Origin of the sequence: Clostridium acidisoli DSM 12555, assembly GCF_900176305.1 — a bacterium.
GTDB lineage: Bacteria > Bacillota > Clostridia > Clostridiales > Clostridiaceae > Clostridium_I > Clostridium_I acidisoli.
The window spans coordinates 1-51,831 of record NZ_FWXH01000019.1 but is presented as its reverse complement, the minus strand read 5'-3'; the positions used below and the strand labels follow the sequence as shown (position 1 = coordinate 51,831).

Annotated in this window: 43 protein-coding genes, 1 pseudogene, 5 riboswitches and 1 other annotated feature; of the genes and pseudogenes, 27 read left to right on the top strand and 17 right to left on the bottom strand. The window is 31.6% G+C overall.

The annotated features are described in order from the left end of the window. Positions 1–125: 125 nt before the first annotated feature. The 9 genes from B8978_RS19955 to B8978_RS16070 form a co-directional block, all read right to left on the bottom strand. Positions 126–293, bottom strand: a complete 168-nt coding sequence (locus B8978_RS19955; RefSeq protein WP_176212731.1) for a hypothetical protein — start codon at positions 291–293, stop codon at positions 126–128. 112 nt (positions 294–405) lie between these two features. Then, positions 406–1,851, bottom strand: a complete 1,446-nt coding sequence (locus B8978_RS16105) for a DEAD/DEAH box helicase (protein ID WP_084117329.1) — start codon at positions 1,849–1,851, stop codon at positions 406–408. A gap of 153 nt (positions 1,852–2,004) precedes the next feature. Next, positions 2,005–2,883, bottom strand: coding sequence for an NAD(P)-dependent oxidoreductase (locus B8978_RS16100; protein WP_084117328.1), 879 nt, complete (start codon positions 2,881–2,883; stop codon positions 2,005–2,007). 38 nt (positions 2,884–2,921) lie between these two features. Continuing rightward, positions 2,922–3,905, bottom strand: a complete 984-nt coding sequence (locus tag B8978_RS16095; protein WP_084117327.1) for an asparaginase — start codon at positions 3,903–3,905, stop codon at positions 2,922–2,924. 30 nt (positions 3,906–3,935) lie between these two features. Continuing rightward, a complete protein-coding gene (locus B8978_RS16090) occupies positions 3,936–6,092 on the bottom strand; it encodes a YhgE/Pip domain-containing protein (protein ID WP_084117326.1) in 2,157 nt (718 codons plus the stop codon). 17 nt (positions 6,093–6,109) lie between these two features. Continuing rightward, positions 6,110–8,278 (bottom strand): YhgE/Pip domain-containing protein, encoded by a 2,169-nt coding sequence (locus B8978_RS16085; protein WP_084117325.1) that lies wholly within the window; start codon positions 8,276–8,278, stop codon positions 6,110–6,112. Positions 8,279–8,470: 192 nt separating this feature from the next. Continuing rightward, positions 8,471–10,513, bottom strand: coding sequence for a methyl-accepting chemotaxis protein (locus tag B8978_RS16080; protein WP_084117324.1), 2,043 nt, complete (start codon positions 10,511–10,513; stop codon positions 8,471–8,473). A 247-nt stretch (positions 10,514–10,760) separates the two neighbouring features. Next, positions 10,761–11,612, bottom strand: a complete 852-nt coding sequence (locus B8978_RS16075; protein WP_084117323.1) for a thiamine pyrophosphate-dependent enzyme — start codon at positions 11,610–11,612, stop codon at positions 10,761–10,763. A gap of 1 nt (position 11,613) precedes the next feature. Then, positions 11,614–13,284: a 2-oxoacid:acceptor oxidoreductase subunit alpha gene (locus B8978_RS16070; RefSeq protein WP_084117322.1), complete on the bottom strand. Its 1,671-nt coding sequence runs from the start codon at positions 13,282–13,284 to the stop codon at positions 11,614–11,616. Positions 13,285–13,455: 171 nt separating this feature from the next. Beyond that, positions 13,456–13,535: riboswitch (ZMP/ZTP riboswitch) on the top strand. Positions 13,536–13,587: 52 nt separating this feature from the next. Here B8978_RS16070 and B8978_RS16065 point away from each other — a divergent pair. After that, the gene (locus B8978_RS16065) at positions 13,588–14,763 is read left to right on the top strand and encodes a phosphoribosylaminoimidazolecarboxamide formyltransferase (protein WP_084117321.1); all 1,176 of its coding nucleotides are present in this window, start codon (positions 13,588–13,590) and stop codon (positions 14,761–14,763) included. A 160-nt stretch (positions 14,764–14,923) separates the two neighbouring features. Next, positions 14,924–15,847 (top strand): polysaccharide deacetylase family protein, encoded by a 924-nt coding sequence (locus tag B8978_RS16060; RefSeq protein WP_084117320.1) that lies wholly within the window; start codon positions 14,924–14,926, stop codon positions 15,845–15,847. Here the strand turns inward: B8978_RS16060 and B8978_RS16055 are convergent. Further along, entirely contained in the window at positions 15,844–16,725 is an 882-nt protein-coding gene (locus B8978_RS16055; RefSeq protein ID WP_084117319.1) for a LysR substrate-binding domain-containing protein, read from the bottom strand. The genes B8978_RS16060 and B8978_RS16055 overlap by 4 nt on opposite strands. A 129-nt stretch (positions 16,726–16,854) precedes the next feature. On the opposite strand from B8978_RS16055, the gene B8978_RS16050 reads away from it, so the two are divergent. Then, positions 16,855–18,405 carry a nitrite/sulfite reductase gene (locus tag B8978_RS16050; protein WP_084117318.1) on the top strand — a complete coding sequence of 517 codons (1,551 nt, stop codon included), beginning with the start codon at positions 16,855–16,857 and terminating at the stop codon, positions 18,403–18,405. A gap of 23 nt (positions 18,406–18,428) precedes the next feature. On the opposite strand, the gene B8978_RS16045 is transcribed toward B8978_RS16050, so the two are convergent. From B8978_RS16045 to tyrS, 3 genes are all read right to left on the bottom strand, one after another. Beyond that, on the bottom strand, positions 18,429–19,958 hold the full coding sequence (locus B8978_RS16045) for a methyl-accepting chemotaxis protein (RefSeq protein WP_242950580.1): 1,530 nt from the start codon (positions 19,956–19,958) through the stop codon (positions 18,429–18,431). Positions 19,959–19,993: 35 nt separating this feature from the next. Further along, positions 19,994–20,998, bottom strand: a complete 1,005-nt coding sequence (locus B8978_RS16040; protein ID WP_084117317.1) for a ketoacyl-ACP synthase III — start codon at positions 20,996–20,998, stop codon at positions 19,994–19,996. 98 nt (positions 20,999–21,096) lie between these two features. Then, positions 21,097–21,182: riboswitch (cyclic di-GMP riboswitch) on the bottom strand. A 114-nt stretch (positions 21,183–21,296) separates the two neighbouring features. Then, entirely contained in the window at positions 21,297–22,490 is a 1,194-nt protein-coding gene (gene tyrS / locus B8978_RS16035; protein ID WP_084117316.1) for a tyrosine--tRNA ligase, read from the bottom strand. Between the two features lie 175 nt (positions 22,491–22,665). Then, positions 22,666–22,927 (bottom strand) — a binding site (T-box leader). A 200-nt stretch (positions 22,928–23,127) separates the two neighbouring features. Between tyrS and B8978_RS16030 the strand changes: the two genes are divergently transcribed. Next, a complete protein-coding gene (locus B8978_RS16030; RefSeq protein ID WP_084117315.1) occupies positions 23,128–23,832 on the top strand; it encodes an HAD-IA family hydrolase in 705 nt (234 codons plus the stop codon). A gap of 29 nt (positions 23,833–23,861) precedes the next feature. Here B8978_RS16030 and B8978_RS16025 read toward each other — a convergent pair whose 3' ends face one another. After that, a complete protein-coding gene (locus B8978_RS16025; RefSeq protein WP_084117314.1) occupies positions 23,862–24,278 on the bottom strand; it encodes a hypothetical protein in 417 nt (138 codons plus the stop codon). Positions 24,279–24,536: 258 nt separating this feature from the next. On the opposite strand from B8978_RS16025, the gene ribD (B8978_RS16020) reads away from it, so the two are divergent. The 5 genes and pseudogenes from ribD (B8978_RS16020) (at position 24,537) to ribH (ending at position 28,772) form a co-directional block, all read left to right on the top strand. Further along, positions 24,537–25,610: a bifunctional diaminohydroxyphosphoribosylaminopyrimidine deaminase/5-amino-6-(5-phosphoribosylamino)uracil reductase RibD gene (ribD, locus tag B8978_RS16020; protein WP_176212730.1), complete on the top strand. Its 1,074-nt coding sequence runs from the start codon at positions 24,537–24,539 to the stop codon at positions 25,608–25,610. A gap of 50 nt (positions 25,611–25,660) precedes the next feature. Continuing rightward, a riboswitch (FMN riboswitch) is annotated at positions 25,661–25,775 on the top strand. 143 nt (positions 25,776–25,918) lie between these two features. Then, a pseudogene (gene ribD / locus B8978_RS16015) lies at positions 25,919–26,332 on the top strand (bifunctional diaminohydroxyphosphoribosylaminopyrimidine deaminase/5-amino-6-(5-phosphoribosylamino)uracil reductase RibD); the annotation flags it as partial. 30 nt (positions 26,333–26,362) lie between these two features. Continuing rightward, positions 26,363–27,013, top strand: coding sequence for a riboflavin synthase (locus B8978_RS16010; protein ID WP_084117311.1), 651 nt, complete (start codon positions 26,363–26,365; stop codon positions 27,011–27,013). Between the two features lie 19 nt (positions 27,014–27,032). Next, positions 27,033–28,226 (top strand): bifunctional 3,4-dihydroxy-2-butanone-4-phosphate synthase/GTP cyclohydrolase II, encoded by a 1,194-nt coding sequence (locus B8978_RS16005; protein WP_084117310.1) that lies wholly within the window; start codon positions 27,033–27,035, stop codon positions 28,224–28,226. An 81-nt stretch (positions 28,227–28,307) separates the two neighbouring features. Further along, entirely contained in the window at positions 28,308–28,772 is a 465-nt protein-coding gene (gene ribH / locus B8978_RS16000; RefSeq protein WP_084117309.1) for a 6,7-dimethyl-8-ribityllumazine synthase, read from the top strand. A 524-nt stretch (positions 28,773–29,296) separates the two neighbouring features. On the opposite strand, the gene B8978_RS15995 is transcribed toward ribH, so the two are convergent. Continuing rightward, positions 29,297–31,291, bottom strand: a complete 1,995-nt coding sequence (locus tag B8978_RS15995) for an oxidoreductase (RefSeq protein WP_084117308.1) — start codon at positions 31,289–31,291, stop codon at positions 29,297–29,299. A 210-nt stretch (positions 31,292–31,501) separates the two neighbouring features. Between B8978_RS15995 and B8978_RS15990 the strand changes: the two genes are divergently transcribed. The 7 genes from B8978_RS15990 to sufU all read left to right on the top strand — a co-directional run bounded on the left by B8978_RS15990 (position 31,502) and on the right by sufU (position 38,243). Continuing rightward, positions 31,502–32,047 (top strand): PadR family transcriptional regulator, encoded by a 546-nt coding sequence (locus B8978_RS15990; protein ID WP_084117307.1) that lies wholly within the window; start codon positions 31,502–31,504, stop codon positions 32,045–32,047. A gap of 79 nt (positions 32,048–32,126) precedes the next feature. Then, the gene (locus tag B8978_RS15985; RefSeq protein ID WP_084117306.1) at positions 32,127–33,104 is read left to right on the top strand and encodes a 2-hydroxyacid dehydrogenase; all 978 of its coding nucleotides are present in this window, start codon (positions 32,127–32,129) and stop codon (positions 33,102–33,104) included. A gap of 211 nt (positions 33,105–33,315) precedes the next feature. Further along, positions 33,316–34,071: a Fe-S cluster assembly ATPase SufC gene (sufC, locus tag B8978_RS15980; protein ID WP_084117305.1), complete on the top strand. Its 756-nt coding sequence runs from the start codon at positions 33,316–33,318 to the stop codon at positions 34,069–34,071. A gap of 14 nt (positions 34,072–34,085) precedes the next feature. After that, positions 34,086–35,492 carry a Fe-S cluster assembly protein SufB gene (gene sufB, locus B8978_RS15975; RefSeq protein ID WP_084117304.1) on the top strand — a complete coding sequence of 469 codons (1,407 nt, stop codon included), beginning with the start codon at positions 34,086–34,088 and terminating at the stop codon, positions 35,490–35,492. Between the two features lie 10 nt (positions 35,493–35,502). Then, the gene (sufD, locus tag B8978_RS15970) at positions 35,503–36,609 is read left to right on the top strand and encodes a Fe-S cluster assembly protein SufD (protein WP_084117303.1); all 1,107 of its coding nucleotides are present in this window, start codon (positions 35,503–35,505) and stop codon (positions 36,607–36,609) included. Then, a complete protein-coding gene (locus B8978_RS15965; protein WP_084117302.1) occupies positions 36,602–37,831 on the top strand; it encodes a cysteine desulfurase in 1,230 nt (409 codons plus the stop codon). Before sufD ends, B8978_RS15965 begins: the two co-directional genes overlap by 8 nt. Further along, a complete protein-coding gene (sufU, locus tag B8978_RS15960) occupies positions 37,818–38,243 on the top strand; it encodes a Fe-S cluster assembly sulfur transfer protein SufU (RefSeq protein WP_084117301.1) in 426 nt (141 codons plus the stop codon). Before B8978_RS15965 ends, sufU begins: the two co-directional genes overlap by 14 nt. Positions 38,244–38,312: 69 nt before the next feature. On the opposite strand, the gene B8978_RS15955 is transcribed toward sufU, so the two are convergent. Both B8978_RS15955 and B8978_RS15950 read right to left on the bottom strand, forming a co-directional pair. After that, a complete protein-coding gene (locus tag B8978_RS15955) occupies positions 38,313–39,374 on the bottom strand; it encodes a lactonase family protein (RefSeq protein ID WP_084117300.1) in 1,062 nt (353 codons plus the stop codon). A 16-nt stretch (positions 39,375–39,390) separates the two neighbouring features. Beyond that, positions 39,391–39,726 (bottom strand): winged helix-turn-helix transcriptional regulator, encoded by a 336-nt coding sequence (locus B8978_RS15950; protein WP_084117299.1) that lies wholly within the window; start codon positions 39,724–39,726, stop codon positions 39,391–39,393. 277 nt (positions 39,727–40,003) lie between these two features. On the opposite strand from B8978_RS15950, the gene B8978_RS15945 reads away from it, so the two are divergent. The 11 genes from B8978_RS15945 to B8978_RS15895 all read left to right on the top strand — a co-directional run bounded on the left by B8978_RS15945 (position 40,004) and on the right by B8978_RS15895 (position 51,252). Next, positions 40,004–40,630 carry a GntR family transcriptional regulator gene (locus B8978_RS15945; RefSeq protein WP_084117330.1) on the top strand — a complete coding sequence of 209 codons (627 nt, stop codon included), beginning with the start codon at positions 40,004–40,006 and terminating at the stop codon, positions 40,628–40,630. 163 nt (positions 40,631–40,793) lie between these two features. Then, positions 40,794–41,921, top strand: a complete 1,128-nt coding sequence (locus B8978_RS15940; protein ID WP_084117298.1) for an ABC transporter ATP-binding protein — start codon at positions 40,794–40,796, stop codon at positions 41,919–41,921. Then, positions 41,921–43,504 (top strand): ABC transporter permease/substrate-binding protein, encoded by a 1,584-nt coding sequence (locus B8978_RS15935; RefSeq protein WP_084117297.1) that lies wholly within the window; start codon positions 41,921–41,923, stop codon positions 43,502–43,504. The genes B8978_RS15940 and B8978_RS15935 overlap by 1 nt, the downstream gene beginning before the upstream one ends. Positions 43,505–43,615: 111 nt before the next feature. Next, positions 43,616–43,837 (top strand): NifU family protein, encoded by a 222-nt coding sequence (locus tag B8978_RS15930; RefSeq protein ID WP_084117296.1) that lies wholly within the window; start codon positions 43,616–43,618, stop codon positions 43,835–43,837. Positions 43,838–43,854: 17 nt separating this feature from the next. Next, positions 43,855–45,018 carry an iron-containing alcohol dehydrogenase gene (locus B8978_RS15925; protein ID WP_084117295.1) on the top strand — a complete coding sequence of 388 codons (1,164 nt, stop codon included), beginning with the start codon at positions 43,855–43,857 and terminating at the stop codon, positions 45,016–45,018. 168 nt (positions 45,019–45,186) lie between these two features. Further along, positions 45,187–45,298, top strand: a riboswitch (SAM riboswitch). 76 nt (positions 45,299–45,374) lie between these two features. Further along, positions 45,375–46,835: a nitrogenase component 1 gene (locus B8978_RS15920; RefSeq protein WP_084117293.1), complete on the top strand. Its 1,461-nt coding sequence runs from the start codon at positions 45,375–45,377 to the stop codon at positions 46,833–46,835. Continuing rightward, positions 46,835–48,157: a nitrogenase component 1 gene (locus B8978_RS15915; RefSeq protein ID WP_084117291.1), complete on the top strand. Its 1,323-nt coding sequence runs from the start codon at positions 46,835–46,837 to the stop codon at positions 48,155–48,157. The genes B8978_RS15920 and B8978_RS15915 overlap by 1 nt, the downstream gene beginning before the upstream one ends. Before the next feature lie 19 nt (positions 48,158–48,176). Beyond that, the gene (locus tag B8978_RS15910; protein ID WP_084117289.1) at positions 48,177–48,530 is read left to right on the top strand and encodes a NifB/NifX family molybdenum-iron cluster-binding protein; all 354 of its coding nucleotides are present in this window, start codon (positions 48,177–48,179) and stop codon (positions 48,528–48,530) included. A gap of 28 nt (positions 48,531–48,558) precedes the next feature. Beyond that, complete coding sequence (locus B8978_RS15905) at positions 48,559–49,851, top strand: O-acetylhomoserine aminocarboxypropyltransferase/cysteine synthase family protein (protein ID WP_084117287.1); 1,293 nt, start codon at positions 48,559–48,561, stop codon at positions 49,849–49,851. Between the two features lie 37 nt (positions 49,852–49,888). After that, positions 49,889–50,740: a nitrogenase iron protein gene (nifH, locus tag B8978_RS15900; protein WP_278327016.1), complete on the top strand. Its 852-nt coding sequence runs from the start codon at positions 49,889–49,891 to the stop codon at positions 50,738–50,740. 65 nt (positions 50,741–50,805) lie between these two features. Next, positions 50,806–51,252 (top strand): pyridoxamine 5'-phosphate oxidase family protein, encoded by a 447-nt coding sequence (locus B8978_RS15895; protein WP_084117283.1) that lies wholly within the window; start codon positions 50,806–50,808, stop codon positions 51,250–51,252. Positions 51,253–51,500: 248 nt separating this feature from the next. Beyond that, positions 51,501–51,609: riboswitch (SAM riboswitch) on the top strand. The last annotated feature ends 222 nt before the right edge of the window (positions 51,610–51,831 follow it).

The window sequence follows — 51,831 nt, the reverse complement described above, 5'->3', positions numbered from 1 at the left end:
AAGAATTAACGGTAATGCCGTTAATGGTGAGAGAATTTGCTTTCAGCAAAAGGGTTAGGATGATTTTTCTTAGCTATGCTGCGAAAAATCTTTGAACTTAATAATATGAATACAAAAGGCTACGCCTAAAAGCAAAACCTACGGTTAAAACATATTGTAAAGTTATCTTTATATACTAAGATATATAAATTTAAATTCACTATTTTTCTGACGTAGGAAGAAAATTTTCCTTTACTTGTTACGTAAGTAACTTCTCTCACCTTTGACGGCTTTAGCCTCGTCAATTCTTCCATCTAGCCGAAGGCTTGCTTTAATCTTTTCATCTAGTTTTAGCTATGATGAAATTCTTTAGTCTTTACTTCGCAATTTATTACTATAAAGCACCAAAAATTAGAAGAAGTAAATCTATTTCTTAGCTATGGCTACTCGAACGGTTTTACCCTTTATGGTTTTATGTTTAAGCGCCTCTAAAACAAGGGTACCTTTTCCAGAAAAAATATCAACATAAGAAAAATTATCTTGGATTTCTATTATTCCAATATCTTCGGGATTTATGCCGTCTATACTAGAAACAGTTCCGGCTATGTCTCCAGGTCTAATCTTTTTCTTTTTACCAGCACCTATATATATTTTTGTGATTTCTTTATTTAATTCTTTACTTTTAGATTTTTTTGGTTTGGGTTTTAGCCTAGCTTTTTCAGCGAATAATTTCTTGCCTTTTTCCACATCTTCAAGGGATGGAATTTTTCCCTCATTAATTTCAAACCTAAAATATTCTTCAATTTCTTTTAAAAATCTGTATTCTCTAGGAGAAACAAAAGTTATTGCAAAACCTGTATTCCCAGCACGACCGGTTCTACCAATTCTATGGACGTAACTTTCTTTTTCCATTGGTATGTCATAATTTATTACATGAGTAATGTTATCCACATCAATTCCTCTAGCGGCAACATCTGTGGCAACAAGGAACATAAAATCTCCTCTTTTGAAACTGTTAATTACTTCAGTTCTTTCTGTTTGAAGCATTCCACCATGAAGTGCAGCACAAGAATAACCCTCATTTTTCATTTCCGATACGAGACTATCTACATTTGCTTTGGTTCTACAAAAAATAATTGCACTTTCAGGCAAGTTAGTATATATTACCTTATTAAGCAAATTAAATTTTTCATTAACAAGAACCTCATAATATGTTTGCTCTATTCTGTCAGCAGTTGAATTTTTAGATTGAATATCGATGCTGACAGGATTATTCATATAGGAATCGCATAATTTTAATATTTCTGTTGGTATTGTAGCAGAGAAAAGTAACGTCAATCGTTTAGTTGGAAGTTTTTTTATGATTTCAGTAACTTGACCTATAAATCCCATATTAAGCATCTCATCAGCTTCATCAATAACCAGATATTTAATTTTTCCAAGACTTAGTGTGCCTCTTTCTATATGATCCATGACTCTTCCAGGGGTTCCTGAAACCACATGTATTCTTTGCTTTAGTGTATTTATCTGTAAACTTATTGGTTCTTTTCCATAGATAGCGGCGGAGCGTATCCTTTTAAAACGGCCAATGTTTGAAAAATCATCTTTAATCTGAAGTGCCAGCTCTCTTGTTGGGGATAGAATTAAAACTTGAGGATATTTCTCTTGTAATTCTATCTTTTCACAAATAGGGATAGCAAAGGCAGCTGTTTTACCACTTCCGGTTTGTGCTTTAACAACAAGGTCTTTATCACTAAGAATTAGTGGTATAACTTTTTCTTGAACTTCGGATGGATTTTTGTAACCTAATTTTTCTATTGATTCGAGTATGTCCTGACTTAAATTAAAGTCTTTAAAGTTTAAACTATTCATATCTTACCTCTACGTATTTCTATAAAATGGGGACATCTTAGAATGTCCCTATGGTTTATCATACTATTATATATTGACAAAGTATATGAAAACAATACACAAAATTTAAATAAGAGTTGTATCAAGGGCTAATTTTGATACAACTCTGTAGTCTTAATCCATATATAATTGATATAAAGCTTGGGTTCCAAGATCTTCTTTACCTTCAGCAATAAGCTTATCATAAAGTTTTTTACAAAGGCTCAAGGCTGGGGTGTTTAAACCCATTGAATCAGCTTCTTCTAAAGCTATACGCATATCTTTTACGAAATGTTTAATATAGAAACCAGGCTTAAAATCGTCTTTAAGTATTCTTGGAGCATATGAACTTAACTGCCAACTAGCAGCACCACCGGCACCAATAGATTTTAGAACAGTTTCAGGGTCAAGACCGGAATTTTTTGCATATGCTATAGCCTCACATACACCCATAATGTTTGAAGCTATGGCTATCTGATTACACATTTTGGTGTGTTGACCAGCACCAGCAGTTCCTTGTAAAACTATATTTTTCCCCATAAGTTCAAAGATAGGTTTTAGATGCTCAAAGGCTTCTTTGTCTCCACCTACCATTATAGATAAGGTACCTTCGGAGGCGCCAACATCACCACCAGATACAGGTGCATCCAATGCAAATACATTTTTACTTTTGGCAATTTCATAAATTTTTTTAGCAAGTGAAGGTTTAGAAGTTGTCATGTCAATAACAAAACTGCCAGGTTTTGCATTATTTAAAATGCCATTTGAACCTAAATATACTTCTTCAACATCACTAGGATAACCAACTATAGTAATAATTACATCTGATACTTTAGAAAGTTCACTAACAGAAGCCTTCCAGGTAGCACCCTTTTCAATTAGACTTAAAGCTTTTTCCTTGGTTCTATTATATATGTATAAGTTATAACCACCCTTTAATAAATTTGAGGCCATGGAATTTCCCATTACACCAGTGCCGATAAAACCTATATTTATATTATTCGTTTGAAGCATTTAAACCATCCTCCTATCTAAACTAAATTTGATTAATTTTAATAATAGTTTCTTTCAAATATCTCTTTTATTTCTAGTATTTTATCGGTTAGACCAAGGGCTACCATTAATTTGATTCTTGCTTTTTGTCCAGGTAGATTATCACCTAATATAACACCTTTGGCGGTAAGTTCTCTTCCAGCACCCTCATATCCGTAATCATCAAGAACTTTCCCCATAAGGCATCTGGATACTAAAACCACAGGTATGTTTTTATTTAAAGCATATTCAACACCAGAAACCATCTTGGGAGGAATATTGCCTCTACCCATACCTTCTATGACTATACCTTTTGAGCCTGAATCTACAGAAAATTTTAAAAGTCTGTCATCCATTCCGCAACCACATTTTATTAAGTCAACATTGCTTTCAATAATTTTTGTATTTATATATTGTCTTTTTGTGTAGCTAAAATAGAAATATACTTTATTATTATCTACAAAACCAATGGGACCAAAATCCATGCTTTTAAATGTATCGAGAGTGTGTGTGTTTGTTTTTGTAACTTGGGAAGCAGAATGTATCTCCTTGTTCATAACAACCATAACACCTCTATTTTGAGCATCATCGGATACTGCAGTGTGTACAGCATCAATTAAGTTAGGAGGACCATCCCAACCAAGTTCGGAACTATTTTTCATAGAACCCACAAAAATAATGGGTTTTGAACCGTTATAGGTAAGGTCTACAAGATAAGCTGTTTCTTCAAGAGAGTCTGTGCCGTGTGTAATTACGACTCCATCATAACCTTCAATTTCAGTTTTATGTTGAACTAAATTTGATAATTCAAGCATTTTTTCTGGTGTTATATGTGGTCCAGGTAACATTCCAAAATTTAAAAAGTGAATGTTTGCAATTTTATTAATACCAGGTGTTAGGTCTAATATATCTTCGCCACTCATGGATGGAACAGCAGCACTATTTTCTGAATCGTTTTTCATAGAAATTGTTCCACCAGTAAATATTATAATGATTTTTTTCATTAGGGTACCTCTTTTCTATATATTAAGATATTATAGGCCAGATTCATTAAATTTATGATGCATAGCCTCTGTAAGTTTGTGAAAGGGTTTCTTCAAAATAGTAAAAACAAAAAAGAACAATATAAAATAACCTAAAGCTATAAAGTTTTTGTACACATTACTCCAAATTGGGCCTGCAATTGCTTCTCTAAAACCGTCTATGGCATAAGTGAAAGGCCAAAAAGGCTGTAATATACCAAATATTCTGGGGTTTGTTTGTATTGGATATATACCACCAGCACCGGCAATTTGAAATACCATCATGACAACAGCTAGTGCTTTACCTACATTACCGAAAATGGAAACAAGATTAAATATTATAAAAGTAAAGGTAATGGAAGATACCCAAGCAAAGCCTAACATAAGAAGCATGTTTTCAGGCTTTACACCAAGTATGTATTTATCTCCTAATGTAATAATTGTAGATTGAAAAAAGGATGTTATTAGGAATAGTAGCATTTTACCAAAGTGTTCTTCCCACATATTAAGATGTTCACCATGAGCAATATTTTTGTATTCTGTAGTTAATAGTGAACATAAAAGTAGTGCTCCAACCCAAATTGCAAGGACGGAATAAAATGGTGTTAAACCAACTCCAAATATACCCTCACCATAAACGTCAACTTCCTTTACATCTAAAGGTGAAGAAATAAAACTTGAAAGCTCATCTGCATTCATGTTTAATAGATTTATTATTTGATCTAAATCTTGATCACTTAAGGTATTCATTTTTCCGCTTAAATCATTAAGTTCACTTAAAAGTGTTGATAATTTAGCATTAAGTTCATTTGCCTCAGATACAGATAATTTACTTGTTGAAATTCCGAAACTAGCTAAGGCATTTAGCTGAGGAACTATCACTTTTGTAGTTTGTAGCAATGAATTAATATCGTCTAAACTATTGTCTAAATTATCTCCTATATTATTTAATACAGGTAATGTTGTAGAGTAGAAATTATTTGATGTAGTAAGCATGGAGGATGAAATTCCATTGCTTAAAGAAGAAAGCGAATCAATGTTGTTATTTATTGAATCCTTCGAAGCCCCACTTCCTATGACTGTTTTTAGTTTACTTAAGGAGTTTTGCTCATTAACTACTAGAACATCTAAGCCTTTAAGTGAATTTATAAGCGAATTTATTGCAGTGTTAGGAGCAGTTTGGTTAATTGATTGTAAATACTTAATATCGGAATTTATGATATTGTCAAGAGAACTACATAAATTAACTAATTCATTAACAGTATCAACCATTCCAGTAGTATCAGTGCTGTTATTTTCATCCTTAAGCTTTGATAAAAGGTTCTGAATTTGTCCATTGGTAGATTGTATTTGAACCATATCATTGTTTAATTCATTTGAAGTAGTGTTTACAGTTTGTTTTGTTGCAGAAACCAAAGTTTTGCTACTATCAGTAGCATTTTGAAGATTGTTAATCTGATCGGTTATCTTTGGCAAAGTATTTTGCAAACTGGATAAATATTGTTGCAGGCTGACAGAACTTGAACTAGCAGAGCCAATATATTTTTGCGTGTCAGTAACATTTTTAGAAGCCTCATTTAAAGTTTCTTTTAGTTGAAGAAGGTTTGATTTGTTAACTTTTAGACTTCCACTAGCAGAGTTTAACGTTTTTAAAGACTCTCTAGCAACAGTACCTACAAAATTAGTTTTTAATTCTTTTGCCACCTTATCTTTTGCTGCATTTGTTATTTTAGAGGCTATAGCATTTAATTTTTCATTACTCCTATATATTATTGCTGGTTTTTCGGGGGTAGTAGTTGTTAAGCTTACAAGTCCACTTGAAAAATTATTTGGAATATCTAAAAGTGCATAGTATTTCCCTTCATTTAAGCCATAGTTGCCTTGCCACTGATCTACAAATACCCAATGAATTGATTTGTTTTTTTTAAGTTCCTCTATTATTTGATCACCTACATTTACCTTTTTACCATTAAAGTCAGCACCCTCATCATCATTAACAACTGCAATGGGTATATTACCTGTATTTGCATATGGATTCCAACATGCCTCTATATTAATCCATGCATAAAGAGAAGGCAAAACGCATAGCCCAGCCATTATTATAATTGCAGCAGGATTCTTTTTAATGTTCTTTAAATCTCTTAAAAATACTCTGAAAATCTTTTTCATATGGTCACCTCCTAAAGTCATTCTCCTACACCAGATTCTTTAAAACCAGTTTCAAATTTTGAAATAGTGTCATTAAGGGGTTTTTTGAGGAAAAATCCTAATAGTATAAAAACAATTGAAATCAATATCAATGCAGTGAAGTCCAAAATAACACTGCTAATTAGTGGACCTGCAATTGCTTCTCTAAAGCCACCCACGCTGTAAGTGAAAGGAAATAGAGGCTGTAAGATTCTAAAGAATAAAGGATCTACTTGTATAGGATAAGTAGAACCGCTTCCGGCAATTTGAATTATCAAGAATACAATACTAATTGCTTTTCCAACATTGCCAAATACGGAAACTAAAGTATAAACTATTATGGAGAAAGTCAAACCAGATACTAATGCAAAGGCAATCATAAGTGGTGCATTAACAGTGTAAACACCTAAAAGTAATTTATCACCAATGGAAACGATTAATGATTGTATTAGACTTAAAGTAATAAAAGTTAACATCTTACCAAAATGTTTTTCACGTAAGGACAGTTTATTATAACCTTCAAAGTAGGCAACATCTGTTCTTAGCAAAGAGGCTAAAAGTAGTGCACCAACCCAAATGGCAAGAACAGTATAAACAGGTGCCATGGAAGAACCATAATTTGGTATGCTATATATAGATTCATCCTTTAGTGTGAAAGGATTAGATATAAAATTACCCATGAAGTCAGGGTTGCTCTGTAAAATACTTATGATTTCTACTAAGTCACTATTGTTAATCACTTGAAGTTTGCTACTTAACAACGAAATAACATCCTTATATTGTAATAGCCTATTATTCAAATCACTAGACACTGTAGATGCTAAACTAGTTCCTTGAACTGCACTGCCAAGAAGACTATTTATTTGATTATTTAAATCTTGTGCTGATTTTATAAGTGAAGAAGCATCGTTTGTAGCATTAATCATGCTTTGAGCTATTGAATTTAGAGCAGGTTTAGCACTTGAGTTATACTGCTTATTTGTGTTTATCAATTGTGTGCTAATGGTTGCTGTATTATTATTTAACGAATTAAGCAAGTTTTTATTAATTTCATTAGTGTTAAGCAATTGCTGTTGCAAACTACTTAAAGTACCTTTTTCATTATTTATTGAATTTTGTATATTTTTTAATGAAGTTATCATATTAGCTATATTAATGTTTGGCGATGTTGTATTCATTTTTTGCAAAAAATCAATAACGGAACTAATGGAAGTATTTAAATTTTGTAATTCCATATTTATATTAGATATAGTTGAATAAATAGCTGAAGAATTAGAAGCACTAAAATTTGTATTTAAATTACTGACTAAAGCTTGTATTCTGTATACAGAAGCCTGTGCAGAATTTAAATTAAGATCTATATTGTTAAGTGAATTATTTAAAGTATTTTGAGTTTCTTGCAATATATTTTTATTCTGGTCATTGCTTTCAGATATTATGTCTAAACCACTATTTACTTCAGGTATAGTAGACTTTATTTGTGATAAGAAAGTGCTTAAGTTATTGGAATTGGTATTTATGTTTTTAAGGGAGTCAGTTATAAAATCAATGTTGTTATTAACATCAATTATGTTACTTTTTAATTTTAATATGTTATCTCTATTTTTGGATGCATCATTACCAACTTGATTTAAAGAAGAAAAGATAGTTTTGTTAACTGTGGCTACAAAACCTGTGGTTATTTCATCAGTTAATGTATCCTTTGCCACATCTGTAATTTTACCAGCCACGGGGTTTGCTTTTGTATCTACTTTATATATAATTTGCGGCCTTTTGTGACTACTTGAAAGTATACTTGTAAAACTTGATGTAAAGTCGCTTGGAATTTCTATCATTGCATCATAAGTACCATCAATAATTCCCATGTCTGCATCTTTTGAATTTACAAATACCCAACCTATATTATGATTATTTTTAAGATTACCAACAATTTGATTTCCCATATTTAAGTACTTGCTTCTATACGAAGCACCTTTATCATTATTAACTATAGCTACAGGAATAGTACTAGTATTTTTATAAGGGTCCCAACAGGCCTTGATATTTACCCAAGCGTATAGAGATGGCAGAATACACAAACCACATATAATTATAAGTGCTACAGGGTTTTTCACGATGCTTTTCATATCTCTTTTAAATACGCTTAAAATATTAAAAATATACCTCATAGCCAAACCTCCCTTAAACGTTATTGTAATTAAAATAGTGTAATATGCAATTATAAATGTATTATAAAGCATTTTGGTCAGTATAACAAATATGAAAAAACTGCGCCAATAAAAAAACTAAAACATCAACTATATTGTTCCATAGAGCTGATGTTTTAATTATTAATTCGTAAATTTTAAGCAAATTAAAATCTAATCAAGTTTAAATTTTGATACAATTGAATTTAATTTATTTGCATTTTCTCTATTGATGTCAGTGTTATCTTTTATATTATTAAGCTTAGTTGCAATTGTAATCGTCTTTTCAGAAATATTTGATAATGAAGCAGATCCATTTGTAACAGTTTGAGCAACTTCATCAATGGCTTTAACTATTCCTTCAATGGAAGCATTTAATTCTTCTGAAATGCTGCTAAATTGCATCATAAAGTTGCTTACGTTATCTGCATCTTGGCTATATTTATCTCCAACATCAATAAATTTATCGTAGTCGTTATTAACATCTTTATCCATAAATTCAAGAAGTTTAGATGAATTAGAGCTAAGGTTATCAACAGAATTTACAACAAGAGTTACAACTTCTTGAATACTTTGAGTTGTTTTAGTAGATTCTTCTGCTAGTTTCCTAACTTCATCCGCAACAACAGCAAATCCTTTTCCAGCTTCACCAGCTCTTGCAGCTTCAATTGCTGCATTGAGAGCTAAAAGATTGGTTTGTTCTGATATAGCCAAAATGGATTCAGTTAATGTAGTTATTTTACTTACATTTTTTGAATTATTTATAGCTTGCTCCAGTTCAATTCTAACTTTGTCATATAATTGTCTATTATTGTTTCTTGAAGTTATAGAGGAGGTCTTAAGAGATTCTGCACGTTTTGAAATCTCATCTGATTCGTTAGCCCCATCTTGTGCTTTATTAGTAACTTCTAATACAGCTTGACCCATTTCATTTGAAGATGCTGAAATTTCTTCTGAGGATGCAGCAGTTTCCTCTAGACCTGCGGATAGAGTTTGAACTTCTATAGAAGTCTCATCTGTATACTTTTCTAGTTCAATGGTAAGACTATTAATTTTATCTGCAGTACTGTTTGTATCAGCTGAGGCTTTTATGAGGCTTTCAACCATTTCTCTAAGAGACTCTTCCATAGCAATAAGAGATTTCCCCATTTCCCCAACTTCATCATTACGTTTTGCCACAGACTCAATAGCTTCATCATGAATCAGATTTAAAGCAGCTGTTTTATTTACTAATAACGTAACTTTTTTTAGAGGAGATGTTATTGATTTTGACAATGCGAGACCTACTAGTATAGTTAACAATCCAATAAAGGCAGCTATGACTATTATAATCAAAATAGATTGGTTTACTGCATTTAGTACTTCTGATTTATTAACTGTCAAAACTAATATCCAATTAGTTTTTGGAATAATTTCGTAGTATGAAATTTTTTCTATTCCGTTATAATTATATTCTACAATTTGTGGTTTGACTGACTTCCCATTTTTTATCTGACTTACAACATTTTTAATAGAAGAGTTGTCTACAGGTTTACCTATTTTAGACTTAGTAGGATGATATATTACAACTCCTTTATTGTCCACTAGATAAGCATATCCAGATTTATAGTTTGATATTTTCACGTTAGTTAATGAGGTTGAAAAACTACTGGCAAAAACTGAAGAGCCAGCATAACCTAGAATCTGATTATTGTATATTATTGGACTTGTAAAAACTGTGACTAAAGCTTTGGTGGAGTTTGAAACTAAAACATCACTTATATTAGGTTTACCATTTAATGATGGTGTATTGTAGCTTCTATCTGCTAGACTTCTTTCTGATTTTAAAGGATTACTATCTGAGTATAACATGCCATTTGTATCTACAATAAATGTGTGCTCAATAAAATTTACGGTATCAACATATTTTTTCATGTTTATATTATTTTGTTGCAATTTATTTTGCATATCATTACTAGAGGAATTACCTAAAGCTTTACGTTCTTCGGCAAGTTCAATAACGTCCTTACTTTGAGCTAGCCTTGACGAGTCTGTTTGTTGCTTTTCAATAAGGGACTCAACTGAGTTAACATAACCTTTAGATGAATTTTGCATCTCATTTTTAACCTGACTAATTAAAATATTGGAGAATCTGTAGTAGATTAAAATACATATTATTGTAATTGAAAAGAATATTAGGACGGATATTACTAAGGGAATTTTTTTCTGAAGCTTCATAGTTTCTACCTCCTAGAATAAATTATGAAATAAATTCAGTGCCTACTATATTATCGTAGTAAATTCAATGGAACTTAGTAAAATGTGCAATCTATAATATTGGCATAAATTTAAAAGTATAATTTTCTTTAAAAGGTAGATAACGTTATAACAGCTATAAAATTCATAAACAAAAGGCCAAAGTTTTTTATGTGAAAAAATTACAATAGAAAACTCTGGCCTTTTTGTTAATATTAAATTATTAAAGTTATTTAAAGTCATTCATAAAACTGGATACTTTTTCTAAATTAAAATCACTATCAACAAGAGGTTTTCCATACCTTAAAAAATCAATGGAATCATGAAAAGTTTTTTTATCCTCTTTGTATAAAATTCCTATAGGAATTCTATCACCCCATTCCATTGCCTTCTCAATTGCACCTAGTTTATTTGATGAGTCATAATTTTCATCTAATTTATAAATTCGTTCACTATACCATTTATGTGTATTTATCTTATTAAAGCTTACGCAAGGTTGAAGGATATCCACTAAGGCATAACCTTTGTAATTTATTGCTTCTGACATTATTTCTTCTAGAGTTTGTATATCATTGCTAAAAGCTCTAGCTACGAAGCCAGCACCTAAGGTTATTGCCAGCAAAACTGGATTTAAAGGTATATTATTAGAACCACTAGGTTGAACCTCAGTAATATGACCTAAATCAGTAGTTGGAGAAGCTTGACCTTTTGTTAGTCCATAAATTTGATTATCGTGAACAAAATGCGCAATATCTACATTTCTTCTTATATTATGAATGAAATGATTACCACCTTCACCATAAGCATCACCATCTCCAGTGTCAACAATAACAGTTAAATCTTTATTTGCAATTTTTGCAGCAACAGCTGGAGGCAAAGCTCTTCCATGTAGTCCACAAAAACCATTTGTATTTATATATTGTGGAGTCTTTGCAGCTTGACCAATGCCACCAACAACAAGTACTTTATAAGGACTTTTATTAAGTTTTGTTAGGGTGCTTTTAAGAGCGGAAAGAATACTAAAATCGCCACAACCAGGGCACCATGCAGTTTCGCAAGTGTTAAAATTATTATCACTCATGTTATCTAACCTCCTTTAAATCATTTATTATATCTTCAGAAGAGATTGGTCTTCCATCATATTTTAAAATGCTGTTAGTAATCTTAATACCTGTTTGTTCACTTATAAGAGCGGCTAATTGACCTGTAGCGTTTTGTTCAACATTAATAATTTTTTTTACATTAAGAGTTTTTTCATTAAGTAGCTTGTCAGGCAAAGGCCAAATATCACCAAAGATTAAAGCACCATATTTGCTTTTACTGGAGGAGTTAAGTTTCTCAACAGCATCAATAATCTGTCCTTCTAAAGATCCCCAAGCTATTAATAATGTATCAGGAATTTCAGCGCCGATATATTCTGGCTCAATTAACTCTTTTTTTAGTAAATCCATCTTTTTAAGTCGTTTATCGTTCATGTTAATTCTAACAGAGGCTGACTCAGTTATATGTCCAAATTCATCGTGTTCATCACTATCCACTAGAACAGTTTTCCCTGGAAATTTTCCTGGTATTATTCTTGGAGAAATTCCATTAGCAGTAAGCTTATATCTTTTATATTCCTTATCCTCGTCAGGATCTGCTAAATGCCTTTCAATTTTGATTTTTTTAAAGTCAAAAGGCTTAACAGTTCTATTATTGTCAGAAAGAAATTGGTCTCCAAGTAAAATTACAGGAATTTGATATTTATCTGCTAAATTAAAGGCTCTCATAGTTTGATAAAAAGAATCCTCAGGATTTTTTAAAGCAATAACCATTTTAGGAATTTCGCCAGGGGTAGATGAAATAACAAATTTAAGATCAGCCTGTTCAGTTCTTGTTGGTAGCCCAGTAGTAGGACCAGGTCTTTGTATTTCAGCAATGACTAAAGGTTGTTCTAACATAGCTGAAAGTCCAACTGCTTCAACCATGAGAGCGAAGCCACCACCAGAAGTACCAGTCATAGCACGTACGCCAGCATAAGAAGCACCAATAGCCATATTAATTGCTGAAATCTCATCTTCTGCTTGTTCTACTACTATTTTGGCATCCTTCATTTTAGATGATAGGTATGTCATTATGCTTGTAGAAGGTGTCATTGGATAAGCAGAATAAAATTTGCAATCTGATGCTAAAGCACCAAGAGAAATTGCTTGATTAGAATTAATTAGAATATTATTATCAGATTGTAGTGATTTAATACTATATTTAGCCGAAACACAATCAAAACCAATCTTAAGTGCATCAAAATTTTTTCCAGCAATTTCTTTATTGAATTTTTCATTAAAAAGTTCTTCTACATAACTTAGGTCCTGGTCAAAAAGTTTTAAAAAGGCACCTATTGCAACACTTCCGAAAACCTTAAGATTACCAATGGATCGAGCAGTGCTTTTTAGTGGCAAACTAAAGACTCTATTGTCGTCATATTTTATTCCGTCATCTATAATGATAAAACCATTATTATCTAAATCATGTATATGAAGGTCAACTGTCTCAGAATTTAAGGCAATTATCCCATCTAGTTTGCTACAATGAGAATTTATTTTTTCATTACCAAAACGTATTTGAAAAAAGTTATGTCCCCCTCTTACTCGCGACATGTAATCTTGTATTGTAAAAATTTCAAATCCTTTTCTCTTGAGGGCTTTCTCTAAAATTGAAGCTAATGTCTCCATTCCTTGTCCGGCAGCTCCACCAATTAATATATTGTAAAGCATAGTATCAACTCCTTACCATATTTTTATATTTTATAAAATTTTTGTGGTTACTCTATAATTAAATGGTAACACTTTAACGCTTATTAATCAATATTAAATATTAAATAATAATTTTTAAACATTAAGTAATATTGACATAAGACATCACATATAATATAATTTTAAAAAATGAAGAAATCATGTAACTGGCGGAAATGGATGTAACCATAGGGAGCGTGATTAAAAAGTTATCGACCGCCTGGGTAAAAGTGTGTTAAAATTACCCAGGCTTTTTTGTGTTTAAACTTTAGGAGGAGATAAATAATGAATAATGAAGAAGTTATACTTAAATATGGCTGTAATCCACATCAAAAAACAGCAAGAATTTATGTTAAAGATGACAAGCTGCCATTTGTAATTCTAAATGGTACACCGGGATATATTAATTTCATGGATGCGCTTAATGCATGGCAGCTAGTAAAAGAATTAAAAGAAGCAACAGGTTTGCCAGCAGCAGCTTCTTTTAAACATGTAAGTCCCGCAGGAGCGGCTGTGGGATTACCTTTAAGTGATGAACTTAAAAAGGCATATGCAGTAGAAGATATAGAGTTAACACCAGCAGCTTGTGCATATGCAAGGGCTAGAGGTGCGGATAGAATGTCCTCCTATGGAGATTTTGTGGCAATAAGTGATATTGTAGATTTAGCTACAGCTAAGATATTAAAAACATCGGTTTCAGATGGAATAATCGCTCTAGGATATAGTAAAGAGGCATTAGAACTTTTAAAATCAAAGAAAAAGGGGAGGTATTGTATAATTCAAATGGACTGGAATTATACGCCAGAAGTAATTGAAAAAAGAGAAATATATGGTATAACATTTGAGCAAAAAAGAAATGACATTCTTATAAACGATGATATTCTGAAAAATATTGTAACATATAACAACAAAATTACAGAAGAGGTAAAACGAGATTTAATAATTGCAACAATAACACTAAAATATACCCAATCAAATTCTGTTTGTTTTGCATTAAATGGTCAGGCAATAGGAATAGGAGCAGGACAACAATCAAGAGTTCATTGTACAAGACTTGCAGCATCAAAAGCTGATCTATGGTTTTTAAGACAGCATCCAGTGGTTTTAAATCTGCAATTTAAAGAAAATATAAAAGGAGCAGACAAAGATAATGCTATTGATCAGTATCTTAGAGATGATATAACTAAAGAAGAAACAAAAAATTGGAGCAACATATTTACCAAGATTCCAGAAAAACTTACTAAGGAAGAGAAAAGCAAATGGCTTTCTAAACTTAATGGAGTATCCTTAAGCTCAGATGCATTTTTCCCATTTAGAGATAACATTGACAGAGCAGCCCAAAGTGGAGTTAAATATATTGTTCAAGCAGGTGGTTCTATAAGAGATGATGTTGTAGTTAAGGCCTGTAATGAGTATGAAATGGTAATGGCTTGTTCTGGAATTAGATTATTCCATCATTAACATGTCTTAAAGAATTCTTAACAATTCTAGTATATATAAACTAACAATTATATTATAACATTAACTTATAAAGGATTTAGTAAATATTTGAAATATATGGACTAAAAAATAATATTATTGTAAAATTATAAATATAATAGAATAAAAATAGGAGACACACATGTTAAGAAGAAAAAAAAATAAGGCTAGAAAAGCAAAAAAACAATTGACGTTGTTGGCAATAGTTGTAGCACTAAGTGTTGGACTTATAACATTAATAATTTTAAATCAAAGTTTTGATAGAAAAGGCTTTGAAGTAGCCAATAATAGAAAAACAGATGTGAAAACGGTAAAAAAAATTAAAGAAGAAGCAACTACCAAGAAAAAGGAAAGTAGTACTAACGGTGAGCAAAGTGCAGTAAACATAGAGGAAAGTGTTCCGAGTGTTGATGATATTCCTAAGACAGTAAATGAGGTGACTAGTGAGCCACCAGGAGAATATGCTCCATGGAGAACAAAAAGAAATGATGGCAGAAAAGTTGCATATTTAACTTTTGATGATGGACCTTCAGTAAATACAGCATCAATATTACAAATACTTGATGAAAATAAAATTAAAGCAACCTTTTTTATTATTGGCCAAAATGCTGAAAGAAATGCAGACCTTGTAAAAAGAGAAGCTGCAGATGGACATACTATAGGAAATCATACTTATAGCCATGAAATAAGTTACAGGGAAAGCCCACAAAATTTTATGAAGGATGTGGACAGGTGCAATGTGGTTTTAAGAAATATATTGGGTGATACCTATAATTCTAAATTAATGAGATTTCCAGGTGGTTCTTTTGGACATAGATTAGATCCATTTAAAGCTGAGGTAACAAGAAATGGTTACACTTATGTAGATTGGAATGATGAAACTGGAGATGCAGAAGCATACAATCCAACAGTACCAGTACTTATGAATAATTTAAGAAGATATACAGGTGCAGAGAGTGTTGTGATTTTAATGCATGATGCAGCTGCAAAGAAAAATACTGTACAAGCACTTCCACAGGTAATTCAATATTTAAAAGATAATGGTTATAGCTTTGATGTAATTTAACTGTTTTTATATGTTTCTAGCTTTTCAAGAAATAATTTTTGAAGTTTTGATAGGTTTTTTTCATGAACTAAATATGAAAAAAACCTATTATATTTTGTTTTTGTAGATATAATTTTAATCTCTCCGGTAGTGGAAGCCTCCTTAACAACTAATGAGGATATAAAAGTTACACCAAGCCCATTTCTCACAGCTTCCTTGATTGCATAATTACTTCCTAAAATTATAAAATTTTTTGGTGATATGGATTCGTTATTTAAGAATATATTTAGATTTTCACCTGTTCCAGATCCTTCTTCTCTATGTATCCAAGTCTGAGTTGATAAATATTCCTTTAAGTTTATATTAGTGTCTAAGGAAAAAGATGCAGGTGTGACAATAACCATGGTATCTTCATAAAAATTCCTATAAGTATAGTTTTGTACAGGAACTGTACCTTCAATTAAAGCTATGTCGATGTCATAATTTATGAATTTTTCATAAATGTGTTTTGTATTTTCTATTGTAACATCCAATTTTACATTAGGAAATTCTTTAATAAATTCACCTAAAATAGATGGAAGTAAAAATTCTCCAATAGTCATACTTGCCCCTATTTTTAAAGTACCACATAAAGAGTGCTCGTAATTGCTAAGTTCATCTTTTGCTTCATCCAAAAAAGATATGATTTGTTTAGCTTTTTTATATAAAATCTCTCCAGGTTGTGTAATTAATATTTTACGCTGTTTATTTGAGCGTTCTATTAATCTAGCATTAAAATATTTTTCTAAGGCAAGGATGTGTGAACTTACACTAGGCTGTGATATATTAATGGATTTTGCAGCTTTCGTAAAGCTATTTTTATCTACAACAGCAATAAAAGTTTTTAATTCTTCAATCATAATTATCACCCTATCTATTAAAAATACTAATAGGTATAATAAAAAAGATATATTATACTTATTGGTTGAAAAAAAGTATACTATAACCATAATAATATTGCAATGTGAATATCTAGAGGAGTGTTATATATGAGAGAGTTAAATCAGGTTTTACTTAGCGAAGTTGAAGATTTCAGAAAGCTTGGACATAAATTTTTAAACGGTAAAGTAAACAAGATGGATTTTAAGGGTCAATCAGGAGGTATGGGGGTATATGCTCATCGTAGTGGTAAGGAATTTATGATAAGATTTAGAATTCCATCAGGCATAGCGTCTTTAGAAAATATTAAACTAATTTATGATTTTGCAAATAAATGTAATATAGAGACAATACATCTTACAACACGTCAGGCAGTACAACTTCATGGTATTAGTATTGACCAGGTATGTGATATCATGAGTGAAGGTATAAAAAATGGCTTGTATTCAAGAGGAGCAGGTGGAAATTTTCCAAGAAATGTTGCAATATCTCCATTATCTGGAGTCGATAAGGAAGAAGCTTTTGATGTATCACCATATGCACTAGCTGTTGGTGAGCATTTTTTAAGTAAGATTTACACCTATAAACTCCCAAGAAAGTTAAAAGTCTCGTTTTCAAGCAGCAGCAAAGATGATTCGCACACAACAGTTGTAGACCTTGGATTTGTAGCAATAAAAGAAAATGGGCGAGAATATTTTAACGTTTATTTAGGAGGGGGACTTGGTAGAAATCCTAAATTGTCAGCTAAGCTTCCAGAGTTAGTTAATCCAAAAGATGTGATATACCATGTAGAGGCAATGACCGAGCTTTTTATAAATGAAGGCGATTATATAAACAAGGGAAGAGCTCGTATTAGATATATTATGGAGAGAATGGGCAAGGAAGAATTTATAAACTGCTATAATAGATATCTTAAAAAGGTAAGAGAACGTGGGAACTTAGAGATTGATGTAAATAGAAAAATTTATAATAAGCTTGGTGTTGAAACAGCTTTAGAAAATCCAAGGTTATTTTCTCAGAAGCAAAAGGGCTTATATAGTGTGTATGTTCATCCAGTTGGGGGACAATTAGAAATAAAACATTTAAAATTAATATTGGATTCAATAGAAGATATAGACAGTGCTGAAATTAGACTTACTATGACTGAAGGATTATATATTAGGAATTTAAATGGGAAAGAAGCTGAAAAATTACTTGAACTCACAAAAGAAATTGGTGGAACTACACGTCTTGAACATTCTGTAGCCTGTATTGGAGTACCAACTTGTCAGATGGGAGTTTTAAACACTCAAAGTACTTTAAGAGAAATAGTTGACTACTTTAAAAAGAATAATTTTGTAAAAGATATATTGCCACAAGTTCACATATCAGGGTGTCCAAACTCTTGTTCAGTACATGAAATAGGTGAAATTGGATTTTGCGGTAAAATGAAAAAGGTAGAAGGAAAACTTTTGAATGTATTTGAACTACATTTAGGAGGGAATCTCGGAGTGGGTAAAACTAAACTTGGTAATTACTATGGAGATATTAGACAAGAGGAAGTACCAAAGTTTCTATATGAGATTGCCACAAGGCTAGAAAAAGACAACAAGGAATTTAATGAGTGGATTCAATTAAATGAAATAGAATTAAAAAAGATTATAGATGCATATGTGGTTTAAAGGAGTCCGAAGGACTCCTTTTTTTATTCTACTAAAGTATTCATTTCAGTGGCAGTAGATTTTAGTTCTTCTGAACTTGCTATTATTTCTTCGCTAGTAGCAGCTGTTTGATTAATAGCTTCATCAACAGCAGTAAATTTTGCAATGGTATTTGAAGTCAAATCAGCTATACTAGAGTTAAAATTTACTACATTTTTAGTTTCATCTAATAAGGTTTGAACTAGAGCGTTTATGTCATCTATACTAATACAATAGGATTTAAGACTGTCTAGCATTTTTATTGTTTCGCTTACGGTTCTGTTTACTAAGGTCTCACCAGAGTTTATTTTTTCATTGCTTTCAGTCATTGAAATCTTAACCGTGTGTATATCACTTTTAAACTCAGAAATTATAGAACCTATGTTTTCAAGTGAACTCCTGGTGTTTTCAGAAAGCACTCTTACTTCTTCTGCAACAACAGCAAATCCTTTTCCAACCTCTCCAGCTCTTGCAGCCTCTATGCTGGCATTTAATGCTAATAAATTTGTCTGATCTGCAATACTGCTTATAGCTAGGATTATTTCATCTATTTGTTTGGATTTCTCTTCTAAAGCGGAAATAGAAACATAAGTAGAGCTTGTACTTTTTGTTATAGCGCTTATTATGCTTAAAAGCTCATTTAGTGATATTTCATTTTTATTTGTAGTGGTTATTAAATCAGAAGATTGGTTTGCAAGTTCCATAACTTTAGAAGATACATTTTCATTTACATTCAATAAAGTTGACAAAGTATCATTGTTTTTATTGGATTTAACAAGCATTTCATTAGAGTCTTTGGTAATTAACTGACTAGTAGAAACAAGTTCTTGTATAGATGAATTTTCTGATTCTATAGCAGAAGTTAACATATTACTTGAATCTAAAATTACATTGGAAAACTCTGAAATTTTATTGAATAGTTCTGTGATATGTTGGTTTTTTGTATTAAGTTCACGTTCATTTTCATTAACTTCTTTAAGAAGTATGTTTGCTAAATATGTAAAAATAAAAATACCAAAGGATATGAAACATATTACAATGGATCTTATCAAAAGTTCCCTTATAATAAATTGCTTATCAGGTATAAGGGAAGGCTTTAAAAAAAACAAAGCTATTTCACAAAAAATACTAACTGCAATTGAAGAAGATATCATTTTGATATCTAAAAATAAGGCACCTAAAATTATGAAATAAAAAACTACTACCCAAAGTTCCTTTGATGGAACCATTATGTTTAAAAACATATAATTTATATAACATATTAAGACTATAGATATCTTTAAGTTCCTAAAAGCCCAGGACCAGTTTTTAGGATTAGCAGTTTGTTTATGCATAAAACCGAATATAATTATTTCTAATATGACCACTCCAGAAAATATAATAAGCTGTGACCAAGGTAATTCATTAAAAATCCCTAGAATTTTTAAAATAATAAAAAGAATAGCAGCTAAGGCAGCGCTTAATGAATATAAAATTAAAACAAATTTTAGAACTTTTTGCTGATATTTAACAACCATACTATTTGTGATGTCCACAAAAATTCAACTCCTCTAATTAAAACTTTTAATATTTACCATTTATATAAAACAGCAGCCATTGAGTATCCAGCAGCAACTGAGCAAAATACTATTAAATCATCTTTTTCAAAACTTTCAATTTTAAGCCTATCATCCAATGCCATGAAAGGGCTAGTACATCCGGTGTATCCATATTTGTTTCCAATGAAAGTTGCCTTTGAATTTTCCACTGATAATTTGTCCAAAGTTAAATCTAAATCGAACTTTGAAAACTGCGACATAAAATAATGACTTATATCAGCTGCAGAATAGTTACTGTCGTTTAATAATCCCGTTATTAATTTTGTCCACTCATCTGAAAGAAAGCTAAAATCAAAGGGATCCCACATGATTTTTCGATTATATTCATCAATCTCATCTTTCCACATATTGGATAAACCGCAAACAGGAAATCTTATATGCTCATTGAAACTTGAATCAGTAAACATTTTTGAATCAAGAATGCCTCTTTCTTCAGCTTCTTCACGAACCTCTAATAATACAGCAGCTGCACCATCAGAAAAACAAGAATACATTACTAAATCATCTTCTCTTGCAAAAGGGCTCATAAGGATAGAACCAATAACTAAAAATCTTTTGTACTTTTTATCAGTTTTAAGATATCTTGCAGCAATGTCTATTCCGGTTATCATACCTATACAATCATTGTTCATATCAAATACATTAGTAGCATTAGTTGCTTTTAACGCATTTTTAAACAATAATGCACAGCAAGGTGTTAAATACTCTGGAGTGTCAGAAACAGATATTATGCCATCTATGTCAAGAGCACTTAGCTTAGCTTTCTCAAGAGCATCTTTTGCTGCTTCTAGTCCCATTGTTATACTAGTTTCATATTCATTAGCTAGAGTTCTTGTTTCTCTTCCTAATTTAGTTGCTAAACCAATGGCATGTTCAGATTTGTCATACTTGCTGAAATGATTTTCAAAATAGTCATTTTTCAAGATTTTATTAGGATGATAGCTGCCAACACCTACTATGTGTACATTTTTATACATTCAAATTCCTCCTCTGTAAAAAACATAATTATGGATAAAAAATAAAGGCGTATCATTATAAAAAATGAACGCCAAAAAAACAAAAAAATTCACTATATTTTGGCTACTTGGCAATCATAGGAAAAATCCCCTTAGACCCATAGTTTTGCGACCCTACTTTTCAGTAGGTGTGCTAGTATCAGTATATAGTTATCAATAATATTAAATTCATAGGAATATTATTACACTTTTTTCCGCAAAATACAACAAATTTTTTAAAATTAGGATGCATTGTAAGGTTCTAAGACTTTAACAAAAATCAGCTTAGTATTATTCTAATAAATTTTCTTTTGCCTATTTGTATATTAAGGGTAGAGGTATTAGGAAGTTTGTTTATATCAAATAGTTTCACATCATTTATTTTTAAACCACCCTGCATAGCCAGTCTTCTTACTTCACTTTTACTAGAAACAATATTATTATTTACTAAAACAGCTGCTATATCAAAGGAATCTTTAGAAACTTCTATTGTTAGCACATCATTTGGAATTTGATTTTGTTGGTAAACATTTTTAAAATGCTCTTCAGCATTTATAGCTTCACCTTCATCGTGATATAGCTTTACAATCTCCCTAGCTAAGGACATTTTTATATCTCTAGGATTTGTATTTTTTTCAGATAAAGTTTTTTTAATAAATTTAATTTCATCTGGGTGAACATCAGTAATTAAATTATAATATTTTACAATAAGTGAATCAGGGATTTTCATGGCCTTTTCATACATAATTATAGGTGATTCGTCAATGCCAATATAATTTCCAAGGCTTTTACTCATTTTTTTTATTCCATCTATGCCTTCTAGGAGGGGCATAAATATTGTAGCCTGGGGTTCTAAATGTTTTTGTTTTTGCAAAGTTCTTCCCATAAGAACATTAAATCTCTGATCTGTTCCACCAAGTTCAATATCAGCTTTTATTGCCACTGAATCATAACCTTGAAGTAGTGGATAAAAAAATTCGTGAATAGATATAGGAGTGTTGCTTTCATATCTATTTTTAAAGTCATCTCGTTCAAGCATTCTAGCCACTGTAATGCTTGAGGCTAAATCTAAAGCATCCTCCATAGTAAGTTTAGCTAGCCATTCACTATTAAATCTAATTTGTGTTTTGTTTTTATTTAATATTTTAAATATCTGTTCTTCATAAGTTTTAGCATTTTTAAGTACTTCGGATTTTGTTAATGCTTTGCGTGTTTTAGATTTACCAGTTGGGTCTCCAATCATTCCGGTAAAATCACCAATTATAAGCACGGCATTATGACCTAAATCTTGAAGCTGTTTAATTTTTCTTAAGACCACAGTATGACCTAAGTGTATGTCTGGTGCACTAGGATCAAGTCCTAACTTGACTGTTAATTGTCTATTTTGTTTAAGCTTTAATTTTAGCTCATCAAGACCAATTATATCATCAACGCCTTTCATTATAATTTTTAGTTGTTCTTCTACAGATTTCATAGCTTATATCCTCCCTTAAATAAAGTGAAACTTGCACTCAGGTGGTGTTTTGGTTTTGACACCATCTGAGTGTTAGTTGAACTAAAGTGTAGCGCGTAGCATCCGTTAACTCAATGCTTGCATAAGTTGGAGTCTTACGGATGGTAGCGAATGGATAAAAAAACTCCCGTCCTAAATAAAGGACGAGAGTACTAATCACGTGTTACCACCTTGGTTTATAATTACCTCACGATAATTAACTTTTCAGGTACGACAAAACAAATTTGTTTATACCCTAGCACTATAACGTGTGCAAAATCGTCAACTGCCTAATAGATATTATCTTTCGGAGAGCTGCTCTGAGACGTATTCAATTTAATTTCGCTTTGCATCTCTCACCAGCCGATAACTCTCTTTTAAGCTCCATAAAATTTACTTATTCTCTTCAATGCTTTAATTCTTATAAATTATAGATATTATATTAAATAAATTATTTTATGTCAACATATAATTACTATTTTAATAATATATAAGTATTGCTATAGTTCTCTAAATGAAGTATTATAGTATATAACTAATATTACAATATTAGTAAAATGATGAATTGAAGATATTGAAACAATAAGGGTTTGACACTGAGAATTTGGAGGTTCTATTTATGCAGAAAAAGGCAATTTTATTTGACTCAAGTCGTGTTCTTAATCATCCAAGAACAGGCAATTGGTTTATTCCACCTAACTTCAATAAGATAGTAAACGTTAACAAAACAAATATATTTAATTATATTCTACTAATAAAGGCAATCAAAAAAGCAACCAGATATATTGATGAACAAAAGTTTATATTAACGGAAGAAGAGGAGTTTAGATGTTTTCTGGAGTTTTATAAAATCATTGCAAAGGAACCAATTGGTATAAAACTTTCAGAAGAACAAATATTTGATATTACTAAAGATAGTGTATACAATGATGATAAATTTTTATTTCCTAACGAAGTATTAGAAATTATTCCGATATTAAGTGAAAATTACAAACTAGGAGTAATAGCTGATACGTGTCCATCATTAGAGAGAGCTTTTATAAATATTGGATTAAGGAAGTATTTTTCAACTTTCATAATGTCTTCAAAAGTAGGAGTTAAAAAGCCGGATAAGTTAATTTTTACTACAGCGCTTAAAGAACTAAATATAGAACCTGAAGAGGCAATTTTTATAGACAACAAAGAGGTGAATGTGGAGGGAGCAGAAAAAATTGGAATGAAGGGGGTTCTAATGCTTGAAAAAAACAACTCAAGATATAATAAAAAATTTTTGGCAATAAAAAATCTAATGCAAATAGAAGAAGCTATAAAAAATAAATGCTAGTTGTGACTTAAAGTCACAACTAGCACTATTTATTCTTCTTCGCCTCTGCTTATCTTAAATATAGATCGCTTTCTATAAATAAAAATAGCCATTAATATAGGTAGTATAAATGAAACTAACATAACAGGGCTAAACTTACCAACTTTTACAATTGAGTATATTATGTTTGCAATATAAACGATAAAATAACCAAATACACCAATTGTATTCTTAAGCAAAATTAGAATAACAGATATAATTATAAGTATTGATGTAATTAAAGCAATTACATAAGTGCTTGATGAAACATTAGTAGTCACACCGGCTGCTTGTACAGCAGAGTTTATTTTGTCTTTAAAAACAAGGTAAAAAATCGAACTTAATAATCCAAGGGTTTCAAAAACAAGTTCTATAATTGCAATCGTCTTTATACCAGCACCAACTTTTTGTTCTTGTTCACTTTCCATAAAATATATCCTCCTTACAAATAAAGTATATAATGATTATAAATGTTTTTGTAAAAAAATGCAATACTTAAATAATACACCATTAAATAAGTACAGTATCTACATACATATGATTGTTTTACTATAATTATAACAATATTTTAAATGATCTAATAAAAGATTAATATTGGTAGGTACCTACTATTATCTATATTGATTTTAAATTTTTTTTATGATAAATTTGAACAAAATGCATCGAATTTTTAGGTGGTGATGATTTTGAAGTATGAATTTATGAAACGGACTATAGAAGTTGCTAGTAAGGGCTCAGGATTTGTAAATCCAAAACCACTTTATGGAGCCGTTTTAGTAAAGGACAATAATATAATTGGTGAAGGATATTTTGACGGAACTAAAGCAGAAGTTGCTGAAATAAAGGCAATAAAGAATTCTACAGAAAATACGCAAGGAGCTAGTTTATATTTAAATATGGAAGCAAGTTTAGGTAATGAGGATATAAGTGTAATTTTAAAAAACGGCATAAAAAATATATATTTTGGTATTTTAGATCCAGTACTCAAAGGTAAAACTGTAAATCTTTTAAGAGAAAAAGGAATACAAGTAGAAACAGGGTTGCTAAGAGATGAATGTGAAGAATTAAACGAGATTTACATTCACTATATAAAAAATGGGATTCCATTTGTATTTACAAAATGGGCAATGACCTTAGATGGAAAGCTTGCTACAAGAACAGGTGATTCAAAGTGGATTAGTAATGAAGATAGTTTAAAATTTGTGCATAAACTGAGGCAAAGAGTAGCTGCAATATTAGTTGGAGAAAACACGGTAAAACTGGACAATCCAATGTTAAACACAAGATTGGATTGTCCTAAAATATCAAATCCACTTAGAGTTATTATTTCTAAATATGGAGATATACCAAATGATTCTAATGTATTAAAGGTGGATGATAATACAAAGACACTAATAATTGCATCTACCAATATAGCTAAGGAAAGAGAAAATTATTTTTTACACAAAAAAGTAAATGTAATGAAGTTAGAAGAAAAAAGTGGATACATTGATTTTAAAGATATAGTTAAAGCTTTAGGAAAAATAGGAATTGATTCCCTTTATATAGAAGGTGGAGGTGCAATTTTAGGTTCTGCTTTTGATAGTGGTATTGTAAATAAAGTTTATGCTGTAGTTGCACCTAAAATTATAGGAGGAAAAGGTGCAGTAACGCCTGTAGGTGGTAAGGGAATCGAAAAGATGAGAGATGCACTTGTATTAAAAAAAGTAACTCATGAAATAGTAGGAAGTGATGTTATATTTAAGGGGTATTTATATTAATACTTGACAAATTTATAACGTTGATGTAACTTTAAATTATAATTTAATATGTAAGTCTTCGGGGCAGGGTGAAATTCCCTACCGGCGGTAAAGCCCGCGAACCATAATGGTAGATTCGGTTAAATTCCGAAGCCGACAGTAAAGTCTGGATGAAAGAAGATAATAAGGTAATTATGTTACTTTTATTTGTTTTTGAGCTCTGAAATTTTATATTTCAGAGCTTTACTTTTTATGTTATATTTTGTAGTTTTATGATGCCCTGAGTTTAGTTTACTCAGGGCATCTATTTTTTGAAGAGGTGAGAATAAGTGGACGAATTTTTTATGAGAAGAGCATTGGAACTTGCAAAAAAAGGAGGAGAAAATGTTAAACCTAATCCTATGGTTGGAGCAGTAATTGTAAAAGATGGACAGATTATTGGTGAAGGATATCATGAAATCTATGGTGGACCACATGCAGAAGTAAATGCAATTAGTAGCTTAAAACAAAGTGCACAGGGAGGTATCCTTTACGTAACTTTAGAACCTTGTTGCCACTATGGTAAAACACCACCATGTGTAAATACAGTTATGGAAAACGCACTAAAAAGGGTTGTAATTGGTAATGTAGATCCTAACCCTCTTGTAAAAGGAAAAAGCATAGAAATTTTAAAAGAACATGGTATAGAGGTGACAGTTGGAGTTCTAGAAAAAGAGTGCAGAGATTTAAACAAAGAGTTTAATAGATCATGGGAATAAGAAGGTGATTATAAGGTGTTTACAGGTTTAATTGAGGGAGAAGGAACTGTTAAAGTTATTGAAAAGGGAGAAAAATCATCAAGATTAACTATTGAGGCTAGTGATATTTTAACTGGTTTAAAAATTGGTGATAGCATAAGTACAAATGGAGTATGCCTTACAATTTCAAATATGAATAATTCAAGGTTTACTGCAGATGTTATGGCAGAAACAATTAGAAGAAGTAATCTAGGAAACTTAAAAATAGGTGAAAAGGTAAATTTAGAAAGGGCATTAAGACTTCAAGATAGACTAGGTGGGCATATTGTGTCTGGTCATATAGATGGAATAGGTGAGATACTAAACCTTCAAAAAGAAGATAATGCTGTATGGATAACAATAAAAGCAGATGGTGACATTTTAAGATATATAGTAGAAAAAGGTTCAATAGCACTTGATGGAGTAAGCTTAACTGTGGCTTATGTAGATGATAAATGCTTTAAAGTATCAATAATACCACACACAGCAAAGGAAACAATATTACTGAAAAAGATTAAGGGCTCAATGGTGAACATTGAATGTGATGTACTTAGTAAGTATGTTGAAAAATTGCTTAATTTAGATGCAGAAAAAAAAGAAAATAAAAAAATGGATTTAGGGTTTTTAAAACAAAATGGATTTATATAGATAAAAGGAGTGGAATTTTATGTTTAATACAATTGAAGAAGCAGTTAAGGATATAAAAGATGGAAAGCTTGTAATAGTTGTAGATGATGAAAATAGGGAAAATGAGGGTGACCTCATTATGGCAGCTGAAAAGGTGACAGGTGAAGCCATAAATTTTATGGCCAAATATGCAAGGGGACTTATCTGTATGCCAATGGAAGGAAAAATGCTTGAAAAGTTAAACATAAGTCCAATGGTAGAAAACAATACAGATAATCACGAGACTGCATTTACTGTATCTATAGATTATATAGATACTACAACAGGAATATCTGCATTTGAAAGAGCTATGACGATTAAAAAAGCCATAAGGGCTGATTCGAAGCCAGAAGAGTTTAGAAGACCAGGACATGTATTTCCACTGAGAGCAAGAGAAGGAGGTGTGCTTACAAGAATTGGTCATACAGAAGCAGCTGTTGATTTAGCTAAAATTGCTGGCTTTAAGGGTGCTGGGGTTATATGTGAAATAATGAATGAGGATGGAACTATGGCAAGGGTTCCAGATTTAATGAAATATGCTAAAAAACATAATTTGAAAATCATAACAGTGGCATCACTTATAGAGTATAGAAAAATCCATGAGAACTTAGTAAAAAAGGTTGTTAAAACTAAACTTCCTACAAGATATGGTGACTTTAAGATATATGGATATGTGAATAAAATCAATGCAGAACATCATGTTGCACTTGTTAAAGGTGATATTAAAAACAAAGATAACATCCTTGTTAGAGTTCATTCTGAATGTTTAACTGGGGATGCACTTGGTTCAAAAAGATGTGATTGTGGTGAGCAGTATGATGCTGCTATGAAAAGAATAGCAGAAGAGGGTACTGGGGTACTAGTTTATATGAGGCAGGAAGGAAGAGGAATTGGCCTTATAAATAAACTTAAAGCTTATGCACTTCAAGATGAGGGCATGGACACTGTAGAGGCAAATTTGGCATTAGGATTTGATGCGGATTTAAGAGAATACAACATTGCAGCTGACATTTTAAATGATTTAGGTTTAAACAATATAAGGCTTATGACAAATAATCCTGAAAAAATAGAAAAGCTATCTGAGTATGGGATTAATGTTTTAGAAAGAGTGCCTATACAAATTAACTACAATGAGGTTGACGAATTTTATTTAAAAACTAAGAAGAGCAAGATGGGACACTTATTGGAATTTTAATTGTGGTGTCCAATAAATGTGATTTATTCATAATAGATCACTACTATGTAAAAAATTATTTATATTAACAGGAGGAAAAAGATGAATATTTATGAGGGAAAATTAGTTGCACAGGGATTAAAAATTGGTATTGTTGCTGGAAGGTTTAATGAATTTATAGTTTCAAAACTTGTAGCTGGTGCTATTGACGGTTTAAAAAGACATGGCGTAGAGGATGAAGAAATTGATATTGCATGGGTTCCGGGAGCCTTTGAAATACCGCTTGTAGCAGATAAAATGACTAAAAGTGATAAGTATGATGCAGTAATATGCCTAGGAGCAGTAATAAAGGGCTCAACTTCACATTATGATTATGTTTGTGCAGAGGTTTCTAAAGGAGTAGCACAAGTGGGACTTAAGTCAGGAAAACCAGTTATATTTGGGGTTTTAACTACGGACTCCATTGAGCAGGCAATAGAAAGAGCAGGAACTAAGGCTGGGAATAAGGGATATGATGCAGCAGTTTCCGCTATTGAGATGGCTAACTTATTAAAAAGTATAAAATAGAATTAAATATTGTATTATTTTATAATAGTAAGAAATTGCGAAGCAAAAACTAAAGATTTTCATCATAGCTAAAGCTAGATGAAAAGGTTAAAGAAAGCCTTAGGCTAGATGAAAGATTTGACGATGCCAAGGCCGTCAAAGGTGAGAGAAGTTACTTACGTAACAGGAACCTTTTGCTGAAAGCAAATTCTCTCACCATTAACGCTATCATCGTTAATTCTTTAATCTTGCCGCCTCGTGGCAATCTTTCACTTTTTTACTCACGCAGTAGAGTAAAAACCCTTAACCTGTACTTTGCAATATAGAACTACTTAGAATTTAAGCATATGAAAAAAATAACAAGCCAAATTATGAAAAATAGATAGTTTGACTTGTTATTTCTTTAGTTTTATCCATTCGCTACCATCCGTAAGACTCTCACTTATGCAAGCATTGAGTTAACGGATGCTAAGCGCTGGATTTGTTAAACTAACACTCAGATGGTGTCAAAAACAAAACCCCATCTGAGTGCAAGTTTCACTTTATTATATGTGGTTTGCAACCTCGTAAGCATCCCAAATTCCATACATTATGTTAGATACTCTACGTGCATCTCCTAAAAGATATATTTCTGGAACTTCAAATTCGAGTTCTTTATATAAAGAATTTTCTTCTTTATATCCTACAGAAAGTATAACTGAATCACATTCAAGTTTTTCAATTCCATTTTTTGTTTCCATTTCAAGAATTCCATTTTTATATGTTTTAACTTTTGAATTTGTTTTTACATCAATATTGTTAAACGGAATCAACTTTTCAAGCATGTCGCTGTTTGCAGAGCATAAAGGCCCATTTAATGCAAGAATTTTATCTAAGGCTTCTACTATAGTCACTTTCTTGCCTTTTTTAACAAGATGAAGTGCAAGTTCACAGCCAACTAAGCCACCCCCAACTATAACTGTAGTGTCTTTGCAATCTTTTTTGTCCATCAAAACATCTGCTGCTGTAAATACTTTTTCATCATCTCCAAGTGGGAATACTTTTGGAGTAGAACCTGTAGCAATTATTACGCTATCATAATTAGCAGCTAAAATTTGTTCTTTTGTAACTTTGCTATTTAAGTTAACCGCAACATTCAAGTCCTTTAATGTATTTGCATACCAAGCAGCTAAAGCAAGGTCATCTTCTTTAAAGTCTGGTGCTCCACCTGGTATAAGATTTCCGCCTAATTTGTCATTTTTTTCGTAAAGTACAGGTTCATGACCTCTAAGAGCAAGAACTCTAGCAGCTTCACAGCCAGCTACTCCTCCACCAACTACTAAAACTTTTTTCTTCTTTAATATAGGTGTAAGTGCATTATCCTTTTCTTTACAAGCTTGAGGATTTACAGCGCAGTTAAGCATTGAATAATGTTGAATACGTCCCATACAACCTTCCTGACATGATATGCAAGGCCTAATTGATTTACAATTATTGCTTCTTAATTTGTTTACATAATCAGGATCTGCAAGTAGAGGTCTGCCAAGACTTATGATATCACATGTTCCGTTTTCAATAGCTTCTAGTGCCATATCTGGATCATCCATTCTTCCTGCACATATAACTGGTACATCTACAGTTTCCTTCATTAGTTTGGCATATGGTCTGTAAAGGCCCTTTTCTTGATACATTGGGGGATGACTCCACCACCATGAATCGTAAGATCCAACGTCTGTATCTAAAGAATCATATCCATAAGATACAAGTAATTTAGCAGCTTCAATACCTTCTTCAATATCTCTACCCTTTTCAACAAATTCTTCACCTGGAAGTGCTCCATCTCTAAGATCTTTAATAAAGCTTTTTGGTGAATATCTAAGGGTTACAGGGAAATCTTCTCCACATCTATTTTTAATTTCTTCAACTATTTCACGTGCAAAACGAAGTCTATTTTCAAGGGTTCCACCATATTCATCAGTTCTATGATTGAATAATGAAATAGCAAACTGATCTATAAGATAGCCTTCATGAACAGCATGAATTTGTACTCCATCAAATCCAGCTCTTTTTGCATTATAAGCCCCATCGCCAAACTTTTTAACTATGGACTTAATTTCTTCTATTGTAAGTTCTCGACAAGTTTTATCAAGCCATCTATGTTGAATTGGAGATGGTGCAACTGGTGGGAATTCTCCAAGATTAGTTGGAATTGTAACTCTACCAAAACCACCTGACATTTGTAAAAATACCTTTGCATTGTAAGCATGTATTCTTTCAGTCATTTCTCTTCCCGTTCTAACGAATTGAACAGGGTTATGTGTAGGACATGGACAATTAGGCATACCATGTTCTTCAACTTCATTATCAACAAATGTAACACCTGTAATTATTAAACCTGTTCCACCTTTTGCTCGTTCAGTATAATAATCAATTCCTCTTTGATTAAAGCCACCTTCACTATCAGCTAGACCTAGTGGTCCCATTGGTGCTAATGCAAAACGATTTTTTATTTCACATTTTCCAATTTTAATTGGCTCAAACAATTTTTTATACTTGTTCATAAATGGCCCTCCTAAATTTATATTTTAAGCAATAGTTAAAGGTTTAACATAATTAAACGTTTTAAAACAATTAATTTATTGCCTTTACATATATTATATTCTTTTGCATTAAATCATGTCAACATTTACATGTTAAAATGAATATATTGTATTTTACTTAACGCTTAAGCATGATAATATAATAATGAGAAAGAATGAGGTGCACAGTATATGAGAACTTTAAAATATGCAATCCTAGGATTGATTAATAGAAAGCCATTAACAGGCTATGATATAACAAAAGAATTTAATAGTGGATTAGTTGATTTTTGGTATGCTAAACATAGTCAAATCTATCCTGAATTAAAAAAATTAACTGATGAAGAGTTAATTTCATATGAAGTTATTATTCAAGGTGAAAAATTAGAAAAAAAGTTGTATACAATAACTGAAAAGGGGAAAGGTTGCTTAAGAAAATGGCTTGAAAGAGATGAGCCATTAGAACCGACACCAAAGGATGTTTTTAGGCTTAAAGCTTATTTTTGTGATGAAATGGATAATGAAATTTTGTTAAAACAATTCCAAAGTGCGTTAGTAAAACATTTAAAAAGATTAAAGTATCTAGAGAGTTCCATGGAGGAGCTTTCAAAGAAAAAGAATGTATCAAAAGTATCTTCACCTGAATTTGGTGATTATATTGTTTTAAATGGTGCAATTATGAGAGAAAAAACTTATATAGATTGGATTAAAGATTGTATAAAGAAGATTAATTATTGAATTATAGACAGCTGAACTTTCACATATTTGATTATGATATAATTAAATAAAAATATCATTTTAAAAGGGGTGGCACAATATGGATAAATCTAAAGTTTTTATAGCTAAAAATGCAGGTCAAGAAGTAGTGAAATACATTAGTAAATATTGTGATTGTGGAATGTGGGATAAAAATAGCGGAATACCAAGAAAAAAGCTGCTAGAAGCAATACAAAATGCAGATGGACTAATAATACCCGGAGATATAAAGGTAGATGAAGAACTTCTAAGTAAAGCACCTAAATTAAAGGTTGTATGTAACACTGCAGTAGGGTATGACAATTTTGACTTAAAAGCTATGAAGGAAAGAAATGTAGTTGGAACAAATACACCAAATATTTTGAATGACTCCGTAGCCGATCTTGTGTTTACACTTATCCTAAGTACAGCTAGAAGAGCTGTTGAACTTGACAGATACGTTAGAAATAATAAGTGGCATGTTGGAGACGAAAAGAATTTATTTGGAATTGATGTTCATCATAGGACTATAGGAATCATAGGACTAGGAAGAATTGGAGAGGCCATAGCTAAAAGAGCAAAATTTGGTTTCGATATGGAAGTATTATATTATAATAGGCATAGAAAAATAGAGGCAGAAGAAAAGCTTGGAATAAAATATGCTGGTTTTGAGACTTTAATAAAAAAATCAGATTTTATTGTATTGATGACACCATTTACAAAAGAAACATATAGGCTTGTAGATTACCGTGAATTTGAAATGATGAAGGATACAGCAATATTTATAAATGCCTCAAGAGGGCAGACTGTAAATGAACATGCACTTATAGGAGCACTTAAAAATGGACAAATTTTAGGTGCTGGACTTGATGTTTATGAACATGAACCAATTAAAAAAGATAATCCGCTTTTGGAACTTAATAATGTAGTTCTTCTTCCACATATAGGTTCAGCAACAGAAAAAACACGTTCTGACATGATTATGATGGCAGCAGAAAATGCAATAAAGGTTCTTAATGGAGAGGAAGCACCAAATGTTGTTCCAGAACTTAAATTATAATTGCTTTTATGCATAGTGTGTAGGTGATAAAAAAATAAAGATTGCAATTGCAATCTTTATTTTTTTATCCTTTAGAAGTATTGAAAAGCTTTACTTTTCATAAATATGCAAGTTGAAAATAATAATTATTGACAAATAATAAAGCGAGCTTTAAAATATAGTATATCAGAGTGAAACGCTCGGGATTAAAAATAGTTTAGGAGAGAAAATTATGGCAAATAAACTTTTAGAAATAAAGAACATACATGCAGAGGCCGATGGCAAGGAAATATTAAAAGGTCTCGATTTGACAATAAATAAAGGCGAAGTCCATGTAATAATGGGACCTAATGGAGCCGGAAAATCAACTTTGGTAAATGTAGTAATGGGTCACCCAAGATATAAAGTTACTAGCGGAAGCATTCTTTTTGAAGGCGAAGATGTAACGGAACTAAAGACAGATGAAAGGGCAAGAAAAGGCTTATTCTTATCATTCCAATCCCCCGAAGAAGTTCCAGGAATAACTGTTGAAGGACTTTTAAGAAGTGCAAGATCTGCAGCAACTGGAAAGCCACTTAAACTTATGGCATTTAGAAAAGAACTTAAAGAAAAACTAGAACTTTTAAAATTTGATGAAAGTTACGCTTCAAGATATTTAAATGTAGGTTTCTCAGGTGGAGAAAAAAAGAAAAATGAAATAATTCAAATGATGATGTTAAATCCAAAACTTGCAATATTGGATGAAACAGATTCAGGTCTTGATGTTGATGCTGTTAAGATAGTTTCAAATGGTGTAAATAAATTTAAAAATGATGATAATGCAGTGCTAATAATAACTCATAATAGCAAAATATTAGATAATTTAAAGCCCGATTTTGTTCACATAGTTTTAAATGGTAAAATTGTTAAAACTGGAGATGCTACCTTAGTAGAAGAAGTAAATAATAATGGCTTTGCTGAGTTCAAAGATATTGAAGTAAACGCATAAGGAGGTGTACTCTCATGGAGAAAAAGAAAACTGTAATTGAAGATATGGACAGAGGTTTTTACGATATTAAAAATGAAGATAAATTTAGTTACAAGTCTAAAAAGGGATTAACAAAAGAAATTATTCTTGAAATTTCTACAAAAAAGAATGAACCAGATTGGATGATAGACTTTAGACTTAAGTCACTTGAAATATACAATAAAATGGAACTACCAACTTGGGGACCTTCTCTTGAAGAATTGGATATGGATAACATAGTTACATATGTTAAACCAGATACAGATATGAAAGGAAACTGGGATGAAGTACCGGAGGATATTAAGGACACCTTTGAAAAACTAGGCATTCCGAAAGCAGAAAGAGAATCACTTGCTGGAGTTGGTGCGCAGTATGATTCAGAAGTTGTATACCACAGTATAAAAGAAGAACTTGTTAAGCAAGGAGTTATCTATACCGATATGGAATCAGCGCTTAATGAATATGAAGACATAGTAAAAGAATATTTCATGAAACTTGTTCCACCAAATGATCATAAATTTGTAGCACTTCATGGAGCTGTTTGGTCAGGAGGTTCTTTTGTATATGTACCAGAAGGCGTGGATGTAGAAATACCTTTGCAGTCATATTTTAGATTAAATTCACCTGGTGCAGGTCAGTTTGAACATACGCTTATAATAGTAGAAAAAGGAGCTAAACTTCATTTTATAGAAGGTTGTTCAGCACCAAAATACAATGTTACAAATTTACATGCTGGATGTGTTGAGCTATTTGTGAAGGAAGGGGCTACTTTAAGATATTCTACAATAGAAAATTGGTCTAGAAATATGTTAAATCTTAATACGAAAAGAGCCCAGGTAGAGAAAAATGGAACAATTGAATGGGTTTCGGGATCTTTTGGATCTAAGATATCTATGCTTTATCCTATGAGTATATTAAAAGGAGAAGGAGCAAGGGCAGAATTTACTGGTATAACATTTGCAGGAAAAGGACAGCATCTTGATACTGGAACTAAAGTTGTTCATGCAGCACCGTACACTTCTTCTACAGTGAATACAAAGTCAATATCAAAAAGCGGAGGAACCGCAGTATATAGAGGAGCTGTTAAGGTAGCGCCAAATGCTCATCATACTAAGTCTTCTATATCTTGTGAATCTCTAATGCTTGATGATATTTCACGTTCAGATACACTTCCTGTACTTGATATATTAAATGATGAGGTTGATATTGGTCATGAAGCTAAGATAGGAAGAATAAGTGATGAGGCAATATTTTATCTTATGACTAGAGGCATAAGTGAAGAGGAAGCTAAGGCGATGATAGTAAGAGGTTTTGCAGAACCTATTGCGAAAGAACTTCCACTTGAATATGCAGTAGAGATGAATAACCTTATAAAATTAGAATTAGAAGGAAGTATAGGTTAGGGGTGAGAATATGAGCGAAAATGCATTGAGTAAAATAAATAATATTCCAGTAAGAACTTGGAGATGGCTTGGGGTAAATAATGTATCCGTAAATCATAAACTTCCGGAAGTAAAACCTTATAACCTTGACGCCTTAAGAGGAAACACTGGAGATGGATTAAATCTAATAAGCATAGATAAGAACAAAAATTCACTTAGAATTTTTGATACTTTCGACTATGAAGGTGTTGGCGAAAAACTTAGTGAACAAGTGAAGAGCAAGTACAACACAGGATTTTTGGTTGAAACTGAGGCATATAAAAAAATTCTAGAGCCTGTAATTATAAATTATGATTTTGACAAAGACAACGATATAGTTGTAGATGACAATGTTATAATTGCAGAAGAAGATAGTGAAATAACTATAATTGTAAGATATAGTTCAAAAGAAGAATTAAATTTCTTCCATAATGGACTTACAAGGATTTATTGTAAAAAAGGTTCAACAGTAAATCTTATAAAAATTCAGACACTCTCAGATGAAAGCACTCACCTAGATGCAAATGTTGCAAAACTAGAAGATGGTGCAACTATAAACTATGTTCTTGTGGAACTTGGTTCTAAGGACAGTATAACAAATTTTAGAACAGATTTAGAAGGTTTTAGAAGTAGTACTAATATGCATTCTGTGTATATCGGTGATAAAGAAAGAAATATAGATATTAATTATCTTGTAAATCACTATGGTAAAGAGACAAAAAGTTCAATTGAATCAAAAGGTGCCTTAATGGATAAAAGTAATAAGATATTTAAAGGAACGCTTGACTTTAAAAAAGGTGCTTCAAAGGCAAAAGGCCAAGAGGAAGAGTATGCAGTGCTTCTAAGCCCAAAGGTAAGAAATAGATCAGTTCCAGTATTATTATGTACTGAAGATGATGTTGAAGGGCAACATGCAGCAAGTGCAGGTAAAATAGATGAAAACAAGCTTTTTTATCTTATGACAAGAGGCTTCAGTGAAAAAGAAGCAAAAAAACTTATAATCGAAGCTGCCATAAGCCCTATTATAGATAGGATTCCAGAGGACGATACTAAGGTAGAAATTTATGAAAATATCAGGAGGAAGCTGATAAATGAGTAATAAGTATAGAGTAGATTTTCCTACTATAAATCAAGAAGTAAATGGTCATAAACTTGCATATTTAGATAGTGCAGCTACAACACAAAAACCACTATCTGTAATTAAAGCTGTGGATGAATATTATAGTTTGTTCAATGCAAATCCACATAGAGGTGCATATTATTTAAGTGTTAAGGCAACTGAAATGTATGAAAACTCTAGAGAAGTTATAAAGGATTTTATTGGAGCAGAAAAAGGAAAAGAAATAGTATTTGTAAAAAATGCTACTGAAGGCTTTAATTTATTATCATATGCATATGGAATGAACTTCATAAATGAAGGTGATGAAATAGTAATATCTATTGCAGAACATCATTCAAATTTAGTTACATGGCAACAGGTTGCAAAAGCAAAGGGTGCAGTTCTTAAATATATGTATTTAAATGAAGACGGCATAGTAGATGATGCTGAGATAGAGAGCAAGATAACAGAAAAAACTAAAATAGTTTCTGTTACTCACGTATCTAATGTACTTGGAACAATAAATCCTGTTAAAAAAATAATAGAAAAAGCTCATAGTGTAGGAGCTATAGCTATTTTAGATGGTTCACAAAGCATACCTCACATGAAGGTAAATGTAAGAGAATTGGATGCAGACTTTGTTGTGTTTTCAGGTCATAAGATGTTGTCTCCAATGGGAATAGGCGTTTTATATGGTAAGGAAGAACTTTTAGAAAAAATGCCTCCATTTATGTTTGGTGGAGATATGATTGAATATGTGTGGGAACAAGAATCAACCTTTGCAGAAGTTCCTCATAAATTTGAAGGTGGAACTCAAAATGTTGGTGGTGCAGTTGGTCTTACTGCTGCAATACAATATTTAAACAAAATTGGAATGGAAAATGTAGAAAAAATAGAAAAAGAACTTGTAAGTTATGCAATAGAGAAACTTAGTGAAATTCCATATGTAACTATTTATGGAACTAAGGATATTGAAAAGAAAGCAGGAGTAATATCATTTAATGTAAATGATGTACATCCTCATGATGTTTCATCTATATTGGATTCTTATGGAGTTTCAATAAGATCAGGTCATCACTGTGCTCATCCATTAATGAGATATATGAATGTCAATGCTACCTGTAGAGCAAGCTTTTATATATACAATACTAAAGAAGATGTAGATGCTTTAGTAGAGGCATTAAAGAATACAAGGAAGTGGTTAGGATATGGATCTAAATAGTATATATTCCGAAATCATAGCTGAACATAACTCCTCAAATCATAATAAGAGGCATGTTGAAGGTGCAGATCATATAGAAAAAGGTCATAATCCAAGCTGTGGAGATGAAATAGAACTAGAACTAAAGATTGAAAATGGAATAATAGAAGATGCAGGATTTACAGGTATAGGATGTGCTATATCCCAGGCATCTACTTCTATAATGATAGATTTAATAAAAGGGAAAACAGTAGAAGAAGCAAAACATATTGTTGAAACTTTTTTAGGAATGATTAAAAGAGAGATTACAGATGAGAAGGAACTAGAAATACTAGAAGATGCTTTGGCACTAAAAAACATTTCTAATATGCCAGCTAGAGTTAAATGTGCAGTACTTGCATGGCATACCTTGAATCAATCGTTAAATAAATAAAAAAGGGATGTATCAAGATAATAACAATTGCCTTCCAATTTCTTATTATCTTGATACATCCCTCTAGATTTAATTTAAAAACTTAATGCATACAGGGTTTGGTATATATTCAGATACATCTAGATAGGTTAACGCACCTGTAGAAGAATTAATTGAATACAGTTCTACATTATTTGTGTTTTGGTTTGCTGCAACTAAAAATTTGCCGGAAGGTGATATAGAAAAATCACGAGGTCCCTGTCCTTTAAGCATATTATTTGATGATAATGCAAGCTTCCCGGAAAGAGAATCCACGGTAAACACTGTTATGCTACTGTTGTCATTACTACGATTTGACACGTATAGAAAGTTTCCATCATGAGAAATATGGATTGCGCCACCACCACTTTCTAATGTAAAACCTTTTGGTAATGCAGATATGTATTGAAGTACTTCAAATGAACCGCTAGCACTATTATATTTTAAAGTTATAACTTCTGAGCTTAATTCTGTGATTATATATGCAAAATTACCATTTGGATGAAAGGTTAAATGCCTTGGGCCAGAACCAGGTTTAAAATTAATATTTTTTTCTGTAAGTTCTTCAAGTTTGTCACCTTTTAAGCTATATACAAATAGCTTGTCTAATCCCAAATCAACCACGCAAAGGTATTTTTTATCTGGTGTAAAAGTTGAAAAGTGAATATGAGCGCTATCTTGTCTTAATTTATTTGGACCAGAGCCTTTATGCAGAATTGTAGCTAAAGAATTTTTAATGCTTCCGTCGGAAGAAACATTGTAGCATATAAGTTCTGCTTTATGATAATTTGAAGTAAAAACGTATTCATTGCTTTCATCTAAGACCACATGACAAGGTGATTTGCCATCTGTAAATTTACAGTTTAAAGGCTCTAGATTATAATTTGAATCAATTTTGAAAGATGCTATTCCACCTCTTTCACCAATCTTTATTACAGAATAAAGATTGGTATTGTTTTTGTTTATTGCAACATAAGTTGGATTAGAAAGTTCAGCAGAAAGTCTTATATTCTCTATGATGCCCTTATTTTCATTAAGAGTAAACCTATAAATTCCTTTACTCTCTCCAGAAGTGTAAGTCCCAACGTAAGCAGTATATTTTTTATCCCCCATAATATTACCTCCTCAATTATATGTTTATATTGTTTTTATTTGCGTAATCAGATCCCCAGGTGCACATCTTTTCGAGAATTTCCTGAAGGCTTTTCCCATAATTTGAACTTGAATATTCAACTTTAGGAGGCACTTCAGCATAAACTTTTCTTGTAATTAGTCCATCACTTTCCATCTCTCTAAGTTGTTGGGTAAGCATTTTTTGAGTTATGTCAGGAATCAATCTTTTTATTTCTGAAAAACGTTTTGTGCCCATATTTAGATACCAAAGTATTCGCATCTTCCATTTGCCACCAATTAAATCCATTGTTAGCTCCATGGAACAGGAATATTCACTTTTTTTATGTGTCATTTAACTTCCTCCAAAATTGGCTTGTTATTTTTTTGAGTATGTCATATATTAAGGTATACTATTAGTAACTATAGCACTAATAGTATAGTACTATTTATTACATATTATAATATCAAATTTATAATTCAATTACAATTATTCAGTGATTTATTAAAAAAATAATATTAATAAGTTGTTTACAGTTAATTAATATTACTCTATACTGTATTTGATAAAAAACAGTATATAACGATAAAGGGGGGACACACTAAAACTAAAATAGTCTTAGTGAGTGTACATGTTTAGTGAATCCAAAGAAAAACCAATTTATAAAAAGATAGCCATTGATATTGCTAATAGGATAATTCAAGGAGATTTTGCTATTGGAGAGAGGTTATATGGACGGTCAGTTCTTTCAAGCCATTACAATGTATCTCCAGAAACAATTAGGAAAGCCATTATCTTACTTAATGAAATGGATGTAGTTGAAGTTACAAAAGGAAGTGGGATTGTAGTAAAATCTGTAGACAATTGTCTGAAATTTGTAGATAAATTTAAGGACATGGAATCTATTAGTTCATTAAAAAAAAGCATATTAAATTTGATGGATGAACGAGAAGAGATAGAAAAAAAATTGGATATACAAATAAATGATTTAATGGATTACACTAGTAGATTTGGGAAAAGTAATCCGTTTAGACCCTTTGAGTTTGAAATAGAGGCTGGATGTATAGTGCTTGGAAAAACAATTGCTGAAACAAATTTTTGGCAAAAAACCAAGGCAACTATTATAGGAATAAGACGTGATGGAAAACTTAGTCTTTCACCAGGGCCATATGCTGTTTTTCAAAGTGGAGATGTATTTGTAGCAATTGGAGATGAGGATAGTTATTATAAAATAAAAGAATTTTTATATAAAAAATAAGGTTTAAAATAAGAAAAACCAGCATGATTTTAATGCTGGTTTTTCTTATTTTTAAAGTTAAACTGGTCAGTGCATATAAACAGAAAAGTCTTTATATTCTTTACAAAGTAACAACTTTATAATATAATAGGAGTTGTTACTTAACAAGAAAGGAGCAAAATTTATGATAGAGTTTAAAAATGTAAGCAAAGTGGTAGGAAATAAAATCATACTTAATAATATGAGTTTAAAGATAGAAAAAGGAGAGCTTGTAACACTTATTGGACCAAGCGGCTGTGGGAAAACAACTACATTAAAGATGATAAATAAATTGATTAAAGTAAGTTCAGGAGAAATTTTAATTGATAATAAAAATATTGAAGGTGAAGACACTATAAAGCTTAGAAGAAATATGGGGTATGTCATACAGCAAACAGGTCTTTTACCTCATTTAACAGTAAAAGAAAATATAGAATTAATACCTTCACTAGAAAAAATAGATGCAGAAAAAATAAATAATAGAACAATAGAATTATTAAAGATGGTTGATATGAATCCCGATGAATATTTGAATAAATATCCTAACGAATTAAGCGGTGGACAGCAACAAAGAATTGGTATTGCAAGAGCGTTTGCTATGGACCCGGAAGTAATACTAATGGACGAGCCTTTTAGTGCCTTGGATCCAGTAACAAGGAATCAACTTCAAGATGAGGTCTTTAATATACAGCAAAATATTAAAAAAACTATAGTTTTTGTAACTCATGATATGGATGAGGCATTAAAACTTGCAGATAGAATTTGCATCATTGAAAATGGTAGTGTTATTCAATATGATATTCCTGAAAATATATTAAAAAATCCAGCTAATGACTTTGTAAAAAACTTTATAGGAGAAGACAGAATATGGAGTCAACCAGAATTTATAAAAGCAAGAGATATAATGATAAAAAGTCCTATAAAGGCAAGTGCAGAGAGAACTCTTTTACAGGGAATTGAGATTATGAAGGCAAATCATGTAGATAGCCTACTTATAGTAGATAAGGAAAACATATTAAATGGAATAATAACTTTAAAGGAAATAAGGGCTACACCTAATAAAAATATAAAGTTAAAAGATATTATGGAGAGGGAACTTATAACAGCATATGAAGATGACTCTATAGTAGATGTAATTGAAAAAATAGAAAAGGAAAATGTAAGTTACATTCCAATTACAGATAAAAAATCAAAACTACTTGGACTTATTACAAAAAGTAGCTTGCTATCAGTTTTAAGTAGCCAGCTTTTAAGTAAGGAAGTGGAAGAATAATGAATGATATAAGTAATTTTATAAGTTTTGTAGTAGAAAGAAAAGAACAAATATTTAATCTGTTTTTACAACACATTGAATTGACAATATTTGCAGTAGTAATTTCTATAATAATAGGGGTGCCACTAGGAATAGTTATTGTTGGGAAGAAAAAAATTTCATCTACGGTTTTAGCAATAGCTAATGTTGTACAATCAATTCCAAGCATAGCTTTACTTGGGTTTTTAATACCAGCTTTTGGTATAGGAAGCAAACCAGCAATTGTAATGGTAGTTTTATATTCTTTATTACCTATTGTAAAAAATACATTTACGGGTCTTAATAATATAGATGAAGCTATTGTTGAGGCAGCGGAGGGGATTGGACTAACTAGAACTCAAATATTATTGAAGGTTAGATTCCCACTAGCAATGTCAGTTATCATGTCAGGAATTAGAATTTCTGCAGTTACTGCGGTTGGTCTTATGACTATAGCTGCATTTATTGGAGCAGGGGGACTTGGTTACTTAGTTTTTTCGGGCGTACAAACAGTTAACAACTATATGGTATTAGCAGGAGCAATACCAGCTTGTATACTTGCATTAGTGATTGATTTTATTATAGGAAAAATTGAAAATGTAGTGGTTCCTCAAGGCTTATCTTCTAGTAAAAAATCAAACAATAGAAAATCAAAAAAATTTGTTAAAATTGTAAAGAAATATAGAATTGCACTTAGTATATTAATTGTTGTGATAATAGTATCAGGAGTTGGATATAACTATTATAGTAATAAAAATGTAATAGTAATTGGGTCAAAGAATTTTAATGAGCAACTTATACTTGGGAACATGCTTGGAACGCTAATAGAAGATAATACAAATTATAAAGTTAAAGAAAAACTAAATTTAGGTGGAACTACTGTTGTGTTTAATGCAATGAAATCTGGAGACGTGGACATGTATGTTGAATATACAGGAACTGGTCTTGTGGATATAATGAAAGAGCAATCTATAAGCGACAAAGATAAGGTATATAGTAAGGTAAATGATTATTTTAAGAAAAATTATGATATGGAATGGTTAAAACCATTAGGATTTAATAACACATATGTGTTAGCAATGAAAAAGGATTTAGCAAATAAGTATAATGTAAATTCTATATCTGATTTAGCTAAGGTAAGTAATCAACTTACACTTGGAAGTACAATGGAATTTTTAAATAGGACGGATGGATATTTGGGACTTCAAAAAACATACGGACTAAATTTTAAGAGCACCAAGGGTCTTGATGGAGGCCTTAGATATACATCTTTAGGTAATAATGAAACTCAAGTTGCAGATGCCTTTTCAACAGATGGTATACTTCAGAAGATGAACCTTAAGACTTTAAAAGATGATAAAAACTTTTTTCCACCATATTATGCTGTGCCTTTAGTAAGAGAGAGCACTTTAAAAAAATATCCTGAACTAAAGCCTTTGCTTGAAAAACTTGCAAATAAAATAACAGACGAGGATATGAGAAAGTTAAATTATAAAGTTGACAATGGTGCGGATCCTAAAGTGGTAGCAGAAAATTATCTTAGAAGTAAAGGTCTAATTAAATAATATACAGTTACTAAAAGTATACTATCTATTATAAAAGTGCGTACTTGTATTTTAACGGCGTAGTAGTAAAATTATAATTGTAAAATTGAGAATTTATGAGGTGGTTATAAAATGGAAGAAAGAATAAAAGCGTCAATAGAGAGAATACGTCCAGCACTCCAAGGAGATGGCGGGGATGTAAAATATGTAAGTGTAAACAATGAGGGAGTTGTAACAGTACAGCTTCAAGGTGCATGTGGAAATTGTCCAGGTGCAATAATGACTTTAAAAATGTTTATAGAGGAAACTTTAAAAAGAGAAGTTCCAGGAGTAACAAGTGTTGTAGGAATATAGCTAGTGGAGGTAACTACATGTTAAATTTTGATTATTCAATTCCAACAAAAATATTTTTTGGAAAAAATAAAATAGAAGTTTTACCTAATGAGATAAAAAAATATGGTTCAAAAGTTCTTCTTGTATATGGTGGGGGAAGCATAAAAAGAAGTGGGCTTTATGATGATATTATAAAAGGATTAAAAGAAAACTCAATTGAATTTTGGGAACTTGCAGGTGTTGAGCCAAATCCTAGAATAACAACTGTAAGAAAAGGCGTTGAGATTTGCAGGGAGAACAAAATAGAGCTTGTATTAGCAGTAGGCGGAGGAAGTTCTATAGATTGTGCAAAGGTTGTAGCTGGAGCATATTACTATGATGGAGATGCCTGGGAGGTAGTTAAAAATCCAGGAAAAATCATAAAGGTACTTCCTGTTGCAAGTGTATTAACGCTAGCAGCTACAGGATCAGAAATGGATACCTTTGCAGTAATAACAAATATGGATGAAAATGAAAAACTTGGCACAGGAAATCCTGATATGGCACCTAAGTTTTCAATACTGGATCCAACATATACTATTACAGTACCCAAAAATCAAACAGCAGCAGGGACTGCAGATATTATGAGTCATATTTTTGAAGCATATTTCAGCAGTACAAAAGAAGCTTTTCTTCAAGATAGGATGGCAGAAGCAATGCTTAAAACTTGTATAAATTATGGTAAAAAAGCAGTAGATGAACCTGAAAACTATGAGGCAAGAGCGAACTTAATGTGGACTTCAAGTCTTGCAATAAACGGATTACTTAGCTTTGGAAAAGATTCAAATTGGGTAGTTCACCCTATGGAGCATGAATTAAGTGCTTATTATGACATAACTCATGGAGTAGGTCTTGCAATTTTAACTCCATTTTGGATGAAGTATATACTTGATGATAGCACTGTAGATAAGTTTGTTGAATTTGGTAAAAATGTATGGAACATAAGTGATGATAAGGATAAATATGATATTGCTAATACTGCAATTAATAAAACTAGAGAATTCTTTAATGAGTTGGGAATTCCTTCAAGATTAAGTGAAGTTGGAATTGATGAAAGTAAACTTCAGGAAATGGCAAAAAAATCTGTAAGATACGGCAAGATAGGTAGTTTGAAACCTATAGATGCAGATGATGTATTTAATATTTTTAAAACAGCTTTATAATTAGTAGTTGACAAAAATTCATATAACAATTATAATAAATTTTAATAAAACAAATATGAATACTTGGAAATGAACATAAAGTTGACTAGACAAACTAGAGACTATGTTAAGGAATGTTTTTAATTAAAACATTTTTAACATAGTTTTTTTGTATTAAAACTTAATATTTTCTTATCTAGAGAAACGGAGGGATTGGCCCTATGAAGTTTCAGCAACCAGTATGTTTCATTTGCATACATGGTGCTAAGTCCAACAGGTATATTTACCTGAAAGATAAGGCTAAAAGAATTAAAAATCTTCATTTAGTCTTATCTAGGTGAAGATTTTTAATTTTTTAGTGAAAAGGAGGGTTAAAGATGACAATTAATCTAAAACATCCTGTAGTTGAACTTAGAGAAAAAAGATTGGGAGCTGTGTCTGGGTATGCGGGAGACGCAGATGATTTATGTGAAAAAGCACATAGTGGTAAAATGAAAGATTTGGATAGAACCTTTTCCCAGTGTACTTCATGTAGTGCTAATCAAGTTAAAAACCAGCTAGTTTTTATTCAAGATGCAGCAGTAGTTGAGCATGGACCAGCTGGCTGTAGCGGTGATATCCCAGGTCGTAATATGGTTGGACGTTCAGGAAGAAAGAAAAGAAAATTACCCGTGCACAATTTAAATTATATTAATACAAATTTAACGGAAAAAGACATGATATACGGAGGTACAGAAAAACTAAGAAATGCAATAAGAGAAGCAAAGAGACGATTTGATCCTAAAGCTATATTTGTTACTACTACTTGTGCATCTGCAATTATTGGAGATGATGTGGAAGGAATTTGTAACTCTATAGAAAAAGAAATTGGTATTCCCGTTGTAGCTGTTTTCTGTGAAGGGTTTAGATCAAAAATTTGGGCTACGGGATTTGATGCAGCCTATCACGGAATATTAAGAAAGATTGTGAAACCTGCTAAAAAGAAGCAACCTGACTTAATAAATATAATTAATTTTCAAGGTAAGGATATTTTTACAGAGCTTTTAGGAAGAATTGGACTAAGAGTAAATTACATTGTGCCATATACAAAAATAAGTGAATTAGAACGTGTGTCAAAAGCAGCTGCAACTCTTCAAATATGTGCTACTTTAGGAACGTATTTTGCAGCAGGGCTTGAGGAACACTTTGGGGTACCAGAAGTAAAATCACCTCCACCTTATGGTATTGCAGGAACAGACAGTTGGTTAAGAGAACTTGGCAAAATAGTCCATAAGGAAAAAGAAGTTGAGGACTTAATAACTTCAGAGAAAAAAAGAATAGCACCTAGGTTTGAGGAGCTTAAAAGAAAACTAGAAGGTAAGACAGTTTATATAGGTGCGGGTTCTGCACATGGACATAGCATAATTTCAATTGTTAAAGAATATGGTATGAATTTATTAGGAGCATGTACTTGGCATCATGATGCCAAGTTTGACTGTAATGATGATAGAACTGACAGTTTAAAACATGATGTTAAAAACTATGGCAATTTCAAATTTTCTGTATGTAACAAGCAATCTTATGAAATTGTAAGCAAACTTTATAAATTGAAGCCAGACATATATATAACTAGACATGCAGGGACAATTTGGGCTACGAAACTTGGAATCCCATCTTTTGAAATGGGAGATGAACATTTTGGAGTAGGATATGAGGGACTTATAAATTATGGTGAATTGATACTAGATACAATAAGCAATCCCTTGTTTGTCAAAAATATATCAAAACACACAAAATTACCATATACAGATTGGTGGTTAAATCAAGACACGTTTGCTTTCTTAGGGGGACAAAAATAATGAGTGAATTATTACAAGAACCAAGACATTTTTGTGCATTAGGTGCACAACAGACTGTTATAGCAATTGAAAGGGCTATTCCAATAGTTCATGCAGGGCCAGGGTGTAGCGCAAAATTAACAACAGCTATGTCTTCATGTGGAGGGCAACAAGGCTCAGGATACACTGGAGGAGATGCCATTCCATGTAGTAATTTAGTTGAAAATGATGTGGTGTTTGGTGGAGAAAAAAAGTTACGCAGGCTTATAGAAGGAACTTTAAAGGTCATGGATGGCGATTTTTTTGTTGTTTTAACAGGATGCATTTCTGACATTGTTGGTGATGATGTTGGAAGGGTTGTAAAAGATTTTACGGAAAAAGGTATTCCAATCGTTTATGCGGAAACCGGTGGATTTAAGGGAGATGCATATAAAGGACATGAACTAGTTTTAGAGGCAATAATACAACAATATTTAAAACCTGTTCCTGAAAAAAAATCTAGACTAGTTAATGTATTTGCATCTGCGCCTAACCACGATCCATTTTGGGAGGGGGATTTAAACGAAATAAAAAAACTGCTTGGAAGTATTGGACTTAAAGCAAATATACTCTTTGGTCATAACAGTGGGGGTATTAATGCAATAAAGGATATACCAGCTGCTGAGTTTAATCTTGTAATATCGCCTTGGCTGGGGCTTAGACCTGCAGAAATGCTGAAAGAAAAATTTAATACACCATATTTACATTATCCTGTCTTACCTATTGGAGGAGTAGAGACTAGCAAATTTTTAAGAACAGTTGGAAAATTTGCAAATATAGATACGGATTTGGTAGAGAAGGTTATTAAAGAATATGAAGATGAATATTTTTATTATTTAGCTCGTTCAGCAGATTTTCTCATTCAATCAAGATTTGATTTGCCTAAAAAGTTTTTTATCATTAATGATGCATCGTATACACTAGGTATAAGTAAATTTTTGGTGAACGACTTAGGGCTTTTACCAGTTCATCAGTTTATTACGGAGGATGTACCAGAGAAATTTAAAAAAGGCATAAAAGAAAACTTTAAAGACTTTCCACTGGGAATATCAACAGATGTTACATTTTCTCAAGATGGATGGTATATAAATGAGCAAATAGAAAAATACAACATAAATACTACGCCATTGATTCTTGGAAGTTCGTGGGATATGGATATAGCAAACGAGATAAATGGTCTACATTTAAGCGTAGGGCTTCCAATATCTGATAGGCTTATTTTAAACCATACCTACGTAGGATATCGAGGTGGACTAAATTTGACAGAAGATATTTATAGTAAATTACTTTCAAAACATAATTAATTTAGAGAGGTGTTAATTTATGAGTTATAGAATAGCAGTTGGAAGTGGTGATGGTGTATTTGTAGATCAACATTTTGCAACAGCACTACAATTTTTAATATATGAAGTAAATGGTGAGGAATATGATTTTATTGAATCAAGAAGTAACAGAATAGATTGCGAGTGTAGTGAATATCACAAAAACAAGTTTTCACCACTTACAGAAAAAATTAATGATTGTAGAGCGGTACTTGTAGGAAGGATAGGCCCTGGTGCCCAAAATGCACTTAAAGAACAAGGCATAGATTCTTATGATATTCAGGAATCTATTGATGTGGCCTTAGAGAAATTAATTGATTATTATAATAAAACTGATAGCAAATTAAAAATTTAAATCAAAGGTTTTAAGGGGAGTTGTGTTTATGGCATCAGAACAGAATTATGGATTTGAAACACTTCAAGTTAGAGGCGGATATGATCCTGCAAAACATAATTATGCATCCACGGTACCAATTTATCAGACTGCATCTTTTAATATTGGCGATACTGATAGATTAAAGAGATTAAAAGCTAAAGAAGAACAAGGCTTTTTTTACACTAGAAGTGGGAATCCAACCTTAGATATACTTGAAAAAAGAATAACAGCACTTGAAGGGGGAACTTCTGCTTTAGCTGTGGCATCTGGAATGGCAGCAGTAGCGTATTCTTTACTAAATGTAGCTGAGGGAGGGGGTGAAATTGTAGCAGTACATTCTCTTTATGCGGGGTCTTACAATCTTTTGGAACACACACTCCCAAAGCTTGGAATTAACGTAAATTGGGTGGAAGATCCATATGATATTGAACAATTTAGAGAAGCAATAACTGAAGACACTAAAACAATATTTGTTGAGACCATTGGAAATCCATTAATCAATGTGATTGATATAGGAAGAATAGCAGAAGTTGCTCATGAAAGAGGAATTCCCCTTATTGTGGATAATACCTTTGCTAGTCCATATCTTTTAAAGCCATTTGATTTTGGGGCAGATATTGTTGTATACTCATCAACTAAAACTTTAGGTGGGCATGGATCAACGCTTGGTGGATTAATAGTTGAGAATGGCAAATTCAATTGGAATAATGGTAAATTCCCCAATTTTACTATAGATGATTATAAACTTCAAAACAAAAAAGTGGTTGATGAATTTCCTAATAGTGCTTTTACTGCAAAAATAAGACTTCATTATTTATCTGATTTTGGAGCGGTATTAAGTCCCTTTGATGCATTTTTAATAATTCAAGGTCTAGAGACTTTGTCAGTAAGAGTTGAAAGAGAGGTTAAAAACACAGAAGCTATAGTTGAATTTCTTTCACAACATCCACAAGTTTCATGGATTAGCTATCCTACAATTTCAAATGATAAAAACAAGGAACTAGCAAAAAAATATTTTCATAAAGGAGCTGGTTCTATACTTTCATTTGGATTTAAAGGAGAGCAAGAGTCCATCAATAAGTTTTTAAGCAGTTTGAAAGTTTTTAGTTTTCTTGTAAATGTTGGAGATTCCAAATCACTTGCCGTGCAACCAAGTGAAACGACACATTCATCGCTAAGTGATGAAAATAAAATTAAGGCAGGTGTATTTAAAGAAGCAATAAGACTTTCTATTGGATTAGAGAACATAGAAGATTTAATTGAAGACCTAAAACAAGCGTTTAAGAAGTCCTTAGAATAATGTTTCTATTAATGCTTTAGTCAAATTCAAAAAAATAATATCTTATATTTTAGAGGAGGAACGTCAAATGAGACAAGTAGCTATTTATGGGAAGGGTGGAATTGGCAAATCCACAACAACTCAAAATCTTACAGCAGGTCTTGCTGAAATGGGAAAAAAAATAATGGTAGTAGGTTGTGATCCAAAAGCGGATTCTACAAGACTTTTACTTGGAGGATTAGCACAAAGATCGGTTCTTGACACTTTAAGGGCTGAAGGAGAAGATATTGACATCAATGCAATAATGAAAAAGGGTTATGGAAACATAAACTGTGTTGAATCTGGTGGACCAGAACCAGGGGTTGGATGTGCAGGTAGAGGTATAATAACTTCAATTAATATGCTTGAACAACTTGGTGCATATGAAGATGATTTAGATTATGTATTTTACGATGTACTTGGAGACGTTGTATGTGGTGGCTTTGCTATGCCAATACGTGAAGGAAAAGCAAAAGAGATATATATAGTTGCAAGTGGAGAAATGATGGCGTTATATGCTGCTAATAATATTGCAAAGGGTATCTTAAAATTTGCTAATAGTGGTGGAGTTAGATTAGGTGGCATAATTTGTAATAGCAGAAAAGTGTCTAATGAATACGAATTATTAGATGCATTTGCTAAAGAACTTGGAAGCCAATTAATTCACTTTGTACCAAGAAGTCCAGTAGTAACAAAAGCAGAAATTAATAAGAAAACTGTTATAGATTTTGATCCAAAAGCAGAGCAGGCTGATGAATATAGAACGTTAGCACAAAGAATTGATAATAATAAGTTGTTCGTAATTCCAAAGCCAATGACTCAAGAAAGACTTGAAGAAATAATGATGGAATTCGGTCTTAATGATTTATAAATTTAATGTTTTCCTATATAGAGAAACTGAGGGACTGGTCCAATAAGATTAAATGGAGGAATAAAATGAGTGAAGTTTTAAGTAGTGCAATTGCCTATATTGAGCAATCTAAAGTAGGATTATTAGTAACAATAGGTGAGGATGGAGTTCCATATGTTAGAGATATTGGTGCATTCTCAAATGACAGTTCAGATATATATTTTTTTACAGCAAAAGCAACACAAAAGGTTAAACATATAGCATTAAATCCAAAGGTAACAATATATTTTGAAAATGAAGGTCAACAATATGAAAGTTTTAAAAGTGTAGCTGTAAGTGGTATAGCGTCAGAAGTTACAGAAGAAAATGAATTTAGTAAAGCTGTAGAAGGAATAAGTAAAAGATACCCGGTAATAAAGGACTTAGTATTAAGTGGAGAAATAAAAAATACTTCAATATATAAAATTAAAACTAGTTTTGTTAAATTGGCAGATTACACAAAAAAGCCTAAAGAGGTAATTGAAGGAATTTAATACTTTCTTATTTAAATTGGGGTTTAAAATGTAATTTATGAATAAAAATATATTTTTACTAATTTATATGCAAAAAATACGAGAAAAGTTTGACAAAATAAAAATATACGACTATAATAATAACAAGTAAACAAATCGTAATACTTGGATATATTTAGTCAACTAGACAAACTAGAGACTATGTTTAACGACATTTGTATAAAATGTATCGTTTGGCATGGTCTCTTATTTTATTAAAATTTAATATTTTCTTATCTAGAGAAACTGAGGGACTGGCCCAATGAAGTTTCAGCAACCAGTGTGTTTCATTCGCATGCATGGTGCTAAATCCAGCAGGAAATCCCTGAGAGATAAGGCTAAAATATATGAGAAATCCTCATTTAGTCTTATCTAAATGGGGATTTATTTTATAAAACAAGATATTAGAATACAAATGTTGAATTTAAGGAGGAAGTGGAGATGAAAAGATTTAAAACTTTAATAGTATTATTAGGAACTGTTTTTATATTAGCTGGATGTGGAAATAGTGAGGTGAAAAAAAATGACAGTAAAAAATCAGGTGTGGACTTAAGTAGTGTG

Bases quoted from the DNA above. Each gene is read 5' to 3' on its own strand.
- B8978_RS15895 (WP_084117283.1), top strand. From the start codon at position 50,806: ATGAGTGAAGTTTTAAGTAGTGCAATTGCCTATATTGAGCAATCTAAA.
- B8978_RS15915 (WP_084117291.1), top strand. From the start codon at position 46,835: ATGAGTGAATTATTACAAGAACCAAGACATTTTTGTGCATTAGGTGCA.
- B8978_RS15940 (WP_084117298.1), top strand. From the start codon at position 40,794: ATGATAGAGTTTAAAAATGTAAGCAAAGTGGTAGGAAATAAAATCATA.
- B8978_RS16085 (WP_084117325.1), bottom strand. From the start codon at position 8,278: ATGAGGTATATTTTTAATATTTTAAGCGTATTTAAAAGAGATATGAAA.
- B8978_RS15920 (WP_084117293.1), top strand. From the start codon at position 45,375: ATGACAATTAATCTAAAACATCCTGTAGTTGAACTTAGAGAAAAAAGA.
- B8978_RS15910 (WP_084117289.1), top strand. From the start codon at position 48,177: ATGAGTTATAGAATAGCAGTTGGAAGTGGTGATGGTGTATTTGTAGAT.
- B8978_RS16075 (WP_084117323.1), bottom strand. From the start codon at position 11,612: ATGAGTGATAATAATTTTAACACTTGCGAAACTGCATGGTGCCCTGGT.
- sufU (WP_084117301.1), top strand. From the start codon at position 37,818: ATGGATCTAAATAGTATATATTCCGAAATCATAGCTGAACATAACTCC.
- B8978_RS16105 (WP_084117329.1), bottom strand. From the start codon at position 1,851: ATGAATAGTTTAAACTTTAAAGACTTTAATTTAAGTCAGGACATACTC.
- B8978_RS15955 (WP_084117300.1), bottom strand. From the start codon at position 39,374: ATGGGGGATAAAAAATATACTGCTTACGTTGGGACTTACACTTCTGGA.
- B8978_RS15950 (WP_084117299.1), bottom strand. From the start codon at position 39,726: ATGACACATAAAAAAAGTGAATATTCCTGTTCCATGGAGCTAACAATG.
- B8978_RS19955 (WP_176212731.1), bottom strand. From the start codon at position 293: ATGGAAGAATTGACGAGGCTAAAGCCGTCAAAGGTGAGAGAAGTTACT.
- B8978_RS15995 (WP_084117308.1), bottom strand. From the start codon at position 31,291: ATGAACAAGTATAAAAAATTGTTTGAGCCAATTAAAATTGGAAAATGT.
- B8978_RS15930 (WP_084117296.1), top strand. From the start codon at position 43,616: ATGGAAGAAAGAATAAAAGCGTCAATAGAGAGAATACGTCCAGCACTC.
- B8978_RS15985 (WP_084117306.1), top strand. From the start codon at position 32,127: ATGGATAAATCTAAAGTTTTTATAGCTAAAAATGCAGGTCAAGAAGTA.
- B8978_RS15945 (WP_084117330.1), top strand. From the start codon at position 40,004: ATGTTTAGTGAATCCAAAGAAAAACCAATTTATAAAAAGATAGCCATT.
- B8978_RS16055 (WP_084117319.1), bottom strand. From the start codon at position 16,725: ATGATTGAAGAATTAAAAACTTTTATTGCTGTTGTAGATAAAAATAGC.
- B8978_RS16005 (WP_084117310.1), top strand. From the start codon at position 27,033: ATGTTTAATACAATTGAAGAAGCAGTTAAGGATATAAAAGATGGAAAG.
- B8978_RS15990 (WP_084117307.1), top strand. From the start codon at position 31,502: ATGAGAACTTTAAAATATGCAATCCTAGGATTGATTAATAGAAAGCCA.
- tyrS (WP_084117316.1), bottom strand. From the start codon at position 22,490: ATGAAATCTGTAGAAGAACAACTAAAAATTATAATGAAAGGCGTTGAT.
- B8978_RS15905 (WP_084117287.1), top strand. From the start codon at position 48,559: ATGGCATCAGAACAGAATTATGGATTTGAAACACTTCAAGTTAGAGGC.
- sufD (WP_084117303.1), top strand. From the start codon at position 35,503: ATGAGCGAAAATGCATTGAGTAAAATAAATAATATTCCAGTAAGAACT.
- B8978_RS15935 (WP_084117297.1), top strand. From the start codon at position 41,921: ATGAATGATATAAGTAATTTTATAAGTTTTGTAGTAGAAAGAAAAGAA.
- B8978_RS16040 (WP_084117317.1), bottom strand. From the start codon at position 20,998: ATGTATAAAAATGTACACATAGTAGGTGTTGGCAGCTATCATCCTAAT.
- B8978_RS16065 (WP_084117321.1), top strand. From the start codon at position 13,588: ATGAATAATGAAGAAGTTATACTTAAATATGGCTGTAATCCACATCAA.
- B8978_RS15965 (WP_084117302.1), top strand. From the start codon at position 36,602: ATGAGTAATAAGTATAGAGTAGATTTTCCTACTATAAATCAAGAAGTA.
- B8978_RS16100 (WP_084117328.1), bottom strand. From the start codon at position 2,883: ATGCTTCAAACGAATAATATAAATATAGGTTTTATCGGCACTGGTGTA.
- sufB (WP_084117304.1), top strand. From the start codon at position 34,086: ATGGAGAAAAAGAAAACTGTAATTGAAGATATGGACAGAGGTTTTTAC.
- B8978_RS16050 (WP_084117318.1), top strand. From the start codon at position 16,855: ATGAGAGAGTTAAATCAGGTTTTACTTAGCGAAGTTGAAGATTTCAGA.
- B8978_RS16030 (WP_084117315.1), top strand. From the start codon at position 23,128: ATGCAGAAAAAGGCAATTTTATTTGACTCAAGTCGTGTTCTTAATCAT.
- B8978_RS16070 (WP_084117322.1), bottom strand. From the start codon at position 13,284: ATGCTTTACAATATATTAATTGGTGGAGCTGCCGGACAAGGAATGGAG.
- sufC (WP_084117305.1), top strand. From the start codon at position 33,316: ATGGCAAATAAACTTTTAGAAATAAAGAACATACATGCAGAGGCCGAT.
- B8978_RS16060 (WP_084117320.1), top strand. From the start codon at position 14,924: ATGTTAAGAAGAAAAAAAAATAAGGCTAGAAAAGCAAAAAAACAATTG.
- ribH (WP_084117309.1), top strand. From the start codon at position 28,308: ATGAATATTTATGAGGGAAAATTAGTTGCACAGGGATTAAAAATTGGT.
- B8978_RS16090 (WP_084117326.1), bottom strand. From the start codon at position 6,092: ATGAAAAAGATTTTCAGAGTATTTTTAAGAGATTTAAAGAACATTAAA.
- B8978_RS16095 (WP_084117327.1), bottom strand. From the start codon at position 3,905: ATGAAAAAAATCATTATAATATTTACTGGTGGAACAATTTCTATGAAA.
- B8978_RS16080 (WP_084117324.1), bottom strand. From the start codon at position 10,513: ATGAAGCTTCAGAAAAAAATTCCCTTAGTAATATCCGTCCTAATATTC.
- B8978_RS15925 (WP_084117295.1), top strand. From the start codon at position 43,855: ATGTTAAATTTTGATTATTCAATTCCAACAAAAATATTTTTTGGAAAA.
- B8978_RS16025 (WP_084117314.1), bottom strand. From the start codon at position 24,278: ATGGAAAGTGAACAAGAACAAAAAGTTGGTGCTGGTATAAAGACGATT.